The sequence below is a fragment of the Rhodanobacter sp. FW510-R10 genome, from assembly GCF_058781105.1.
In genome coordinates this window covers 3,270,719-3,327,711 of record NZ_JBYSWL010000001.1, presented here as the reverse complement: position 1 = coordinate 3,327,711, position 56,993 = coordinate 3,270,719, and the positions used below count along the sequence as shown (strand labels likewise).

Sequence of the window (56,993 nt, the reverse complement as noted above, 5' to 3'; positions counted from 1 at the left end):
AGCACCTTGTCCTCGAATGTCTTGAGCTCCTCGGTGATGTAGCGCTCGGCGTTCTTGGTGGTCTGCCGCCGGGTGTAGTGCACCGGCGCCTGCGCGGCCTGGGCCTTGCTGATTTCGATGTAATAGCCGTGCACGCGGTTGAAGCCGAGTTTCAACGTGGTGATGCCGGTCGCGGCCTTCTCACGTGCCTCCAGCTCGACCAGGAACTGGTCCGCGTGCGTGGCGAGATTGCGCAGTTCGTCGAGTTCGCCATCGTACCCATCGGCAATGACGCCGCCGGCGCGCAGCAAAACCGGTGGCTGGGGAACCAGGGCGGAGGCGAGCAACGCAATGGTCTCCCGGTGGTCACCGAGGTGCGCCACGAGCGAGTCCAGCAGCGGCGCCGCTTCCCGCAGCGTGCGGTCCAGGATGGCCGCTTCCCGATGCTCGCAATCGAGGACGAGCGCGCGGGCAATCACGAGGCCGTCGCGCAGCGTGGACAAATCCCGCGGCCGCGCGGAGCGCAGCGCGACGCGGGCCAGGATGCGCTCCAGGTCGCCGATGCCGCGCAGGATCTCGCGCAGGCCGGTATGGGCGTGCGCGTCGAGCAGCATGCCGATGGCCTGGTGGCGTTGACGCAGGACGCTGCGCGAGCGCAGTGGGCGCCCCAGCCAGCGCCGCAGCAGCCGCGCGCCCATGGGCGTGACGCTGGTGTCGAGCACGCCGAGCAGCGTGTGCTCGCTGCGCCCCGCCGGATTGCTGTCGATCTCCAGATGGCGACGGGTCGTCGCGTCCATGGCAATGGTCTCGCCCGCGCTCTCCACGCCCATGCTGGTGAGGTGCGGCAACGCGCTCTTCTGCGTCTCCTGCAGATAGCCAAGCAGGCAGCCGGCCGCGGCGATCGCGGTTGGCATGTGCTCGACGCCGAAGCCGCCGAGGTCCCGCGTGCCGAAGAAGCGGTTCAACTCGCGGCTTGCAGCGTCGCTGTCGAAATGCCAGGGCGGGCGCTTGCGCAGGCCGGGCAGGCCGGTCACCAGGCGCGGCCAGGCGACATCCTCGCCGACCAGGGTTTCCACTGGCTGCAGGCGCGCGAGCTCGGCGGCCAGGGCTTCGGCGTCGGCGACGGTACTGAGCAGGAAGCGTCCCGCGGACAGGTCGGCCCAGGCCAGGCCGTAGCTGCCGGCGGGACCGGCGGCGATGGCCAGCAGCAGGTTGTCGCGCCGCGCATCCAGCAGGGCCGCGTCGGTGACCGTGCCCGGCGTGATGATGCGCACCACTTTGCGCTCGACGATACCCTTGGCCAGTGCCGGGTCGCCCATCTGCTCGCAGATCGCGACCGATTCGCCCAGACGCACCAGCCGCGCCAGGTAAGTCTCCACCGCGTGGTACGGCACGCCGGCCATCGGGATCGGTGCGCCGGCCGATTGCCCGCGCTGGGTCAGGGTGATGTCGAGCAACTGCGCGGCCTTGCGCGCATCGTCATAGAACAACTCGTAGAAGTCGCCCATGCGGAAGAACAGCAGGATATCCGGATGTTCCGCCTTGGCCGCCAGGTATTGGCGCATGAACGGGGTGTGTTCGGCGGCCGTGTTTCCCTTTGCTGGCGGTTGCTGCACAGAACGCTACTCGCTGGTTCCGGATGGTGGATGCAGGCCCGGGCGATCCACCCTTGACCTGGTCGAGCATCCCAGTCTAACCGTCGGCCGTCGGGCCGGCAGGCCTGGTTGCAGTCGCCTGGCGAACGGCCGCGGGCGCCGATCCCGTGGTCAAGCGGCCCCCCGGGCCGCGGCGCTGCCCTTGTTCAGGAAGACGAACTGGCCGTTGCGCCGCTCGATCAATTGCACCGCCGGGCTGCCCGCGAATTCATCCACCGCCTTCTTGACCCCGTCTGCCCACCAGCCGCCCTCGGTGTAGCCATCCCCGGTGATGTAGCCGCCCAGCTTCACCTTGCGCAGGGACAGCTCCAGATCCTTCTTCACGTATTCGTAGAGATGGTTGCCGTCGATGTACACCCAGTCGAAAAAATGGTCGGGGAACTCATCGAGGACATCGGCTGAATAGCCGCGATGGACCTGGACCTGGCCGCTGCGGATCTTCCGCTTGAAGCGCGTCAGCACGTCGCCGTAGCGTTCGTCCATCTCCGCCTGACCGCGCGTGGCGGCGCCGCCGTACCACGCATCCTTGTATTCGCTGGAGGTTTGGTGTTCCCAAGGGTCGATCAAGTGCAATTGTTTGGGCGAGATCGAGTCCAGGATTTGTTTCGAGAAATCGCCGGAGAGCACCCCGACCTCCGCGCCCACCGAGTGTGGCGGCAGCAGGTCGAACAGGAATTGCCGGAAATGCCTGGTGGTCTCCTCCGGCGCCAGCCCAAACAGTCCAGCCAGTTGCCGGCCGCCGGGGATTTTGCTGATCAGGTTCATGCGCATGGCCATTGCGTGACGGGACGGGCAGGAATGCGGAATTGAGCGCGGACCGCTGTGCGAGGTTCTGTCGGGGTGATCCTCTGCCATGGTACCTGCTTCGGTCGCCGCGTCAGCCATTCACTGCCATGGATTCAAGGCCGACGAGGGGCCGTGAGCAAGCCGTGGCCGGTGGGTGGCGATGGTGGGAGCGCTGCCGGTGGCATGATGCGGCGCCGCAGCCGCCGATCCTTGAAGTACCAGTTCTTGCGACAGCGGATCGGGCGGCAGCCTTCGAGGAAAATGATCTCTTCATCCTCAGGCAGTTCCTTCAGCTCCTGCGGCAGCAACAGGGCCCGGCGTTCTTCGGCGTGGGTCCAGTTGGTGCCGCCCTTGCCGGTGCTGCGGTTGCGCCGCTTGACCGTGGTGTCGCCGAGCGCCGTCGAGTAGGCCTCGGCGTCGTGTTGCTCGCGCGGGGTGAAGACCACGCTTGCAGCGTGGTTGGTGATGAAGCTGCGCGCCTCGTCGGCCCCATAGGTGGCATCGAGCTGCGACAGGCTTTGGATGATCGACAGGTCGCGTATGCCATAACCGGCAGTGAGCGCGATGCGCGCGGACAGTACCTCGACCCGGCCCATGGCGGTGAACTCATCCAGCAACAGCAGCAGCTGGTAGCGGCTCGACGGGTCCGCCTGCGGCGTCTGCCGGAGGTTCTGGCCGAGCACCATCGAGAAGAACAGGTTGAGCAGCTTGCGCGCCTCGCCAAGGCGATGCGGCGGGATCACCACGTAGACGGTGCTGGGGCGGCGCCGCAACTGTTGCAGGTCGAAGTCGGTGGCATTCGTGGCAGCGGCCAGGGTCGGGCTCAGGAATTGTTGCAGCGGCGCCTGGGTGCTGGCGAGGACCGAGGACAAGGTCTGCTCCGCCATGTTGGCCAGGCTGGCAAGCGCGGCGCGCGTGGCGGCGCTGGCGAAGGGCGCCCCGCGCCGCTGCTGCAGGAAGGCCTTCAACTCGCCGCCGTCGCCAGTGGAAAAGCGGTGGATGCGCTCCAGGCTGGGAAACGCCGGGCGGCCGCTCAAGCTGTCCAGGTTGGTGCCGGCAGCCGCCGGGGCCCCGGCCTCCCAGGCCTCGAACAGCCAGGCGGCGAACGCGACGAATGCGGCGCGCGACTGCAAGCTCCAGAAAGGGTCCTTGCCGGCCTCGTCGGGATACAGGATGGTCGCCAGCGTCTGCAGTTCGGATATACGCAACTGCGGGTCGGCGGAAATGGCCGTGAGCGGATTGAAGCGGTGGGTGCACCCGTCCTCGGCGTAGGGCGCAAAGCGGTAGACCGCCTGCCCGGTCGCGGCGCGATAGCCGCTGGTCGTCTGGTAGAGCTCGCCCTTGAGGTCGAGGCAGACCACCGAATGCTGGTAGGTCAGCAACACCGGGATGGCAACCGAGCTGGTCTTGCCACTGCGCGTCGGGGCAGTCAGGATGACGTGCCGGGTGCCGCCGAGGTAGAGATAATCGCCATGGTAGCGGCCGACGAGGATGCCTTCGGGGCAAGCTTCCAGCAGGCCGGCGCGTGCCATGTCGCCGCGCCTGGCAAAGCGGGCATTGCCGTGGAATGCGCGCTTCCGCGGCCAGAGCGTGGCGGTGACAGCGATCAGCCACACCGCAAGCGGCAGGCCGAAACCGGCCCAGCCGGCAAGGTGGATCCTCGTGGCGTACGGGCGGACGGCATCCAGGTCCAGCGCCAGCGCATAAGCGAGGTAAGTGTCGAGCTGGAGTGGCCTGCGCAGCCCTAGCAGCCACAAGACAAGCCAGCCACTGAGCCACAGCCCGGCGGCCAAGACCAGCGGCAGCAGTCCGCCCAGGACAATCGCCTTGCCGCGTAGCGTGCGCATGTGCAGCCTCGTCGTTGCCTGCGGGATGTGCCGGATCGACGCGCCGGATGCAAGGCATGGTGGCGGTTCGCCCAGGAGCCGCAAGGGGTCGAGGCCCTGGCCAGGCGTAGGGGATCGGCACGCCAGGCGCGGTCCCCGAGTGGCGGTCTACACTACGTCAGCCCGATGGCGCCGGCGCCGATCAGAGCACGAGGACTCCGTATGGCATTGCACTCCGATCCGTGTCAGGCGGACCTGCTGGACCTGGTCCGTGGGCTGGCCGAGGTCATGGGGCGCCGTGGGCTGCGGCTGGTGACGGCGGAATCCTGCACGGGCGGCTGGATCGCAAAACTCGCGACCGACCTCCCGGGCAGCTCGGCCTGGTTTGATGCCGGCCTGGTGACCTACAGCAACGAGGCCAAACGCCATCTGCTTGACGTCTCGTCGGCGACGCTGGAGCGGCTTGGCGCGGTCAGCGCCCAGACCGCGCGGGAAATGCTGGCCGGCGCGCTGGCCCGCTCCACGGCAGACGTGGCCGTGGCGGTGACCGGCATTGCCGGCCCGGATGGCGGGACGCCGGACAAGCCGGTTGGCACAGTGTGGATTGGCTGGCAGCGACGTGGCGCCGAGGCCGCTGCACAGTGCTTCCACTTCACCGGCGATCGCGACGCGGTCCGGCGCCAGACCGTGGCTGCGGCGCTCAGCGGCTTGCGTCATTGCCTGACGGCGTAGTTCGCCGCGTCTCGCCTGGGCCGGTGGCGCAATGTGGGATACTGCATCGAGCACCGGCGGCCAATCGCAGCCCCTGAGACCGTGCCGGCGGATCATGCCGCTGCCGGCACCTCGACCGGGATGCCCCAACTGGAACCAAGACGATGGATGACAACAAGCGCAAGGCGCTCACTTCGGCGCTCAGCCAGATCGAAAAGCAATTCGGCAAGGGCGCGATCATGCGCATGGGCGACCATGCCCATGAGCCGGTGGACGTGATTTCCACCGGTTCGCTCGGCCTGGATATCGCACTTGGCATTGGTGGCCTGCCGCGTGGCCGCGTGGTGGAGATTTACGGCCCCGAATCATCCGGCAAGACCACCATGACGCTCCAGGTCATCGCCGCCTGCCAGCGGGCCGGCGGCACGGCCGCCTTCATCGATGCCGAGCACGCGCTCGACCCGAGCTACGCCGAGAAGCTGGGGGTGCAGGTCGACGACCTGCTGGTCTCCCAGCCCGATACCGGCGAGCAGGCGCTGGAGATCGTGGACATGCTGGTGCGCTCCGGTGCCGTCGACATGGTGGTGGTCGATTCGGTCGCTGCGCTGACGCCCAAGGCGGAAATCGAGGGCGAGATGGGCGATTCCCACGTCGGCCTGCACGCGCGGCTGATGAGCCAGGCCTTGCGCAAGCTCACCGCCAACATCAAGAAAGCCGGGACGCTGGTGATCTTCATCAACCAGATCCGCATGAAGATTGGCGTCATGTTTGGCAACCCGGAAACCACCACCGGCGGCAATGCATTGAAGTTTTATGCCTCTGTGCGCCTGGACATCCGCCGCATCGGTGCGGTGAAACGTGGTGAGGAGGTCATTGGCTCGGAAACCCGGGTCAAGGTGGTCAAGAACAAAGTGGCGCCGCCGTTCCGCAAGTGCGAGTTCGAGATCCTGTATGGCGAGGGCACCTCGCGCGAGGGCGAGATCATCGATCTCGGCGTGGCGGAAAACCTGATCGACAAGTCCGGCGCCTGGTACAGCTACAACGGCGAGCGCATCGGCCAGGGCAAGGACAACGTCCGCCAATTCCTGCGCGAACATCCCGAGATTGCCAACGAAATCGACCTGGAACTGCGCAAGCGTCTCTTGGTGTCGGTAGGTGAGCCCGCCGCCGCCGCGACGGAAAAGGCCGCCGAAGAGGCTTGAACGCGGATGCCGTACGCGTGAGGCGGGTGAAAAAATGAAATCCGGCCGGCGCGGTATGTCGTGCGACGCATCGCCCGCGCCCACCGGTGCTTACGACCGTGCCGTGCGCATGCTGGGGCGACGGGAATATTCCAGCCGGGAGTTGCGTGGCCGCCTCACCCAACTGGGCTATGCGGAGGCCGATGTGACGGCGGTGCTGACGCGGCTTGAGACCGAGCACTACCAGGACGACCAGCGCTTTGCCGAGATGCTGCTGCGTAGCCGGATTGCCCAGGGTTACGGCCCGCTGCGCCTGCACGCCGAGTTGAAGAGCCATGGTTTTGCGGACGCGCGCATCCGCGAGCTGCTGGATGCCGCCGAGGTCGATTGGGATGCCTGTGCAGCCCTGCAGTTGCGCCGCCGTTACGGTGCCGGTGGTGCCGGCGACCGCGCCGCACGTGTGCGCCGTGCGCAGTTCCTCTTGCGTCGAGGCTTTGCCGCCGCCACAGTACGTGCTGCCACCCAAGCCGACATGGGCCCAAGCGCCGATCCAGAGAACTGATCGCGCCGGGCTTCTTGCGGCCTTGGCCACCTGTCATCGCCATAGACCTGCATGAAGACTTCCGAGATTCGCGCCGCCTTCCTCGATTTTTTCCGCGCCAAGGGCCACACCATCGTGCCCTCGAGTTCGCTGGTGCCGGCAAACGACCCGACGTTGCTGTTCACCAATTCCGGCATGGTGCAGTTCAAGAACGTGTTCCTGGGCAGCGAGAAGCCTGGTTATGCGCGCGCCGCGGACGTCCAACGCTGCCTGCGCGCCGGCGGCAAGCACAACGATCTCGACGCGGTCGGCTACACGGCGCGGCATCACACATTTTTCGAGATGCTTGGCAATTGGTCGTTTGGCGATTACTTCAAACGCGAAGCGATTGCCTATGCCTGGGAACTGCTGACGACGCGATTCGGTCTGCCGGCCGACAAGCTGTGGGTCACCGTCTACCACGACGACGATGAGGCCTACGCCATCTGGCACGAGCAGATTGGCGTGCCGGCCGAACGCATCGTACGCATTGGCGACAACAAGGGCGCGCCCTACGCTTCGGACAACTTCTGGCAAATGGCCGATACCGGGCCGTGTGGGCCGTGCAGCGAGATCTTCTTCGACCACGGCCCGGAAGTGGCAGGCGGGCCGCCCGGCTCGGCCGAAGCCGAGGGCGACCGCTACATCGAGATCTGGAACCTCGTGTTCATGCAGTTCGACCGCGCGCCGGACGGCACGTTGAGCCCGCTGCCGGCGCCCTGCGTGGATACCGGCATGGGCCTGGAGCGTATTGCCGCAGTGCTGCAGCACGTGCACTCCAATTACGAGATCGACCTCTTCGTGCGCTTGATCCGCGCTGCTGCCGAGCTCACCGGCACAGCCGACCTGGGCAACAAGTCGCTGCGCGTGATCGCCGACCATATCCGCGCCTGCGCCTTCCTCATCGTCGATGGCGTGCTGCCGTCGAACGAAGGCCGCGGCTACGTGCTGCGGCGGATCATCCGCCGCGCTCTGCGCCATGGCTGGATGCTTGGCGTGCGCGGTGATTTCTTCTGGAAGATGGTGGCACCGTTGATTGCGGAGATGGGTGCGGCGTACCCGGAACTCGCGGCCAAGCAGGTGTTGGTCGAGGAGGCCTTGCGCGCCGAGGAAGTGCGCTTTGGCGAGACCCTGGAGCATGGGATGCGGGTCTTCGACGAGATTGCCCGACAAGCCAGCAAGACGATTGCTGGTGCCGACGCGTTCCGTTTGTACGACACCTACGGTTTTCCGGTGGATCTCACCGCCGACATAGCGCGTGAGCGGGGATTGGCGGTGGACATGCCCGGCTTCGAGCGCGCCATGGGTGAGCAGCGTGCCCGCGCGCGCGCTGCCGGCCGCTTCACGGCCAAGAGCCAGATGCCGGCCGAGCTGGCCAGCCAGTTGCCGCCGACCGTCTTCCTTGGCTACGAGGCTTTGCAAAGTGCCGCCTCCAAGGTGCTCGGCATCGTGCGCGACGGCCGCCAACTGGCCGAGCTGGCCGATGGCGAGGCGGCGCTGCTGATCCTCGACCGAACCCCGTTCTATGCCGAATCCGGCGGCCAAGTCGGCGACACTGGCGAGCTGCGCAATCCCTCTGGTCGCTTCGAGGTCGATGACACCCTGAAGCTGGGCGGCGTGTTTGCCAGCCATGCCGGGACCTGGCATGGCGAGCAGGCGCTGCGCGTGGGCGACGTCCTGGATGCGCAAGTGGACGTCGAGCGCCGCCAGGCCATCGTGCTCAACCACTCGGCAACCCATTTGCTGCACGCCGCGCTGCGCGCGCTCCTGGGTACCCACGTCACCCAGAAGGGCTCGCTGGTGGCGCCCGATCGATTGCGTTTCGATTTCTCGCACTTCAAGCCGGTGAGCGCGGCGGAGCTGGCGGCAGTCGAGGCGCTGGTGAACGGCGAGATTCGTCGCAATGAAGCGGCAGTGATCAGGCAGATGCCGTATGACGAGGCAATCGGCTCCGGGGCGATGGCCTTGTTTGGCGAAAAATATGGCGATGTCGTGCGCGTGCTGAGCATGGGCGCCTTCTCCACCGAGTTGTGCGGCGGCACCCACGTGCAGCACACCGGAGACATTGGCTTGTTCAAGATCGTCAGCGAGGCGGGCGTGGCCGCCGGGGTGCGTCGGATCGAGGCCGTGACCGGAGACGGTGCACTGGCCCGCGTCGCCGCCGAGGAGCACCGCCTGGCCGAGGTCTCGCGGCTGTTGTCAAGCAGCGCCGAAGATGTCGTGGAGCGGCTGAATCACCTGCTCGAGCGGCAAAAGAAGCTCGAGCGCGAGCTCGAATCGCTGCGCGGCAAAGCCGCTGATACGCTTGGCGCCGAACTGGCGCGGCAGGCCGATGATGTTGGCGGCCTCAAGGTAGTCGCGGCACGTCGCGAAGGCCTGGACGCGAAGGCCTTGCGCGACATCGTGGATCAACTCAAGCAGGAACTGGGGGATTGCGTGGTGATCCTGGCCGGCGCCAGCGAAGGCCGCGTGGCCTTGGTGGCTGGCGTGCACGGTGCCGCGCTCGAGCGGGTGAAGGCTGGCGACGTGGTGGCACATGTGGCCGCCCAAATCGGCGGCAAGGGCGGCGGTCGCCGTGACTTGGCCCAGGGCGGCGGGGTGGACGGGCCGGCGCTGGGCAAGGCCTTGGCGTCCATTCCGGCCTGGGTTGCGGACCAGGGACGCTAGGAGCGGGGACGGTAGAAGCCGTCCGGGTGACTGCAAAGCCCTCTGCGCGGTCCTCGCGCACAGGGCTTTTCGCCTCGAACGTTTCTATCGCCCACGCTTCTGGGCGCCAGGCTGAGTGGCGTCCCAGCTTTTGTGTACCAATACCGACTGACGGTCGGCGCGGGCATCGCCGCGCTCCCGGCGAGTCGGTATTATCCGGGCAATGTCGCAGCCAGGTGGTGCGTCCGGCGCCAGTCTGGTATTGGCCCAGCAGCCTTGACGCTGCGGATGTCTTGCGTATCGCGGCGTTGGCGCGGGGAACGAGCAGCAGGTGCTGGTGTCCCAGTCGATGAGTGGACCCGCAATCAAGCTAGGGAGTGACGGACATGTTGATACTGACACGCAGGGTGAGCGAGACTTTGATGATCGGCGACGAAGTCACGGTCACGGTTCTGGGCGTGAAGGGCAACCAGGTCCGCCTTGGTATCAACGCGCCCAAGAACGTGGCGGTCCATCGCGAGGAAATCTACCAGCGCATCCGCGCCGAGCAGGAAGGCACGCCGGCACCGACGGCCGACTCGACTCCTCCTCGGGCCCCCGCGACGCCGCCAGAGGGGTGAGGGCCCGACCTTTACCTGGGCCAGCCCGATCAGTATGCTTGCCGGCTCTGCCTGTGTGCAGACGCCGTCCGGAGAGATGCCCGAGTGGCTGAAGGGGCTCCCCTGCTAAGGGAGTATAGGGTTTATAGCCTTATCGAGGGTTCGAATCCCTCTCTCTCCGCCAGATACGCAAAACGCCCCTCGTGGGGCGTTTTGCGTATCTGGCGGAGAGAGATATGGACGGACCCTTCGGTTCGACAACTTCGTCAGGAACGAAATTGGACAGCCGCAGGCTGGCCCCGTAGCGCGCAGCGCGGAGGGGCGAGCCCCATGGATGGGGCGAGCACAACTTCGTCAGGAACGAAATTGGACAGCCGCAGGCTGGCCCCGTAGCGCGCAGCGCGGAGGGGCGAGCCCCATGGATGGGGCAAGCACAACTTCGTCAGGAACGAAATTGGACAGCCGCAGGCTGGCCCCGTAGCGCGCAGCGCGGAGGGGCGAGCCCCATGGATGGGGCGAGCACAACTTCGTCAGGAACGAAATTGGACAGCCGCAGGCTGGCCCCGTAGCGCGCAGCGCGGAGGGGCGAGCCCCATGGATGGGGCGAGCAATTCCCGTGCGATATGCAACCGCATCGCTGATCGAAGCGCACCCCTGACCGGTCGTTCCATATACCTGGCGGCGGAACATGCATGCATGGACACGCCCTGCATGCGGCCTTCACGCGCCGCGCGACACGCTTGTCGACACCCCACAAGAGCACGCGTCATGCCCAATCATGATCGCAAAGAGCTGCCGCATTCGCGCGGTGGCCGTCCGGCCGCCGGCAAGGAGGCCGCCGAGGACAAGGCCCGGCGCAAGCGCAAGGAAAGCGCCAACCAGGACGAGGCGCTGGAGGAAACTTTCCCAGCCAGCGATCCGGTATCGCCGTTTATCCCGGCCAAGGCGCCGGACGACTGACGCCCAGAAACGCGCCATGGCCTTGCATCCGACCGGCGAACGCCGGCACTAGACTCATGTCCGACGAGATGAGGGCGATCCCTGCCGGGACATCCCTCCATCAGCCTCATCGCACCGCGCCCACCTTGTGCGGCTGGCGCGGCATTTGCCTGGCGGCCGGCGGTTGCGACGCAGCAGCCTATACTCGGGGATTGGAGGTGCCGACATGTCCAATCCTGATGCTTCACGCAGTGGAGAATTTTTGCTGGGTGGCGAGCTGCCCATCCACCGACTCGGGTATGGCGCCATGCGCGTCACGGGAGCGGGGGTCTGGGGCGAGCCGGAGGACCGCGCCGAGGCGCTGCGCACGCTGCGGCGGGTGCCGGAGTTGGGGATCAACTTCATCGATACTGCCGATTCCTATGGGCCGGACGTGTCCGAGTTGCTGCTCGCCGAAGCGCTGCGCCCGTATACCGGGCTCACCCTTGCCACCAAGGGCGGGCAGGTACGCCCGGGGCCGTCGGAATGGGTGCCGGTCGGTCGCCCGGACTACCTGCTGCAGCAGGTAAAAATGAGCCTGCGCCACCTCGGTGTGGAGCAGATCACTTTGTGGCAACTGCACCGCATTGATCCTGGCGTCCCACGTGACGAGCAGTTCGGCGCGATCAAGTCGTTCATCGACCAGGGCCTGATCCGCTTTGCCGGCCTGAGCGAGGTCACGGTGGAAGAAATCCAGGCGGCGTCGAAGGTGTTTCCGGTGGCGACGGTGCAGAACCATTACAGCGTGAGCAGTCGCATGCGCGAGGACGTACTGGACTATTGCACCGCCCACAACATTGGCTTCATCCCGTGGTATCCGCTCTCCGGCGGTAACTTGGCGCGCACCGATTCGCCGCTGCAGGCCATCGCCCGGCAGCATGGCGCCTCGCCGAGCCAGATTGCCCTGGCCTGGTTGCTGAAGCGCAGCCCGGTGGTGCTTCCGATTCCCGGGACGTCCAAGGTGGCACATCTGGAGGAGAACGCCGGTGCCGCCGGCATCACGCTGAGCGACGATGATTTCGCGGCGCTGGGCCGGGCGGCGCAGATCGAGCGTGCGGGATGAATACGCCGGGTGTGACGTTGTCGCGGTCGTGCTGGTAGTGGGTCAGCCATGGATTGATCGGCGCCGAAGCGAGCATGGACGAGACCACGTCGGAACCTTTGGCGACGGCTAACGACAGGCAGGAAGTCGCGTTATCCCATTGCTGGGGCAGGCAACGCGAGGGTTCGAATCGCTGCCGGTCCGGCGGGTGATTGCGCATGGTCCGCTGTGGGGTGATGATCGGGCTGGCGAGACAGAGCTCGCTTGTCACACGCTTGCATGCGGCGCGAAATTCGATCCGTTCCGAACATAACCTATGGTCATCCTGGATCGGCTTCCACCGTAGTAGGTAAGCAAGAGATAAGGGGTTGAGGCCTTCGCCACATCCACCTGTGGGAGATTTTCCCCCTCACCGGAGCCAAGCATGTAAGCCTGCTTGCAGGCGGTGCCCTTGCCTCGGTCGATACTGATAGCTGACTTGCCGGTGTCGACTTGGCACAATCGACATTCGCCCCAAGGTGTATGGCATGTCATATCAAGTACTCGCGCGTAAGTGGCGGCCGCGCAAATTCGCCGAGCTGGTGGGCCAGGAACACGTGGTGCAGGCGCTCAGCAATGCGCTGGATACCGGCCGCATGCATCACGCCTACCTGTTCACCGGCACGCGCGGCGTGGGCAAGACCACGATTGCGCGCATCTTCGCCAAGTCGCTCAACTGCGAGCGAGGCCAGTCGGCCGAGCCCTGTGGCGAGTGCGCGATCTGCCGGGCCGTGGACGAGGGCCGGTTTGTCGACCTGCTGGAGATCGACGCGGCCAGCAACACTGGCGTGGACGATGTGCGTGAGCTCATCGAGAACGCGCAATACGCGCCGGCGCAGGGGCGTTTCAAGGTGTACCTGATCGACGAGGTGCACATGCTCTCCAAGAGCGCGTTCAATGCGCTGCTCAAGACCCTGGAAGAGCCGCCGGCACACGTGAAATTCCTGCTCGCCACCACCGATCCGCAGAAGCTGCCGGTCACCGTGCTCTCGCGCTGCCTCAAGTTCAACCTGAAGCGCCTGCTGCCTGTACAGATTTCGGGCCAGCTGCGCCACATCCTGGAAGCCGAGCAGGTGGCGTGCGACGACGACGCGATAGCCGAACTGGCCAAGGCGGCCGACGGTTCGCTGCGCGATGGCTTGTCCTTGCTGGACCAGGCGATTGCCTACGGCGCCGGCGCAGTACGCGGCGACGACGTGCGCGCCATGCTGGGCGGCGTCGCGCGCGCGCAGGTGCTGGCCGTGCTCGAAGCCGTGGCCGCCGGTGATGGATCGGCGCTGCTGGAGGCATGCGCGCGGGTTGCCGCCTACGCGCCGGATTATGCCGGGGTGCTGGATGATCTCGCCGGCATGCTGCACCAGGTGCAACTGCTGCAACTGGTACCGGGCTACCAGCCGGCCGACGGCGTTGACGACGACCACGCGCTGGCTGGGCTTGCGCCCGGCCTCGCAGCCGAGGATGTGCAGCTCTATTACCAGATGGCGACGGCAGGGCGACGCGACCTCGCGCTGGCCCCGGATGCGCGCACCGGTTTCGAGATGACCGCATTGCGCATGCTGGCGTTCCGACCGGCGCCGCCGCCTGCCGATCAGCCGCAGGCCGCAGATCGCGCGCCCCCCGCCGTCCGCCCTGCGCATCCGCACGGAGCGGCGCAGGCCACCGCACCCGCTCGCGGCGCGCGCAGCGCGGCGCCGGAGACGGGCCGCGCGGTAACGTCGCCCGTCATCGCCGCGCCGGTATCGATGGCGCCGGTGGCGGTTGGCGCCGACGGGCTGCCTGACTGGGAGCGCTTGATCGAGCGCGCTGAGTTGCGTGGCCCGCTGGGCATGCTGGCGCAAAATGCCGTGTTGCGGGCGCGCGAGGGCCAGACCCTGGTGCTGGCGTTGAAGCCGCTGCATCTGCACATGGCGGTGGAGCCCATGGTGAGCCAGATGGAGGAACGCCTCAGCCAGGCACTGGGGGAAGCCATCCATCTGCATTTCGTGCCCTTGGCGAACGCGGCCACGGCCGCGCAAACGCCGGCGGCGCGGGCTGCGCAGGCACACGATGCGGCGCAGGCGGCGGCGGAGCATGCCATCGCGACGGATCCGCTGGTGCAGACCCTGCAGCGTGAATTTGGCGCCCGCGTGGTGCCACAGTCGATCCAACCCATTGCCAACGGAGCGGAAAACGCATGATGAAAGGGCAGATTGGCCAGTTGATGCAGCAAGCCCAGCGCATGCAGGAAGACATGAAGCGGGCGCAGGAAGAGATCGCCAAGCTCGAGGTCACCGGCAGTGCCGGTGGTGGCCTGGTCAGCGTCGTGATGACCGGCGAGCATGCCGTGCGCCGCGTGCAGATCGATCGGCAGACTTTTGCCGACGATCCGGAAATGGCCGAGGACCTGGTGGCGGCGGCGGTGAACGATGCGGTGAACAAAGTTGCCGCGGCAAGCAAGGAACGGCTCGGCGGCGTAACCGCCGGCATGTCCTTGCCGCCCGGTTTCAAGATGCCGTTTTGACGGTGGGCCTGGTCATTTCCCTGGTGCGGGTTTCTTCCACGACTGGGCTACGGCGGGTTGGTACGCGACGGGCGGGTCGTCGATGAGCGCCTCGCGCCTGTTGGATGAGCTGATCGAAGCGCTGCGCTGCCTGCCTGGCGTGGGCGCCAAGAGTGCGCAACGCATGGCATTTGCCTTGCTGGAGCGCAATCGTGATGGTGGCCTGAAGCTGGCCAACGTCCTGCAGCAGGCGATGCAGCGCATCGGCCGCTGTGAGCGCTGCCGCAATTTCAGTGAGACGCCGTTGTGCAGCCTGTGCGCGAGCAATGACCGCGATCGGCGTACTTTGTGCGTGGTCGAATCACCCGCTGACCTGGCCACGATCGAGCAGGCCACCGGGTATCGGGGTCAGTATTTCGTGCTCATGGGGCATTTGTCGCCACTCGATGGCCTGGGCCCCGAAGAGCTTGGCCTGCCGCAGTTGACCGCGCGCCTGGCGGAGGGCGAGATCGAGGAGATGATCGTGGCCACCAATCCCACGGTTGAAGGTGAGGCGACGGCGCATTACCTGGCCCAGCTGGCGCGTGCCGGCGGTATCCGCCCGACGCGGCTGGCGCATGGCGTGCCACTGGGCGGCGAACTCGAATACGTCGATCGTGGAACGCTGGCCCACGCCTTTGGTGGCCGGCAACTGTTGGAGTAAGCGATGAGCGAGACGATTTTCAGCAAGATCATCCGCCGCGAGATACCGGCCGACATCGTCTATGAGGACGATACCGTGCTGGGTTTCAGCGACGTCAACCCACAGGCGCCGGTGCACGTGCTGTTCATTCCCAAACAGCCGGTGCCGACCTTGAACGAGGCGACGCCGGCCGATGCGGAATTGCTCGGCAAGCTGATGCTGGCGGCGGCAGCCTACGCGAAGCAGCTCGGCCTGGCCGAGCGGGGTTATCGGGTGGTGGTCAATTGCAACGAGGAAGGTGGGCAGACCGTGTTCCACCTGCACCTGCACCTGCTCGCCGGGCGCCGCATGCATTGGCCGCCCGGCTGAGCGTGCAATCTCCCCCTCTCACCTGATTGTCGGGGGGGGGAGGGAGCGAGGGGTTGTTGGCTCAGGGGCGCGGGCGTGGCGCCGGCCGTACGATGATCACTGGCGGGCGGCCCCAGTACGGGTTGCCCCACGGGCCATAGCCGCCGTAATACGGCCCGAAGCCCGGGCCCCAGAACGGGTCATAGAACGCCGAGGGGTAGTAATTCACCGGCACGCGCTTGGGCCACAGGTAGATGACATTCGCCTCCACCCGTGGGTAGGCGTAGTCGAAGTCGCCGACCTTCTTCGTGACGATGCCGTGCAGCGTGCCGGTGACCGTCATCTCGCGGCCGCGCACAAACACCTCCGGATCATAGAAGCCCGCGTGGCAGGCGACGAAGCGACCCTGGCTTTCGCCGGCCTCGCCGGCGCGCGGTCGCGCCTGCGCATCCAGCGGCTTGGACAAGAGGTAGAAGCAGGTCTGGTCGGGTCCAGGTTCGGTCTGGATGATTTCCCCGCCCCAACGTACCTGCTGGCCACCCTGCCCCCCTTGTTGCGCGCTGGCCAGCGGCACAATCGCGTAGGTGCCCTGCAATGGTTGGGGGATGGTCACGCACCCGCCCAGCAGACCCAATGCGGCGACCAGTGCAAGCGGACGGTACATGGACACGGGGATTCTCCAACGCACGTGCGGCCAGGCCGCGGGATGCTTCATTGGACCACGCGCGCCGCGTGAAATTCACGTGCCGCGCGGCGAAACGCACGCAATGGTTCAGGCGGCGCTTCATTGGCACCATAACGCAGGTGCAGGTAGTCCGTTGACAATTGCGCCAGTATGCCGCGCTGGGAAGGGAGCGCACGCGCGGCGCGGGCCAGGTAATCGCGCGGGCCTTCACCGCGTCGGCGCACGATGCCGCGCTGCGCCAGCTTGCGCTCCAGCACGCCGAACGCCTCGCGCAAGGCATCCCGGCGTCGCCATTGCCACAGCGACCACGCCAGGCCCAGCGCCATGAACAGGACGCAAGTCAGTGTGATCAGCAACGCCATGGTGCGCGTGCTCGTGTCGCGTATGCCGAACTGCGTGAGCATGCCACGCTGGCGCAGCGCGTCGAAGCCGACCACGCCCTGGTCCCACCAGCGGTTGACGATGTCCCAGTGGTTGCGCAGGCCTTCCAGCCAGGGGCTGTCGTACCAGTCGCGCGCCGTACCCAGCGCCGCGGCAGCACCCTGGGTCACCCGCTCGGGCCGCGCCGCTGCGGTCGGGTCGACACGGACCCAGCCGCGTCCACGCAGCCACACCTCGCTCCAGGCGTGGGCGTCCGAATAGCGCAGCAGGAGGTAATTTCCCAGTTCGCTCCAGTAGCCGCCCTGGTAGCCGGTGACGACGCGGGCCGGGATTCCGGCGCTGCGCATGAGCACGGTGAAGGCTGAAGCATAGTGTTCGCAAAAGCCTTCGCGGGTGTCGAAAAGGAAATCGTCCACGCTGTTGCGACCGAGCGGGGGGGGCGTCAGCGAATAGAGGAAGTGGCCGGTGCGCAACAAGGTGAGCCCGGCGCTGACGATTGCCGCGTCGTCGTTGCCGTAGCGCGTTCGCCAGCTGTCGGCCAGGGCCTGGGTGCGTGGGTTGAATCCTGCTGGCAGCTCCAGGCCGCGTCGGCGGCGCTGCGCGTCGAGCGCGGGCTGCAACTGGTAATGCAAGGCCGAGCGCAGCTCGTAGCTGAAGCCGTGGCTCACCGGCTCGTTGGCCAGCACCTCGTGGTCGGCCAGCAGTTGGGCATGGGCGGGCGCCGCCACGGCGATGTCCAGCGCGGGCAGGATGCGCCGCCGGGTGGGGGTCACCATGGTTACCTGGTAGGCGATGGTTTGCGTCGCCTGGAGCGGCGCGGCCGGCTCGGGCGAACCGCGGCCGCGGCGCCATTGCCGGCCGTCGAAGTCCCACATGACGTAGGCGCGGAAGTAGCGCAGGTCGCGCATCGGCACCGCGCCGTCAAAGCTCACCCGCAGCGCCGGGCTGTCGTCGATGAGCAGCGAGGTGAGGTTGCCCGGCGACATCGTGTCGCTCAGGCCGGTGCGCGCCTCGTCCGGCGTGGGCGCGCCCCACAGCGGCGAACCCAGGCGCGGCACCAGGGCAAACGCCAGCAGCGCCAGCGGCAAGGTGGCGCCAAGCAAGGCCAGGCCCGGCAGCAGCGTTCGCGGCAGGGTCGCCAGCGGCTGGGCCGGCTCCATCGCGCGCATGGTGGCCAGTGCCGGGAGCACGGCCAGCACGACCACCGCGGTGGTCACCAGGTTTTGCCGGAACAGCAGGGCCGAGACCAGGGCGAAGCAGGCAAAGCTGACCGCCACGCGGACGTCCCGCGTGCTTTCGCACTCCATCGCCTTCAACACCAGCAGGCCGATGGCCAGGGCCGCACCCGGTTCGCGCCCGAAGATGCTGCCGTAGCTGCCGATGACGGCAAGGGTCAGCAGCCCCAGCAAGGGCAGCTTGATCCAGCGCGGCACCCGCCCCGCGCGCCGGCGGCGCCGCCACCAGCGCCATGCCAGCAGCGCCGCCGAACTGCCGGTGAGCCACCAAGGCAGGTGATTGGCGTGCACCGCGAGCACCAGCGCGATGCTGATGCTGAGCAGGCCGAACACGCGGTTGTCGACGGCGACTTCCCGCCGGCTGCCGGCGGCGCGGCTCATGGCAGTTCGGCCAGCGCGTTCATGCAGCGTGCGTAATGCAGCGGACCGCTGTCCAGTGGCAGCTCGTTGCCGGGCAGCCACAGGCTGTAGCGCTGCCGCTGGACCTGGGCCTCGCCCAGCCAGCGGGCCAGCCGGGAGATACGTGCCTCGTGGTCCAGGCCCGGCAACTCGCGCCAGTCCAGGCGCCATTCGGTTTGTCCCCGGGGCTGCGCGAAATCCCTGACCAGCAGGCTTTCGTGGCGCGCGCTGGCCTTCCAGGCGATATGGCGCTGGGGATCACCGGTGCGGTAATCGCGCAAGGCCGCCCATTCGTCGCCGAGACCCGGCCGGGCCCGCCGCGCAATGAGTGCCGAGGCTTGCGGTGGCGGGCCGGAGCGTTCGGCCCGTGGCCAGATCAGCATGCGCTGGTCCGGGTGCACCCAGCTCCACGCGCGAAACATGCCCAGCGGCCAGGTGGTCCAGATCTTCAGCCGCGGCACCGGGTACCAGCCGCGCCGCATGGTGGCCATGTTGACCGTGACCGCGACGCTGCCCTGGGCGGGCACGGCGAAGACCTGCCTGGCCTCGTCGGCGTCAAGGCGCAGCGCAGCACGGGCGGACGTCGAGGCAAAGCGCAGGGTCAGTTCCACCGGTTGGCCGGCAATCGCGTGGCTGGCCTGCAGGCTGCTGAGTTGCAAGCCATTGAGGTTGCGGAAGGCCACCAGCATGCTGGCCGCGCTGGCCGCACCGAGCAGGCAGGTCAGCAGCAGGGCCGCATTGTTTGCATAGTTCAAGGCCCCGGCGAGCATGGTCAACAGCAGCAGGGCAAAGCCGACGCCAAAGCCGCTGGGCACGATGTAGATGCGCTGGCGGTGCAGGCTGACCGGCAGGTTTTCCGGGCGCCGGTAGCGCGTCAGGGCCGGCAGGCGCCGCTCGCCCCACAACATCACGGGCTGCAGCCAGGCGCGCATCAGTCCACCGCAACCTCGGCCAGCAATTGCCGGGCGGCCGTCTCGCCGGTGGCGCCGTGCGCCGGCAGCAGGCGATGCGCGGCCAGCGGGACGAACAAGGCCTGGATGTCTTCCGGCAGCACGTGGTGGCGGCCGCTGAGCAAGGCCCAGACCCTGGCGGCGCCGAGCAGGGCCAGGCCGGCACGCGGCGACAGGCCGACGCGGATTTCCGCGTGTTCCCGGCTGGCCTTCAGCAGGGCTTGCAGGTAGTCGAGCAGGGCGCTGCTGGCGGTGATGGTCTGCGCCTGGCGCTGCAGCTCGAGCAGCGCTGCGGCATCCAGTTGCGGCACCAACTGTTGCAGCAGGTCGGCGCGGTCGCTGCCCGTGAGCAATGCGCGTTCGGCGGCGAGGTCCGGGTAATCGAGCGACAGGCACAACATGAAGCGGTCGAGCTGTGAATCGGGCAGGGGAAACGTGCCGTTGAGGTCGAGCGGGTTTTGCGTGGCGACGACGAAGAACGGCCTGGGCAATGCATGCGTTTGGCCGTCTACGGTGACCTGCGATTCGGCCATCGCCTCAAGTAGCGCGCTCTGCGTCTTCGGGCTGGCGCGGTTGATCTCGTCGGCCAGCAGCAGGCCGGTGAAAATCGGTCCCGGATGGAAGCGGAATTCGGATGTCTCCCGCTCGTAGACACTGACCCCGATGATGTCGGAGGGCAGCAGATCGCTGGTGAACTGCACGCGCTGGAAATCCAGGGCAAAGGTCGCCGCCAGTGCGCGGGCGAGCGTGGTCTTGCCCACGCCTGGCACGTCCTCCAGCAGCAGGTGGCCGCCGGCAATCAGGCAGGTGAATGCCAGCTTCACCTGGGCCGGCTTGCCGAGCAGCACCCGGTTGACCTGGGCCATGGCCGCTTGCAGGCGCCGCTGCACGACGAGGTCGCATTGCTGGATTTGGATGTTGGCAGCCATGGTTCCTTCGATACGGTGGGTTGGTGGCCCAAGCAGGCTCAGTGTAGTGGCGGGCTGGGGTCGCATGGCCGCAGCCGGTACACTGGTTATCGGCCACATCGCCGCAGGTTGAAGCGACCGGGGACAAGGCGACGCGGTAACCTTCAGCCTTGCGGCTGCGCAATCAGCTTGCGGTACTGGCGTGGCGTGATGCCCGTGGTCGCCTTGAATTTGCGGTCGAATGCGCTCTGGTCCACGAAGCCGCAGGCCAGGCTGACCGACGCCACCGATTGCTCACCATGCAACAGCTGCATGGCGGCATCGACCCGCAATTTGGTCAGCATCTGCTGCGGCGTGAGCTGGAACACATGATTGAAGTGGCGCTCGAGCTGGGCGACCGACAAGCCTGCCAGCTTGGCCAGGCCGGGTATCGGCAGTTTCCTGGCGAAATGCGCCTGCATATGGTCGAGCACCTTGCGCAGCTTGTCGTATACGGGGTGGCGGGCGTCCAGCACGCCGAGGTCGCGGGAGATGCCGATCAGGCCGCAAATGTCGCCGTGGACCTTGAGCGGCCGCTTGAGCGTGATGCACCAGCCGGAACTCCGGTTGTTGAAGATGTGCACTTCCAGCTGGTTGCCGATTTCCTCTCCGGCGAGGACGCGCCGGTCCTGCGCCATATAGGCCTGGCCCATGGCGCTGGGGTACAGCTCGGCCGTGGTCTTGCCGAGCAGGTCTTCGCGCCGCTTCATTCCTAGCCGCTGCACCAGGGTCAGGTTGACGTGGGTGTAGCGGCAGGCCGTGTCCTTGGCGAAGAACACGACCCCCGGCAGGGCATCGAACAGGGGTACCAGATCGTCGATGGGTGCCTTGAGCTTCATGGCGTTCGGTTTCCTGGCGGTTCCGCGTCGGTCGCGTGGCCGGACACGGCCGTGGCGCGCTGCGAGGCAGCTCAATGGGGACGGAAGGCCGCGGTCGACCGCGACGGCGGCGCATTTGCCGCTATTATGCCGATTTCCGCATTTGGCATCGGCAAAGCATGCTAGACGGCGCGTATTCGGATGGTGACCATGGCGCGTATGCATATCGTTGAATTCGTGGACTCGCATACCGGGGGCGAGCCGACGCGAGTGGTCGTCTCGGGCTTCCCTGACCTCGGCGGTGGTGCGCTGGCCGAACGCCTGCAGCGTTTGCGTGGCGAGCATGACCGGTGGCGCCGTGCGACGGCACGCGAACCGCGTGGCTCCGACGCCATGGTTGGTGCCTTGCTGTTGCCGCCGCAGGATCCGCAGTGTTGCGCCGGCGTGATCTTTTTCAACAACGTCGGCTACCTGGGAATGTGCGGGCACGGCACGATTGGCGTCGTGCGCACCTTGCAGCACCTGGACCGCATTGCGGCAGGCAAGCACTGCCTGGAGACGCCAGTGGGCTGCGTTGGTGTCGAGTTGCACGAAGATGGCCGCGTCACCGTGGACAATGTCGAGAGCTACCGGCACGCCAAAGACGTGGTGCTCGACGTCCCGGCTTACGGCAAGGTGCGCGGTGACGTGGCCTGGGGCGGCAACTGGTTCTTCATCAGTGCCGACAGTCCGGTGCCGCTCCGCTTTGCCAACGAGCCGGCGCTGACCCGCTACACGGAGGCCGTGCGTGCCGCCCTGGTGGACGCGGGCATCACCGGCGCGCATGGAGCCGAGATCGACCATATCGAGATCAATGGCCCTGCGGAGGACGAGGGCGCGGATGCACGCAATTTCGTGTTGTGCCCGGGCCTGGCTTATGACCGCTCACCGTGCGGCACCGGCAGCAGTGCGAAGGTGGCTTGCCTGGCGGCCGACGGCAAGTTGGCGCCGGGCCAGGTCTGGCGCCAGGCCGGCATTTTGGGCAGCGTATTCGAGCTGCGCTATCAGCCGGGTGCCACCGGCGTGCTGCCGCGCATCACCGGCAGCGCCTTCATCACCGCCCAAGGGCAACTCCTGATCGAGGAAGCCGATGCACTGGCCTGGGGCATCGGCGGGGCATGAGCAGCTTCGACCTCATCGTCGTCGGTGCCGGCATCGTCGGCGCCGCTTGCGCCGATTACGCCAGCGCACAGGGACTCAAGGTGGCGATCGTCGAGTCGGCCACGATTGGCGGTGGCACCACGGCTGCTGCCATGGGCCACCTGGTGGCGGTCGACGGGGTGCCGGCGGAAGTGGCGCTGGCGCATTATTCCCTGGGTTTCTGGGAAGCCTTGGCGGATCTGCCTCAGGCCGAATTCAGTCGCTGCGGCACCTTGTGGGTGGCGGGCGACGAGACTGATTGCGCGCGCATTCCGGACAAGCTGGCACGGCTCGCCGCCGCCGGAGTGCATGCCGAGGCGCTCGATGCCCGGCAGTTGTATGCGCTCGAGCCGGCGCTGGTGCCGGGCCTCGGCGGCGGCGTGCTGGTGGCGGATGAGGCCGTGGTCTACCCGCCCGGCGTGGCGCGCCACCTGGTCGATCGCGCGCAACAACAGGGCGCCAAGCTGTACCGGCACCGGGCCACACTTGCCGCCGATGGCGTGACGCTTGGCGATTCGACCCGACTGCACGGTCCGGTACTGGTGGCCACCGGCAGCGTGCTCGCCGAACTGCTGCCTGGGCTGCCGCTGCGCTTGCGCAAGGGCCACCTGGTCATCACGGACCGCTATTCCGGCCTGATCCATCACCAGTTGCTGGAGCTGCACTATGCGGACAGCGCGCACGGCGAAGCCGATGCCAGCGTGGCGTTCAACGTGCAGCCGCGGCCAACCGGACAGTTGCTGATCGGCTCCTCTCGCGAATTCGGCAAGCTTGGCATGGAGGTGTCCATGCCTATCGTGCGCCGCATGCTGGACCGCGCGCTGCATTTCCTGCCCGCGCTGCGCGACTTGCAGGCGCTGCGCATATGGACTGGCCTGCGCCCGGACAGCATCGACGGGCTGCCCTACATCGGGCGGGTGCCGCGGCATGCCGACCTCTGGGTTGCCGCCGGCCACGAGGGTCTCGGCGTCACCACCTCGCTGGGTACTGCCCGCCTGCTGATCGACCAGTTTCTTGGCCGCGTGCCGGCGCTCGATCCGGCCCCTTACGATCCAGCGCGGGTGGCGGCATGACGGCCCGACGCGTGCATCTGGAGGTCAACGGCCAGCCGGTGGAGGTGGCCGAAGGCAGCAGCGTGGCTGCGGCGATTGCGCAGCTTGGGGTGCCGTTCCGGCGCTCGGTGCGCGGGCAGTGGCGGGCACCGCTGTGTGGCATGGGCGTGTGCTTCGAATGCCGGGTGCGTATCGACGGGCTTGCCCAGCAGCGCTCGTGCATGGTGCCGGCCCAGGAAGGTATGCAGGTGTGCACCGATGACTGAGCGCTACGACGTGCTGGTGGTGGGCGCGGGCCCGGCCGGCCTGGCGGCCGCGCAGGCGGCTGCCAGCCATGGCGCGCGCGTCGGCCTGCTCGATGCCCAGCCGCGCGCCGGTGGGCAGGTGTGGCGGCATGATGTGGTGGCCGGCGTGCCGCGCCTGGCCCGACGCAGCATGGCCGCGGCGCTGACGTCCATCGGCGTCGAGTGGCTGGCGCAGACCCGGGTGGTCCTGGCCGAGACTGGCAGCTTGCTGGTGGAGGAGCCGCATCGGGCGCGGCGGCTGGAGTACGCCACCCTGGTCCTGGCCACGGGTGCGCGCGAGCTGTTGTTGCCGTTTCCGGGCTGGACCCTGCCGGGCGTCACTGGCGCCGGCGGCTTGCAGGCCCTGGCCAAGCAGGGCTGGCCGCTGGCCGGCAAGCGCGTGGTCGTTGCCGGCAGCGGCCCGCTGCTGTTTGCCGCGGCGGCCACGGCACGCCGTCACGGTGCGAGGGTCTTGGGCATCTACGAACAAGTCGGCCGCGAGTCGGTGGCGCGATTTGCCGTCGAGCTCTGGCGTTGGCCGGGCAAGCTGGCGCAGGCCATGGTGCTGCGTACGCAACTGCTGGGCACGGGTTACCACTGCGGCAGCGTGGTGCGACGTGCACTGGGCACGGAGCGGGTCCAGGCGGTTGAAGTTGAGGGTCCGCAGGGTCTGCAGCGTATGGATTGCGACCTGGTGGCCGTGGGCTATGGCCTGGTTCCTGACCTGCGCCTGGCACACATGCTGGGTTGCGCCAGCGAGCCGGAAGGCGCGCACGCCCGGGTTTGCATAGATGGCGCGCAACGCACCAGCGTTGCCGGCGTCTACGCCGCTGGTGAGGTCTGCGGCATTGGCGGCCGCGATTGTGCCCGCATCGAGGGCGCCATGGCTGGTCATGCCGCCATGGGGGCGCAAGCCGAGACTGCGCGGTTGCAGGCTCGCAGGCAGCATGCGCGTGCCTTTGCCGCGCAGTTGCGCCGGTATTTCGCGCTTGGTCCACAGGTCCGCGAGCTGGCTGAGGCCGACACCGTGGTTTGCCGCTGCGAGGATGTCCCCTTGCGCGCCCTGGATGGCTATACGGATTCACGCAGCGCCAAGCTGGCTACGCGCTGCGGCATGGGCGCCTGCCAGGGACGGATATGCGGCAGCGCGTTGGCTGAGCTCGGGCGTTTTCCGCGCCGCGGCGACCGCCCGCCGTTGTTCCCGGCGCGGCTTTCCAGCTTGAGCAGTGAAACGGCGGGAGATCCCGGTGACCGCTGACGGAAGGAACGCCAGACGGCATGCGCGCCGCCCCATGTCGAAGGTCACTTGAACCGGCCTGCGCAAGGCAGCACCATGACCGCGGTTGGCTGGGGCAAGTGGACGGCTGCACGATCATCTGCACGCTGGTTCACACCTGGCCGGCGCAGGCCCCTGACCCGCAAGCCGACCACGACCGCTCATCAGCAAGGGATCCCCATGAAGATTGCCCACCGTCCGCGCGTCCTCGCCTGCATCGGCCTGCTGGCCTGCCTGCTGGCCGCCGCCGTCCCGGCGCAAACTGTGCCCGCCAGCACGTATGCACAGATGAGCTGGCGCCTGGTCGGGCCCTTCGACGGTGGCCGCGTGCTGGCTGTCGCCGGGGTGCCCACGCAGCCGCAGACCTATTATTTCGGCAGCGCTAACGGTGGGGTGTGGAAGACCACCAATTCCGGCCTGTCCTGGCAGCCCTTGTTCAACGACCAGCCGGTGTCCTCGATTGGCGCGATCGCGGTGGCGCCGTCCGACCCGAACATCATCTACGTGGGGACCGGCGAGGCCGACCCGCGCAGCGACCTCACCTTTGGCGACGGCGTGTACAAGTCCACCGACGCCGGCAAGAGCTGGACCAACATCGGCCTGCGCAAGACCCTGCACATTGGCAAGATCGTCGTCGATCCGCACGATCCAAACATCGTCGTCGTGGCCGCGCTCGGTCGCGTCTACGGACCCAGCGAGGACCGCGGCATCTACCGCTCCAGCGACGGCGGGCGGACCTGGACCAGGACGCTGTACGTGGACGACACCACCGGTGGCATCGACGTGGCCATGGATCCGTCGAATCCTTCCGTGTTGTATGCCGGCATGTGGACGGTGCAGCGCAAACCCTGGCATCTTTCCAGCGGCGGCGAAGGCGACGGCTTGTTCAAGTCGATCGACCAGGGCAAGACCTGGATCCGGCTGCAAGGCCACGGCCTGCCGACCGGCGTGCTGGGCAAGATCGGTGTCGCGGTGGCCGGCGGCGAATCCGCGGGTCGGGTCGTCTACGCGATCATCGAGGCCAAGGATGGTGGCTTGTTCCGTTCCGACAATGGCGGCGGCGACTGGAAGCTGGTCAGCAACGACCAACGCATCATGGGCCGCGCCTGGTATTTCATGAACGTGTTCGTGGACCCGGTGGATGCCGACACGGTGTATGCGACCAACACGGGGTTCTTCAAGTCCACCGACGGCGGGCATAGCTGGAACGCGTTATCGCTGCCTGGCGGCGACAACCATGCATTCTGGATCAATCCGCTGCATCCGCACCTGATGGTGCAGGGGCACGACCAGGGCGTGGTGACCAGCGTGGATGGCGGCAAGACCTGGGGCAAGTACTACAACCTTCCGATTGCCCAGCTCTACCATATCTCGGCCGATGACCGTTTCCCGTACAACATCTATGGTTCGGTGCAGGACTGCCCTTCGGGCTGCGCGTTCGGCACGGCCAGCCGCGGGGTGGGGGGCATCACCGCGAAGGAAGTGTTCAACGTCGGCGGCGATGATGGCGAGTCAGGCTACGTGTTTGCCGATCCGAACGATCCCAACTACATCGTCGAGGGTGGCTATGCCGGCGGCTTGACCCGCTACAGCCTGCGCACCAACACCCTGCAGGACATTGCCCCGTGGTCAAACGCCAACGGCGGGCACGCCGCGAAGGACGTCAAGTACCGCTTCACCTGGACCGATCCGTTCGCGTTTGCGCCGTGGAAGGACGGCGATACCTATCCGCTCTATTTGGGTTCCCAATACCTGATGGTGAGCCACGACAGTGGCAAGAGCTGGAAGGTCATCAGCCAGGACCTGACCCGCAATGACAAATCCAAGCAGCAATCCTCGGGCGGTCCGATTACCCAGGACAACGCCAGCGTCGAGTACTACAACGTCATCTACGCGATTGCGCCCTCGCCGGTGAGCAAGGGCCAGATCTGGATCGGCACGGACGATGGCCTGGTCTGGCTGACCCGGGATGCGGGCAAGACCTACAAGCGGATCACGCCGCCGAAGATGCCCGAGTGGGCGCGGGTGGACGCGATCGAGGCCTCGCATTTCGATGCCGGTACCGCGTTCGTCGTGGCCGATGCGCACAAGCTGGGCGACAACACGCCCTACGTGTTCGTCACCCACGACTACGGCGCCACCTGGACGAGCATCGTCGATGGCCTGAGCGCACCAAATTACGTATACGTGGTGCGGCAGGATCCGGTGAACGAGAACCTGCTGTTTGCGGGCACCGCGAACGGCATCATGGTGTCGTTCAACGGCGGCCAACAGTGGCAGTCGCTGCAGCTGAACCTGCCCACTTCGCAGGTGCGCGACATCGCGATCAAGGGCGCCGATCTGTTGGTGGCGACCCATGGGCGCTCGGCCTGGGCCATGGACGATATTTCCGCCTTGCGCCAGTTGAGCGCCGAGGTCATGGCGAGCCCGGCGCATCTGTTCGCGTCGGCACCGGCCTGGCTGCTGCGCATGCGTGGCGGTCGGAGCACGGGGGCGGGCAACCTCGCCGGCGAGAATCCGCCGAACGATGTGATCTCCTATTACCTCAAGGAAAAGCCGAGCGGGAAGATCACCCTGGCCATCTACGATGCGGCCGGGAACCTGGTCAACTCCTTCGACAACGTGCGCAACACAGGCGCCGCGGAGAGCGCGGGCGAGGGGCCGTTCGCGCGGCATCCGCTGGGCGACAAGTCACTGACGGATCACCCGGGGATCAACCGCTTCGTCTGGGACCTGCGCTTTCCGGCGGCGCCTCCCATCCATGCCAAGGCATCCTACGTCGAGGGTCGTGGTCCCAATGGCGCCTACGTCGTCCCCGGCATGTACAAGCTGGTGCTGACCGTGGACGGGCAAGCGTACACGCAGCCCTTGACGGTCAAGGCCGACCCGCGCTCCCTGGCAACCCAGGCCGACCTGGTCAAGCAGTTCAACCTGGCCAGCAAGGCGCAGAACCTGCTGTGGCAGAACCACGCCGTGATCAATCAGATCCTCGACCTGCGCGCGCAGCTGCAGAAGTTGCAGCAACAGGCTGGCAGCGGCAAGGCCGTCCAGAAACTGCTTGCCGATCTGGATGCCAAGGCGTTTGCACTGCAGGGTGAGCTCTACCAGTACCATGCCGCGACCGGCATCGGCCTGCTCAATTACCCAGTCAAGCTGGGCGAGCGCATTGCCTATCTGTCGAACGAGGTCAATGTCATGTCGGCCGCCGCGCCGACTCAGCAGTTCCACGCGCAGTACGCCGAGTATGAGCAGGCCATGGCGCCGCTCGTGCAACGTTGGCAATCGCTAAAGGACAAGGCGCTGCCGGTGCTGAATGTGAAGCTGCAGGCCGGTGGCTTGCCTGCCCTGGTCATTGCCGACGGCGCGGAAGAGCGAATGCCGGGCCCGCCGGTGCAGGTCCAATGAAGGACGGATCGCGATCCCGCCGGGCCGCGTGACCAAGGTCATGGGCCCGGCAGGCAGGGGCACTGCATATCAGCGACGAAGCTTGCGGAGCGTGCCGGATGTGCAGGCAGGGGCGCTCCGGGCCGAATGAAACAATGTCTTTGAATGAGGAAACGCGACATGCCCGAGCAAGGCAAATTTCTCAAGAAGCTCAGCCTGACTGACCTTACCTTCATCGGGCTGGGGTCCATTTTTGGCTCCGGCTGGCTGTTTGCCGCGAGCTACGTGGCGGCCTCGGCCGGCCCCGCCGGCATGATCTCCTGGCTGATCGGTGGCGCCGCCGTGCTGCTGCTCGGGTTGGTGTACTGCGAACTTGGTGCCGCGTTGCCGCGGGCGGGGGGCGTGGTGCGTTACCCGGTGTTCTCCCACGGCCCCTTGCTTGGCTATTTGATGGGGCTGATGACGGTGATCGCGTTTTCCAGCCTGATCGCCATCGAGACGACGGCCGCCCGCCAATACGCCTCGGCCTGGTTTCCGCAGCTGACCCAGGCAGGTTCCGATGCCCCGACCTTGCTTGGCTGGCTGGTGCAGCTGGCGATCCTGGTGTTGTTCTTCCTGCTGAATTATTTCAGCGTGAAGACCTTTGCCCGGGCGAACAACATCATCAGCATTTTCAAGTTCGTGGTGCCGGCGCTGGTCATCGTCGTGTTGCTGTCGGCGTTCAACCCGGACAACCTGCACGTGCATGGCTTCGCGCCATTCGGCGCCCAGGGCATCGAAGCGGCGGTCGCCGCGGGCGGCATCATCTTCGCCTATCTCGGCCTCACCCCGATCATCTCGGTGGCGAGTGAAGTGCACAACCCGCAGCGGACGATCCCGATCGCGCTCATCCTGTCGGTGATCCTCTCGACGATCATCTACCTGTTGCTGCAGGTCGCCTTCCTGGGCAGCATCCCGGCCGACATGCTGGGCAACGGCTGGGTCGGCATCGACAAGCTGTTCTCGCTGCCGTTCCATGACATTGCGCTGGCCCTGGGCATTGGCTGGCTTGGCATCCTGGTGGTTTCCGATGCGGTGATTTCGCCCACCGGCTGCGGCAACATCTACATGAATGCGACGCCGCGCGTCATCTACGGCTGGGCCCGGGGCGGCACGTTCTTCAAGCTGTTCACCGGCATCGACGCCAAATCCGGCATTCCACGCGCGGCGCTATGGCTGACCTTGGGGCTGTCAATCTTCTGGACCCTGCCATTTCCGTCCTGGGGCGCGATGATCCGCGTCGTGTCGGCAGCGCTGGTATTGAGCTACGCCACAGCGCCGCTCACCGTGGCGGCCTTGCGGCGTACCGCACCCGACATGCCCCGGCCGTTCGTGGCCCCGGCGCTCGGTGTGCTCGGGCCGCTGTCATTCGTCATTGCCGCATTGATTGTCTATTGGTCCGACTGGGCGACGCTGTCATGGTTGATGGCCTTGCAGATCGTGCTGGTCATCGTCTACGTCGGCTACAAGTGGGTGTCGCCGTCGCGCCGCGCCGAGCTGGGGCAGGAACTCTATTCGGCATCGTGGCTGATCGGGTTCTACATCCTGATCTTCGTCATTTCCTATCTGGGCACATTCGGTGGCCGCGGCATCATTGGCCATCCATGGGACTCGCTGGTCGTCGTGGCCATTGCCCTGGTGACCTACTACTGGGGCGCAAACACCGGCCTGCCAGCATCCAAGCTCAACCTGGGCACGGGCGACGACGACTAGCAACGGGCGCCAGCAAAAGAACGCGTTCGAGAGGGGACGTGGTCAATCAAGTCGCTGCTTGATTGGCCACGTCCCTTTTTTGTTTGCCCGTCTTCACGTCGTGTAGACGTCTAAATGAACTGTGCGTATTTCCGCATCGATGCCGCGGAGATTGCACAAGACCCACCTTCGGGATGGTGGGATCGTAAGCAAAGGGATGCCTTTTCGTAATGTCAGGGCGGCTGCACACGCGGGTCGACCTTGGCGTGAACAACCTGTTCAACAAGCGACCTCCGATCCTGTATGTGAACGATACCAACAATGCGAATGCGCTTGCTGGAGTATTTGATTATCTGGGGCGTTATTACTGGGCAAGGGTGACGGTAAGTTCCTAATATTTTGGTATATGCAATGCCGAGCAACTGCGCAGCAAGTGTTGCGCGGTTGCTTGTGCGTCCCTGTGAATTATCCAGATTGACTTGGATGTCACACGATCAATGACTTTCGGCACTGGTCGCGATATTCCCCTGTCAATAGTTTCCAGTGGCGGAAAGCGCAACACCCGTCCCGTATCGGAGTTATTTCTTGGGGGAGTCTTTCATGAAGCTCAATAGCCTCAGCATCGCCATTGGCGCCTTGGTCTGGTGCGGCGCCACCGCCTTGGCGGCCATGCCGGCCGGGCCTGCCCCCGGCACGAACGGCGACAATTCCAGCTCACCCGATGGCCGCCTGGTCCAGCGCCTGATGACGCCGATGTCGTCGGTCACGCACGGCACGGTGAGCGTCGAGGGCAAGTCCATCAGTTATGACGCCGTCGCCGGCACCCTGGTGGTCGATGGCACCGGCAACGACGAATCCAAGCCCGAAGTGGCGATCGGCTACTTCGCCTATTTCAAGCAGGGCGCCGATGCCTCCAAGCGGCCCATCACCTTCATCTACAACGGCGGCCCGGGTTCCTCGACGATGTGGCTGCACATGGGGGCCTGGGGACCCAAGCGCGTGGTCACCAATGACGACACGCATACGCCAGCAGCGCCCTACCAGGTGGTCAACAACGACTTCAGCCTGCTCGACGCCAGCGACCTGGTGTTCATCGACATGCCGGGCACCGGCTTTGGCCGCCTGCTGCCGCAGGGCGCCGACGACGCAGCCCGGGCAAAGAGCCACAAGGATCTGGCGAGGAAGATCTGGGGCGTGGACGGGGATGGCCAGGCGTTCTCCCGCTTCATCACGCAATTCCTGACCCAGCACAACCGCTGGAATTCTCCAAAGTACCTGTATGGTGAAAGCTACGGCACGACGCGTTCGGCCGTGCTCGCCTATATCCTCGAGCATCAGGACCTGGTTGACCTGAACGGGGTGATCCTGCAGTCGCAGATCCTGAACTTCGGCACCAGCGTCGACGGAGCCGATCGCGATCCCGGCAACGACCTGCCGTACGTACTGACCCTGCCGACCTATGCGGCGACGGCGTGGTATCACCACAAATTACCCAAGTACGACGGCGGCAGCCTGCGGGTGGTCATCGACGCGGCCATCAAGTTTGCCAAGGGTGACTATCAACAGGCGTTGTTTGCCGGCTCGATGCTCAGTGCGCAGCGCAAGCAGCAGATTGCGCAAGGCCTGCATGACCTGACCGGACTTTCTGTCGCCTACCTGCTGAAGGCAAATTTGCGCGTGACCGGCGGCATGTTCTATCAGGAACTGCAGAACGATGCTGGCCTCACCACTGGCCGCCTCGATTCGCGCTTTTCTGCCCCGAGCATGGATCTGCTCAGCAAGACCGCCCAGGTCGATCCGCAGTCGGCGGCCATCAGTTCGGCCTACGTTGCCGCGGCCAACCATTACATACGCACGGAACTCAAGTTTGGCCAGGACCTCAAGTATCGCCCCTGGGTACGCGGAGCCGATGACTTCCAATGGGATTCCAGCCACAAGCAGCCTGGTTCGAATTTCCCGTCCCGCAGTGCGCTCAATGTCATGCCGGATCTCGCTGCCGCCATGAAATACAACCCCGACCTGAAAGTCATGTTGAACGAGGGTTTCTACGATATTGCCACGCCGTTCTACAACGCGACCTACGAGGAGGAACACCTGCAGATACCTGATTCATTGCGATCGAATATCAGCTATGCCTATTACCCATCCGGCCACATGATTTATTCCCATCTTCCTTCATTGAAGGCGCTGCATGACAACGTGGCCAAGTTCATCGAGGAAAGCAGCAATATGAAGCGCTGATGGTGGCGTCCAGGGGACGTCATTGAGTTTCGGTCTTGGTTGCCGCCCCGCGGCGGCCAGTGTGAAAAATCAACGGGGAGTATCATGAATAACGGAATCAGCAAGTTGTCATTGGCAGTCGGCATGGCGCTGTCGCTCGGTGCGGCCGCGGCCATGGTGCCGACCCCGGCCAACGCGCAGGATGCGGCGCAGTCCGCGCCAGCGCAGGGCGCGGACGTCGCCGCTGCCCAGGCGACGACCCTGAAGTCGGTGGTGGTCACCGGCTCGCGCATCCGGCAGGTCGACCTGCAAAACCAGCAACCGATCATCAGCATCGACCGACAGCAAATCGCGAGCACCGGCAAGATCAGCGTCAACGATGTTCTCGACCAGCTCAACTTCATCCAAACGTCGCCTTCCGCCAACCGGCAAACGACGCAGGGAGGGACTTCCGCGTCCTACGCGGACATGCGCGGCCTGGGCCCCCAACGCGTGTTGGTCTTGGTCAATGGCCACCGCTGGATGACCAACAACAGTGGCATGACGGATCTCTCGACCATCCCCTCTGCCGTCATTGACCACATCGAAGTGCTGAAAGACGGCGCCTCGGCGGTGTATGGGTCCGACGCGGTGAGCGGCGTGATCAACATTATTACGCGGCAGAATTTCGAAGGATTTGAAGCCGATGGTTCCGTCGGCGCCAACGAGGCTGGCGACGGCGTCAATCAGAAATACAGCATCACGATGGGCTCCGGACCCTCGGACAAGGGCTCGATCATGATGAACCTCTCGTATGACAAGCAGGGCATCATGTGGGACAAGACCCGGGCGCTGACGCGCACCCCCGACGGCCCACGACATCCGACCACCTCATTCTACGGGGTTGGCCCCAAAGGGAGCTTCACCGACAGCACGGGCACCTATGTCCTCAATGCCCCGGGCCTGGATACGACCGATCTTGCCAATTATCACTTGGTGAACTCATCGAAGCGGCCATTGGCGGACCAATACAACCTGAATCTGGTCAAGCCCTTCCGGACGCCACGCGAGACAAAATCCGCCTACATCCAAGGGCAATACAATTTTACGGACAACATCTCGTTTACAAGCACCACCATGTATGTGGAGAAGCGTAATTTCAACCAGATGGCTGGATTCCCATCGCAGTCGCACTTCTTCAACCTGTCGGACGGCCTCTTGTCGAAGGACAGCATATATAACCCGGTGGATCAGGATGTCGCGGTAGGGGTCAACTTCATCAACCATCCACGAACGGTCACGGGCATCAGCAAGTCCGAGCAGGAGATTGCCGGGGTTCAGGGCTTTTTCACCCTGAACAGCCACGATTGGAATTGGGACGTAGGGTTGAATTACAGCAAGACCAGCAGCGTCTCCAACACGATGAACAATTTGAATTATGGATACATGGCGAATGCCATGGGGCCGTCCTATTACGATGCCGCCGGCAATCCGACCTGCGGCGTGCCCGGGAGCCCGGTAGCCAACTGCATTCCATTGAACTACCTGGCGGGTGACCAGGCGATCATCGCTACGCCCGCGCTGGAGGACAAGGTCTTCATCATCTCCCAGGACAACGTAACCAACAAGGAGATGGCATACAGCGCCAACATCACCGGGGGATTGTTCAATATCCCGACAGGGGGTGAGGTCGCTGTCGCAGCCGGAGTGGATCACCGCAGCCTGACTGGGTACGACGTACCAGATGCCTATACGCAGTCGGGGCTTTCGAGCAATAACGTGGCCGCCGGAACCCGCGGTGGATACGTCGTCAATTCGGCTTACGCGGAATTGTCACTTCCCGTGCTCAAGGATTTCGTGGGCGCGAAATTGCTGTCTTTCGACCTAGCAAGCCGGTACTCGCACTACAGCAATTTCGGCGGTACCACCAACAGCAAATTCAGTGTCGAATACAAGCCAATTGACGACTTGATGATACGCATGAATTATGCGCAGGCCTTCAGGGCGCCAACGATCAACGATATAGATCAGGGTGTCGGTCAAGGGTTTGGAAGTTTCACCGACCCGTGTGATGCCGTTTATGGTGCGAACGTATACGGCGCAAATGTGCATGGTGCATGCGTCGCGGCGTTGGGCGCCGCCGGTTACCCCAATCCAGCCGGTTTCCGCCAACAAAACAATACGGGCGGGGCCATTGCGGCACCGAATCAGCAGACGAAGAACCCCTTCTACAGCGGTGGTACACCCGGTTTGCAGCCGGAGACCGCCATTGACAAGACGCTGGGCCTGGTCTACAGCCCGAGTTACATTCCCGGGCTTGGGCTGACCCTCGATTGGTACCAGATAAAATTGAGCGACATCATCAGCCCGGTGACGGCGAATGACGTGCTGCAGGAGTGCTATCAAGGGGTGCAGTCTTTCTGCAATCGTTTCGAGCGGGATTCTCAAGGCCAGGTGTTGAATCTGCATACGGGTCAGGCGAATCGGGGTACGGCGAACGTCAAAGGCTACGATTTTGGCTTGGCCTACAACCTCCCGGATTTTGGGATGGGTCAATTCCAGTTCTCTTCCGACGTTGCCTACACTGACAAATGGCAGGCTCAGGCAGTTGCCGGCGCTCGCATTGACAACCGGGTTGGGCGGGCAACGAGCGCCGGGTACTTTTGGCGCATACGCAGCACGACGGCCTTGAACTGGAAGTTGGGCAGCTTCGGCGCCACATGGAGGACGCGCTATTTTTCGAGCCTCACCGAAGGCTGCTTCTGGGGGAAGACGACCGAATGCAACATGCCCAACCATATCGATCCGTTCAATGGGGTTTTTCCATCGAACCGTGTCGGAGCGGTTGCTTTCAACGACGTGAGCGTCAACTGGCAAGCGCCGTGGAATGCCCGCGTGACCGCCGGCGTCAACAACGTTTTTGGCCGCAAGCCGCCGATTGAATACCAGCGGCCGACCGGCAGCCCTCCGGTCAATCCGGCTTATGACATAGATCGGTACTACTTCGTGAGCTACGTCCAGAAGTTCTAGGCGCCATTCCCATTCCCAGTTATCCGGCCGGCCGTGGTTGCCTGTGGCGGCGTTGTGGCAACCACTGCTGGGCCAGCGAATTACGGAGGCAGCACGATGAGCAAGCGCGGACTCGCGTCCATGGTGGCGATGCTTTGCCTGGGTTTCGCGTCGAGCGGAACTTATGCTTACGCCACACCAGACAAGCCGGACAAGCCGGTGGTAAAAGCCGATGCGGCAACGACCCGCACGCCGGATTCGGTGACCAAGGGCAACGTCACCGTCGGTGGCCAGCGGATCGACTACACCGCCACAGCCGGCACGATCATCCTGAAGAACGAAGAGGGCAAACCCACCGGCAGCATGTTCTACGTCGCCTATGTAAAAGACGGCGTCAAGGACGCGAGCAAGCGGCCGGTGACGTTCTTCTACAACGGTGGCCCTGGGTCCTCGACCATCTGGCTGCACATGGGGGCGTTCGGCCCGCAACGCGTGGTTACCGACGACCATACCCATACCCCGGCAGGGCCGTATCAACTGGTGAACAACGAGTACAGCCTGCTCGACGCCACCGATGAGGTCTTCATCGACATGATGAGCACGGGCTACAGCCGCATCCTCGACAAGGACAAGGGTGGCGTCGGCAAGTGGCAGGATTTCTACGGCGTCGACCCCGATGCGCATGCGTTTGCCCAGTTCATCCAGCGCTATCTCAACCTCAACAGCCGCGCCATGTCGCCCAAGTACCTGTACGGCGAGAGCTACGGGACCTTGCGTTCGGAGGTGCTGGCGAACTATCTGCAGCAGGAGGACGACATCGACCTGAACGGCGTGGTGCTGCAGTCGGCCTACATGGGCGCGGCCATTCCGTTCGGGTCCGACATCCAGTACGCAACCAACCTGCCGTCGATGGCGGCGGATGCCTGGTATCACCACAAGATCCCGAATGCGCCGGCCACGCTGCAGCCGTTCCTGGCCCAGGTCGAGGACTTTGCCATGGGCGAGTACACCTTGGCCCTGGGCAAGGGCAACAAGCTGGGCGCAGACCAGCGCAATGCGATCCTGCAGAAGCTGCATGCGTACACCGGCCTGGATGTGGCTTATCTCGACAAGGCCAATCTACGCGTGACGCCGAGTGAGTTTTTCCACCAGCTGTTGAATGACCAGGGCCAAACTGTAGGCCGGCTGGACGGACGTTTTGCGCAGGCGTCGATGGATTTGATGAGCCAGAACATGCAATACGACACGCAGGCGGCGTCCGTCAGCTCCTCGTACATGGCCGGCTTCAATCACTATGCACACAACGTGCTCAAGTACGGTCGGGACGAGATTTACCGGCCGGAGGCGTACGGCATCGTGCACGCCCATCCCTGGTCACAGGACGACGAGAACCTGAACAGCAGAGGCAGGCCACGGCCGGTCAATGGAGCGATCAATCTCGCCCAGGCCATGAAGTTCAATCCCAACCTGCGGGTCGAAGTGGAAAGCGGCTATTACGACTTTGCCACGCCTTATTACGGCATGGAATACAGCGTTGCGCACATGGATTTGCCGGCGAACCTGCAGCCGAACATCCAATTCAAATACTATGAATCCGGGCACATGATCTACGTGCGTATTCCCGATTTGAAGGAGTTGCACGCCAACGTGGCCAACTTCATCCGCAGCACGGATAACCTGCAATAAGTAAGGTGGGGGTAAAGCGGAAGGAACCAATTAAGTTGCGACTTAATTGGTCCCGTCCGCTTTATGTCCTCCCTTTACGTCCTTTATCTTGACTTGTGCGGCGCACAAACGTAGTATTCGGCGGCTATGGTGACCAACCTGCCCGATTCGGTCGACGCATGGCGCATGGCTTCGAGCCGGCGTTCGTTCTCTGGGCGCCTGCCGGTCAGGGAGCTCGACCGCTTGGCCGAGGCCCTGGCGGATACCTCGGGCGAGGTTGGTTACGCGCTGGACTTCGGTTGCGACGAGCAGCGGGTGTGTTACGTGGACGTTCGTGCTGACGCGGCCCTGCAGGTGACTTGCCAGCGCTCGCTGCAGCCGTTTGCCCTGCCGCTGGCAGTGAACACGCGGCTTGGCATGATCAGACATGAACACGAAGAAGCAGGGTTGCCGCCGAACTATGAGCCGCTGCTGGTACCATCTGACGGCTTGATCCGGCCTGCCGATCTCATCGAGGATGAGTTGCTCCTGGCCATGCCGCTGGTGGCGATCAATCCCGACGGCAGCCTGGAGCCGATGGCGGACGCCAGTTTATCCGTCGCTCGCCCAGCAGAGGAAAGCCCATTTGCAGCACTGCGCGGGCTGAGAAAATCGAACCGTAGCTAGTACGAAGACGAACAAGCAGGGACGGCCCGCGGCAAACGGCGGGTTGCCTATAAACAGAATCAACCGGACTTTGCTGGAGAACCGCCATGGCAGTTGCCAAGAGCCGCCGAACCCCATCCACCCGCGGCATGCGCCGTGCACACGACGTGCTGCAACCCGTGCAGTTGTCCACCGACCCCACCAGTGGCGAGGTGCACGTACGTCACCACGTCACCAAGGATGGGTATTATCGGGGCAAGAAATTGATCCAGCCGAAGGCCGCGGTCACGGTCGACGACTGAGCCGGCCCTCGGGAACGCGGCGGTTTTATGTCGCGATCCCGGCTGGCGACGATTGACGCGCTTCGGGCGGACGAAGCAGGCAGGCGGCGCGACCACGCGCCGCTTTGCGTTCGCGCGAGCACGGGTCAACAGCCGCATGGTACAAAGGCGGTCGCCGGTTCATAACCGGGTCCTCACGGGTGGGTAGCTGAATGTCGCAGATTTACGCTCGTATCGTGGCTACCGGCAGTGCCTTGCCGGATCGGGTGGTGAGCAACCACGATCTGGAAAAGCTCGTGGACACCAGCGACGAGTGGATTCGTACACGCACCGGTATCCGCGAGCGGCACATTGTCGCCGATGGGCAGACCACGGGTGATCTCGCCTTCCTGGCAGCGCAACGCGCGCTTGAGGCTGCCGGGGTCGAGGCCTCCGAGCTCGACCTGATCGTGCTTGGCACGACCACCCCGGACATCGTGTTCCCATCGACGGCCTGCCTGGTGCAACAGCGCCTTGGCGCCAACGGCTGCGCAGCGTTCGACGTCAATGCCGCGTGCTCTGGTTTCATGTATGGGTTGGGTATTGCCGATAAGTTCATCCGCAGCGGGCAGTCGAAAAAGGTGCTCGTGATCGGCGCCGAGACGCTGACCCGGATGGTCGATTGGACCGAACGCGAGACTTGCGTGTTGTTTGGCGATGGTGCCGGCGCCGTGGTGCTGGAGGCAGCGAATGATCCAGGTATCTACGCCACTTGCCTGCATGCCGATGGCGGCTACAAACACTTGTTGTACGCCCCCGTCGGCGTGTCGGTCGGTTTCAACGACGAGCCGAACCATGGTGTACGCATCCACATGTCCGGTCGGGAAGTGTTCAAGGTGGCAGTGAAGACGCTCGATGCCCTGGTTGGCGAGACTCTGGCTGCTGCCGGCATGCAGGAATCGCAGATCGATTGGCTGATCCCGCACCAGGCCAACTTGCGCATCATCGAGGCGACGGCCAAGCGCCTGAACATGCCCATGGAGAGGGTGGTGGTGACCGTGGACCAGCATGCCAACACCTCATCCGGCTCGGTGCCGCTGGCGCTGGATTACGCCGTGCGCTCGGGCAAGGTGCAGCGTGGCCAGAACCTGCTGCTGGAGGCCTTTGGCGGCGGGTTTACCTGGGCTTCGGCGTTGTTGCGCTACTGATTGGCGCAAGGCCGGAGGGTTTTGCGGGCGATCGGCGCACCCTGCGCTCCCGCCCGGTCCGCAAGACTCCAAAGGGATTGTTTGGCCTGCCGGCCGGCGTCGCATCCGCGGGTGATGGCGATGTCCCCGGCACCATGATGGGTATGCCATGAACAAGACACGATCGACGCTGGCGTTCGTTTTTCCGGGCCAGGGTTCGCAATCCCTGGGTATGCTGGCCGAGCTGGCAGCGGCCCATGGCGAGGTGGCGCAAACCTTCGCCGAAGCCTCCGCTGGAGCCGGTACCGACCTGTGGGCACTGGCCCAACAGGGGCCGCTGGAGGAACTCAATCGAACCGAACACACCCAGCCGGCCCTGCTTGCCGCCGGCGTCGCGGTGTGGCGGGTGTGGGAAAAGCTCGGCGGCGCGCAACCGGCGCAGCTCTCCGGGCACAGCCTGGGTGAATACAGTGCCTTGGTTTGTGCCGGCGCCCTGTCGCTGCACGATGGTGCGGCCCTGGTTGCCGAGCGCGGCCGCCTCATGCAAGCGGCAGTGCCCGAAGGTGTAGGCGCCATGGCGGCCATCATTGGCGGCGACGACGCGCAGGTCGCCGCCGTGTGCGCGGAGCTGGCACAGGGCCAGGTCGTGGCCCCGGCCAATTTCAATTCGCCTGGGCAACTGGTCATCTCCGGCCATGCCGAGGCGGTCGATCGTGTCTTGGCCGCGCTGGCCGGAATGGGTGTAAAGCGGGCAATCAAGCTGCCGGTTTCGGTACCCTCGCATTGCGCGCTGATGCGCGAGGCGGCCGATCGCCTTGGGGAGCGCATGGCCGCCTGCCAGTGGCAGGTGCCGGCGATCCCGGTCATCCAGAATGCCGACGCACGCAGCTATGCGACCGTCGCGGAAGTTTGTCGCGCGCTGCAGCGCCAGTTGTACCAGCCGGTGCGCTGGACCGAGTGCGTGCATGCGCTTGCCGCCGGAGGTGCGACCGAAGCGGCCGAGTGCGGCCCAGGCAAGGTATTGAGCGGCCTGATCAAGCGCATCGACGGGCGCCTCGTCACGCACGCCCTTGCCGCGCCGGCCGGGATGGACGCCGCGCTGGCGGAATGGGTATGAGCCCTGCGGTATCCTTTGGGTTCGATCGCGCCGACCCGTGCCTCGGGGCGGGCGCGCCGACCGCGTGGCGCCAAGAGAGGAGACGTTCGTGAGCAGGAGTCTGCAGGGAGAAATTGCCCTGGTGACCGGTGCCAGCCGCGGCATTGGCGCGGCCATTGCCGATCACCTGGCGGCATCGGGTGCGATCGTGGTCGGCACCGCGACCACCGAGGCGGGCGCAACATCGGTCGACGTGCGCCTGTCGCCGTACGAAGGCTGCGGTCGGGTCTTGGACGTGACCGACGGCCCCGGGGTCGAGGCGCTGGTCGATGCCGTCGGCAAGGAGTTCGGCCCTGTCTCGATCTTGGTGAACAATGCGGGCATCACCCGCGACCAGCTCCTTCTGCGCATGCGCGAGGAGGACTGGAACCTCATCCTGGACACCAACTTGTCCTCGGTGTACCGCCTGTCCAAGGCCGTGCTGCGGGGCATGATGAAGGCTCGCAAGGGACGCATCATCTCGATCGCCTCCGTGGTCGGTTTGATCGGCAACCCTGGCCAGGCCAACTATGCCGCGGCCAAGGCCGGCATCATCGCCTTTTCCAAGTCCCTCGCCCGCGAGATTGGCGCGCGCGGGATCACCGTGAACGTAGTGGCCCCGGGCTTCATCGACACACAGATGACCGAGGCGCTGCCCGAGGAGTCGCGCCGTGCGCTGCTGGCGCAGATTGCACTTGGCCGGCTCGGCACGCCGGCCGATGTCGCCGAAGCGGTGGGCTTTCTCGCTTCGCCCGCGGCGGCCTATATCACCGGCGAGACGCTGCACGTGAACGGCGGCATGTACATGCCCTGACGGGCGGTGGTGCCGAAGGAGTCGCGCGCGCGGCGGTTTTGCAGGATAATTGATTCTTCGTGCTGGTCGAGATGACCAGAGTCCGGGTTCCCTCGGCAGACATGGCGGCCTTGCGGCTTAGTCATTACAATGCGCCGGCGTTTTGCTACGCACATGCGGGCAGGGCAAACCACTACTCCGTGAGAGGTATTGGCAACATGAGCACCATCGAAGAGCGGGTCAAGAAAATCGTCGTCGAGCAATTGGGCGTGAAGGAAGATGAGGTCACGGCGAACGCTTCGTTTGTGGACGACCTGGGTGCGGATTCGCTGGATACGGTGGAGCTGGTGATGGCGCTCGAGGAAGAGTTCGAGACCGAGATCCCGGACGAGGACGCCGAGAAGATCACCACCGTGCAGCAGGCGGTCGACTACATCAAGGCGCACGCCAAGAGCTGATCAGGCTTGGCTGGGCGGCGTACGCCGAAACCTCGACCTGCGTCCAGCCCCCGGCCGCCATCCGGTACTGTCGAATGCTGCGCCGACCTGGCGCAGTTTTCGTTTGTGAATTTCACGACGTTCGAACCCGTACGGCTGGTACGCTCAGGAGAGCATCCTGCAGCCGGCCGTGCGCCAGCATGATGTCCGCAGAGGCTGGCGTTGCCGGGACGGATTTCAAGAAGGACATGTGCAGTATGAGCAAACGACGCGTGGTGGTCACCGGGATGGGTGTGATCTCGCCAGTCGGCAACGATGTTGCCACCGCCTGGAAGCAGGTCCTGGAGGGCGTCAGCGGGATCGGGCCGGTCACCCACTTCGATGCTTCCGCGTACGCCACGCGGATTGCCGGCCAGGTGCGGGATTTCGACCCGGCCGAGTGGATGGCGCCGAAAGACATCAAGAAGATGGATCCGTTCATCCACTACGGCGTCGCGGCAGGCACCCAGGCGATACGCGATTCGGGCCTGACGGTGACCGACGCCAACGCAGAGCGCATCGGCGTGGCGGTGGGGGCGGGTATTGGCGGCCTGCACACGATCGAGGCCACGGCGCTTGAACTTGCCGCCAAGGGGCCGCGCCGGGTGTCGCCGTTCTTCGTGCCAAGCTCGATCATCAACATGGTGTCTGGCCAGTTGTCGATCATGTTCGGCCTGAAGGGGCCAAATATCGCTTGCGTCACGGCCTGTGCCACGGCCACGCACAACATCGGCCTGGCCATGCGCATGATCCAGTACGGCGATGCCGACGTGATGCTGGCCGGTGGCGCCGAATTCGCCACCACCGGCACGGCCATGGCGGGGTTTTGCTCGGCCAAGGCCATGTCCACCCGCAACGACGACCCAACCCATGCCAGCCGTCCGTGGGACCGTGATCGCGATGGCTTCGTCCTTTCCGATGGCGCCGGCGTGCTCGTGCTCGAGGAGTACGAGATGGCCAAGGCGCGTGGCGCACACATCCACGCGGAGCTGGTCGGGTTTGGCATGAGTGGCGACGCCTACCACGTCACCGCGCCCAGCACCGGCGGCGACGGTGCCGCGCTGTGCATGCGCAACACCTTGCACGATGCCGGACTCAACCCGGCCGACGTGCAGTACGTGAATGCGCATGGTACGTCCACGCAACTGGGCGACCTCGGCGAAGTGTTGGCAGTGAAAAAAGTCTTCGGCGAGCATGCCTACAAGCTGGCAATGAGCTCGACCAAGTCGACCACCGGCCACCTGCTTGGTGCGGCCGGAGGCATCGAGGCCATCTTCAGCATCCTGGCCTTGCGCGACCAGTTGATGCCGCCGACCACGAACCTTGAGGTGCCAGGCGAAGGCTGCGATCTGGATTTCGTCGCCAATACGGCCCGGGAAGCCAAGCTCGATGTCGTACTCTCCAATTCGTTCGGGTTTGGCGGCACGAACGGCAGCCTGGCCTTTCGCCGCCTTTGAGGTGACTGCCGCCCACGCTCCCCGGGCGGGTGTTCCGACGGAGGAGTGGCGATGAGGCTTGTCCGCTGGCGTGGGATGACGTGGGGTAGGGTGTCGCCCTGGCGCCTACTGCTGGTGCTCGTCGTCCTGGCGCTGGCGGGCGCGATGGCGTGGACCTGGCATGACTTCAATCGCTTCGGCGATGCACCGCTGCAAGTCAGCGCGCAGGAGCACAGCCTGGACGTCGCGCGCGGCAGCAGCCTGCGCAGCATCGTCGGGCAATTGCGCCAGCGCGGGGTGACCCCCGCCAGTCCCTGGTACTGGCGTATCCTGGCGGCGCGGATGCAGGTGGCTGGCAAGCTCCGCGCCGGCGAGTACGCGCTGAGTCCTGGGCTCACGCCGCGCCAACTGCTGGCGAATATGGCCACGGGCAAAGTCATCCAGCACGATTTCACCATCGTCGATGGCTGGACCTTCGGCGAACTGCGCCAGGCTCTTGCGGCGGCGCCGCTGCTGCACCATGACAGCGCCGGGCTCGATGCGGCCGAAATCATGCGTCGCATCGGTGCGCCTGATGACGCGCCGGAAGGCCGCTTCCTGCCGGAAACCTACGCCTACGTGAAGGGCGACAGCGATCTGGACTTGCTCGAGCGGGCGCACCTGGCGATGGCCAGGACCTTGGCGGCGATGTGGTCGACGCGCGATCCGGGACTGCCGCTCGCCACGCCCTACGAGGCGCTGATCCTGGCCTCCATCGTCGAGCGCGAGACCGGTCGCGCCGACGAGCGGGCGCGCATTGCCGGCGTGTTCGTGCGTCGCCTGGACAAGCACATGATGCTGCAGACCGATCCCACGGTGATCTATGGCATGGGCAGCAGCTATGCCGGTAACCTGAGCAAGATCGACCTCACCACCGATACGCCGTTCAATACCTATACGCGACCCGGGCTCCCGCCGACGCCGATTGCCTTGCCGGGCAAGCCGGCCCTGCAGGCCGCCTTGCATCCCGCATCGGGCAGCGCGTTGTATTTTGTCGCGCGTGGGGATGGCAGCCATGTATTTTCGGACACGCTGGAAGAACACAATCGAAACGTGCAGTGCTATCAACTCAAGCGGTGTCGGTAGGCCGGTGCACGGCTGCCGTGGTCTTGCGCAGGTGTGTCGTCAATGAGTCCTGAGCGCGGCAAGTTCATCAGTGTCGAAGGCGGCGAGGGCGCCGGCAAAAGCACTTTGCTTGGTGGCCTGCGTGCAGCCATCGAGCGGCATGGCGTGGTCGTGGTGCAAACCCGCGAACCCGGCGGCACGGCGTTGGGGGAGTGCGTGCGCGGACTGGTCCTGGATCCAGCGCTGCGCGGTATCGACGCGCAGGCCGAGTTGCTGCTCATGTTTGCATCCCGCGCGCAGTTGCTCCGGGAGGTGATCCGCCCGGCGCTGGAAGCGGGGCACTGGGTACTGAGCGATCGCTTCACCGATGCGAGCTATGCCTACCAGGGCGGTGGCCGCGACCAGCCCGTGGCGTTTATCGCCGACCTGGAGCGCTGGATCTGTGCCGGCTTGCAGCCAGATTTGACCCTCTTGCTGGATGTGCCGGTGGCCGTCGGGCGCGGGCGCGTCGCCGTACGCGGCGGTTCCGATCGCATCGAGGTGGAGGCCGACGCCTTTTTTGAGCGCGTGCGCACCACATATCGGGATCGCGCGGCGGCAGAACCGCAGCGGTTTCGCGTGTTCGATGCCAGCCAACCGCCCGCGGCGGTCTTGCAGGCGGCGTCTGCCGCGGTGCTGGCCCTGCTTGGCGCGGGGGTGACATGAACCTGCCACCCTGGCAGGCGTTGCAGTGGTCAAACCTGCAGGCCCGCCGCGATCGGGGCGCCTTGCCACATGCGCTGCTCCTGACTGGTCCCGAAGGGCTGGGCAAACGAGAATTCGCACGGGCCTTTGCCTGCGGCTTGCTGTGCGCGCAGCCGGTGGGAGGACACGCGTGCGGGCACTGCCGCAGTTGCCTGTTGCTCGCTGCAGGTACCCATCCCGATTGGCTGGTGCTCGGTCGTGGCGTACGCCGCGATGGCACGGCGCGCAGCGAGATCGTGATCGACCAGATTCGCGAGCTGGCTGCCAAGCTGGCCATGAGCAGCCAGTTTGGCGGGTGGCAGGTGGCCTGCATCGATCCCGCCGACGCCATGAACACGGCGGCCGCCAACGCGCTCTTGAAGACGCTCGAGGAGCCGTCGACGCAGACCCTGCTGATGCTGGTTGCCGATGCGCCGTGGCGGTTGCCGGCCACCATACGCAGCCGCTGCCAACGTATCGAATTCCACGTGCCGCAAACAGCGCAGGCGCTGGCTTGGTTGCGCGATGAACAGGCGGGCGAGGATGGTGTCCAAGCCTTGGCGGCAGCCGGAGGCAATCCAGGTCTGGCACGCGATTGGCTGCGCTCCGGGATGCTCGAGCAGCGCGCCACCGTGCGTGACGACCTGGCTGGACTCGCGGCCGGCCACAGCGATCCGGGTGCCGTCGCCAAGCGCTGGGTGGAACACGAACCGGCGCCATCGCTGTGGTTTGCGGCCCAGGCGGCGAGCGACGAGTTGCAGGCCCGCGCAGTCGGCAACCGGCCTCCGCTGGGCAGTGCCCTCGATGATGAGGGTTTGTGGCGCTGGCATATCGCCGCCAACCAGGCGCGCGAGGAATTGCGCGGACCGATACGCGCGGATTTGCTGATGCTCGACCTGCTTGCGCGCTGGCGGTGATGGAGCCGAACCCGTCGAACCCGGTGACATACACGGCACATACCCGGCTGCTGGTCATCGCCCCGCACCCGGACGATGAAACCCTCGGTGCCGGCATCCTGATCCAGCGCGTACGTGCGGCTGGCGGCCGAGTCGATATCGCATCGCTGACTGACGGCGACAACAATCCGTGGCCACAGCGCCTGCTGGAGCGGCGCCTGCGTGTTGGTGGTACGGGCCGCGCGCGCTGGGCGGCGCGGCGGCGGCAAGAAATGTCGCGCGCGCTGCGGGAGCTCGGGGTGCCGCCTGACGGCCTGCACGCATTGGGGTGGCCGGACCAGGGGCTGGCCCCGTTGCTGCTGCAACCAGGCAATGACCTGGTACCGGAAATCGCCGCTCTGATCGTTGCGCTGCGGCCCACCCTGGTGGTTCTACCGGCACTTGCCGATCGTCACCCTGACCATGGCACGGCGCACGTGCTGGTCCGGCTGGCGCTCGCCGCCATACCTCTGCAGCCGCTGTTGTGGGCCTACCTGGTGCATGGCCGCGAATTGCCTGGGCCGTCATTTACCGTCGACGGCAGCGCGGCGCAGCGCGCGGCCAAGCAGGCGGCGCTCGCCGCGCACGCCAGCCAGCTGGCGCTGGGTCGCAGGCGGCTGCAGCGCATGGCGGCGCGGCCCGAGCGCTTCGCGCCCGTCGCGACCGAGGTCGGCAGCGGCAGCGCCTTGCCCTGGTTGCCGCCATGCTGGCTGCGGCCCTGGCTGCGGCTGGACCTGGTGAGTCTGCATGGTGTACAGCGTTGGGCTTGGACGCGTGCACCGCTGCGCCGGGATGCCGCGCGCGGAATACTTGCCCTCGACCTGGCCCACCACGCCGACAGGGGGGGGCCACGCTTTGCCCGGCTCTCGCTGCCGCTGCGCTCGCCATGGATTTTCGACCATTGGGGTTGGGCCGGACTCGAGTGAGTCGGACTGCAGTCCGGCGTCGTACCATGGTTTGGCACGGCGTCCGGACCCTGCCGGTGACCGTGCTGCCGTCACGTGCTAGCTTGCATCTGCCGGCTCCGGCCCTCGTATCATGAAGCGCCTGCCGCAGGAGTAGCGATGAAACCGGTCCCCGCTCGACAAGGCATCATTTCACTCAAGCTCAAGGATGCCGCGGCGCTGTACAGCGCCTACATGCCGTTCCTCAAGAACGGGGGCTTGTTTGCGCCCACCGCGCAGCGCCATGCGTTGGGTGACGAGGTCGTCCTGCTGGTGACGCTGGCCGAGGAAGCCGAGCGGCTGTCGGTCGTCGGCACCGTGGTCTGGATCAGCCCGCCTGGTGCCCAAGGCAATCGGGCGGCTGGCGTCGGCATCCACTTCAATGCCTCTGACGACGCCGAGGCCGCCCGCAATCGCATCGAGCATATCCTTGCCGGCAGCCTGACCTCCGAGCGTCCGACACATACCATGTAGTGGCTGCGCGCGACGTAGTGCAAGTCATCCGCATCGCGCTCGTGTGGAGCTTCGTCTCATCCGTGCCCCTGTCGTCGTCGGCGCGCGCACTGGTACAATGACGCGATTGACAGGGTTGTTACCGGTCGCGCGATACGCTTCCGTTTGCCGGTCGCCGCGGCTAGAGATTTGCCGCTCACTAAAGAAATGACTGTCGTACGTGGTTTGCGGCGATTGATGCGCCTGTAGGGCGCGAGGTGGGGTGGTAGCGTGCTTGCCGAATACTGGCCTGTATTGTTGTTCATAGTGATTGCCGTCGGCGTCGGCGTGGCCTTGCTGGTATTTGGCTTGCTGGCCGGTCCGACCCGCCAGGACCCGGAAAAGCTGACCCCATACGAATGCGGCTTCGAGCCGTTCGAGGATGCGCGGGCCCGCTTCGACGTGCGTTACTACCTGCTGGCGATCCTGTTCATCATCTTCGACCTGGAAGTCGCGTTCCTGTTTCCGTGGGCCGTGGTGTTCAAGCAGATCGGCATGATTGCCATGATCGAGATGGGCTTGTTCCTGCTGTTGCTGATCCTGGGCTTTGCCTACGTGTGGAAGAAGGGGGCACTCGAATGGGAGTAAAGGAATCCATCAGCCGGGTGATGCACAACCCGGATCCCCTGAACCTGGTTGACGACATCCTGCTGCCGCCCGAGCAACCGGCCCCGCAGCGCGGTTTCGCCACGGCCCGCATGGACGAGCTGGTCAACTGGGCACGCACCGGTTCCATGTGGCCGATGACGTTCGGCCTGGCGTGCTGCGCGGTCGAGATGATGCATGCGGGTGCGGCGCGCCTGGATCTGGACCGCTACGGCGTAGTGTTCCGTCCGAGCCCGCGCCAGAGCGACGTGATGATCGTGGCCGGAACGCTGGTCAACAAGATGGCGCCGGCATTGCGCAAGGTCTACGACCAGATGCCGGAGCCGAAGTGGGTCATCTCGATGGGCAGCTGCGCAAACGGTGGCGGCTACTACCACTATTCCTACTCGGTGGTCCGCGGTTGCGACCGCATCGTGCCGGTGGACATCTACGTGCCTGGCTGCCCACCGACAGCCGAGGCGCTGATCCACGGCATTCTGCAATTGCAGAAGAAGATCCGCCGCACCCATACCATCGCGCGTTCCTAGGGAGCTGGCCATGTCCGACTCTGCTCCATCCTCGCTGGCCGAGCGTCTTGTTGCGCGGTTTGGGGAGACCGTCGCCGTGACCACGGTGCGCCGCGAGACGTTTGCCGAGCTGGCGCCGGCGGACCTGTTGCCAGTGGCGACGGCGTTGCGCGACGAAGCCGACTTCCGTTTCGGCGTGCTGATCGATGTCTGCGGCGTCGACTACCTGAGCTACGGCCAGGCCGAGTGGGCCGCAGAATCCTCGACCAGTACCGGCTTTTCCCGCGGCGTGCAAGGTCAGGCCTTGGGCCGCTTCGACTGGGCACGACGACCAGAGCGCGAGGGCGGGCCGCGGCGCTTCTTGGTGTCGATCCAGCTCCTGTCACTTGAGCTCAACCAGCGCCTGTGCCTGCATGTCTACTGCCCCGACAACACGCTGCCGATCGTCCCCTCGGTGACATCGGTCTGGGCCGGTGCCAACTGGTATGAGCGTGAGGTATTCGACCTGTACGGCATCATCTTCGATGGGCACCCGGACCTGCGCCGCATCCTCACCGACTACGGTTTCGTCGGCCATCCATTCCGCAAGGATTTTCCCCTGATCGGCAACGTCGAGGTGCGCTATGACCCACAGCAGAAGCGCGTGGTGTACGAGCCGGTGTCGATCGAACCGCGGGTCGGCGTGGCGCGGGTGATCCGCAACAACGCCGGGCTGCTGCAGGCGCGCGCCGAGGCGCAAGACGATTGGCGCAACAACTGAGGCCCCGCAAGTCATGCAGGAAATCCGCAACTACACGATGAACTTCGGCCCGCAGCATCCGGCCGCGCACGGTGTGCTGCGCCTGGTGCTGGAGATGGATGGCGAGACCGTGGTGCGCGCCGATCCGCATATCGGCCTGCTGCATCGGGGTACGGAAAAGCTGGCCGAGTCCAAGCCGTTCAACCAGTCCATCGGCTACATGGACCGGCTCGATTACGTCTCCATGATGTGCAACGAGCACGCCTATGTGCGGGCGATCGAGACCTTGCTTGGGATCGAGGCGCCAGAGCGTGCGCAGTACATCCGCACCATGTTTGACGAGATCACCCGCATCCTGAATCACCTGATGTGGCTGGGCTCCAACGGCCTGGACCTCGGCGCCATGGGCGTGTTCCTGTACACGTTTCGCGAGCGCGAGGAGCTGATGGACGTCTATGAGGCCGTGTCGGGCGCGCGCCTGCATGCGACCTACTACCGTCCTGGTGGCGTGTACCGCGACCTGCCGGACCACATGTCCAAGTACCACGAGTCGCCGTGGCACAAGGGCAAGGACCTCGCGCGCTTCAACAGCTGGCGCGAGGGCACGATGCTGGATTACCTCGACGCGTTCACCGCGGACTTCCCGCACAAGGTCGATGAATACGAGGAACTGCTCACCGAGAACCGCATCTGGAAGCAGCGCACGGTGGGCATTGGCGTCATCAGCCCGGAAGTCGCCCAGCAATGGAGCATGAGCGGGGTCATGCTGCGCGGCTCGGGGATCGAGTGGGACCTGCGCAAGAAGCAGCCGTACGCAAAATACGCGGAGATGGACTTTGACATTCCGGTCGGCACCCACGGCGATTGCTACGACCGCTACCTGGTGCGGGTGGCCGAGATGCGCCAGTCCAATCGCATCATCCGCCAGTGCGTGAAGTGGCTGCGGGAAAACCCCGGCCCGGTGATCGTGCGCAATTTCAAGGTCGCGCCGCCACCACGACAGGAAATGAAGGAAGACATGGAAGCCATGATCTATCACTTCAAGCTGTTCAGCGAAGGCTATTGCGTCCCCGCAGGTGAAACCTACGCCGCGGTCGAGGCGCCCAAGGGCGAGTTCGGCTGCTACCTGGTTTCCGACGGTGCGAACAAGCCGTTCCGGCTGCATTGCCGTGCGCCGGGGTTCGCCCACCTTTCATCCATGGACACGGTGGTCCGCGGGCACATGCTCGCCGACGTGGTGGCGATGATTGGCACCTACGACCTCGTGTTCGGCGAAGTCGACCGCTGACGGACACGACGGGAGAATGTCATGAAATCAACTGGACATTACCAGCAAGTCAAGAATGTCGACCCGCTCGTCGCGCTGGATGCGCATACGCGTGAGCACATCGATCACTGGGTTGCCAAGTTTCCGCCCGAGCGCAAGCAGTCGGCGCTGATCCAGGGTTTGTTTGCGGCCCAGGAGCAGAACCATGGCTACCTCACCGACGAGCTGATCACCGCGGTGGCCAAGTACCTGGGCGTGCACGCGATCTGGGCCTACGAAGTGGCCAGCTTCTACTCGATGCTGGAGACGCGCCCGGTCGGCCACAACAACGTGTCGATCTGCACGAATGTGTCGTGCTGGCTGAATGGGGCGAATGACCTGGTGCGGCATTGCGAGAAGAAGCTGGGGATCAAGCTTGGCGAGAGCACGCCCGATGGCCGCGTGTACCTGAAATGCGAGGAGGAATGCGTGGCAGCCTGTGCCGGCGCGCCGGTGATGCTGGTCAATGGCCATTATCACGAGCGCCTGACGGTGGCGGCGGTCGACGAAATCCTCGACGGGTTGGAGTGAGAAGCGCGATGTCAGCAGGACCAGCACCCAAGGAACACCAGGTCGTCTACACCACCTTGCATTTCGACAAGCCGTGGGCGCTCGACAGCTATCTGCAGATCGGCGGCTATTCGGCGTGGAAGAAGATCCTGGCCGAGAAGCCCGAGCCGAAGACGCTGATCGACGAGATCAAGAAGAGCAACCTGCGCGGGCGTGGCGGTGCGGGTTTTCCGACGGGGCTCAAATGGTCGTTCATGCCCCAAGGCACGATGCAGAAATACATCCTGTGCAACTCTGACGAGTCCGAGCCTGGCACGTGCAAGGATCGCGACATCCTGCGCTTCAATCCACACGCGGTAATCGAGGGCATGGCGATTGCCTGCTATTGCACTGGCTCAACCGTGGCCTACAACTACCTGCGTGGCGAGTTCCACCGCGAGCCCTTCGAGCATTGCGAGGAAGCGTTGGCCGAAGCCTATGCCGCCGGCCTGCTTGGCAAGAACATCCAGGGCACCGGCATCAACATCGACATCCACAACGCACTCGGTGCCGGCGCCTACATCTGCGGCGAGGAAACCGCGTTGATGGAGTCGCTGGAAGGCAAGAAGGGCCTGCCGCGCTTCAAGCCACCGTTCCCCGCCGGCTTTGGCTTGTATGGCAAGCCCACGACGATCAACAACACCGAGACCTACGCCTCGGTGCCCTCGATCCTGCGCAAGGGCGCGGACTGGTTTCTCGCCCAGAGCAAGACCAAGAACGGCGGCCCCAAGGTGTTCTCGGTCTCCGGCTGCGTCCAGCGCGGCGGCAATTTCGAGGTGCCCCTGGGCACCACGTTCGATGAGCTGCTGGAGATGGCCGGCGGCCTGCGCCCAGGACGCACGCTCAAGGGGGCAATCCCGGGCGGTACCTCCATGCCGGTGCTGAGGGCGGAGGAACTCAAGGGCCTGCCGATGGACTACGACACCTTGAAGGCGCTGCACAGCGGCCTGGGCTCGGGCGCCATCATCGTGCTCGACGACAGCGTGTGCACGGTCAAGTTCACCTGCCGCATCTCACGTTTTTACCACAAGGAATCCTGCGGCCAATGCACGCCGTGCCGCGAAGGCACCGGCTGGATGCACAACGTGCTCGAGCGCATCGTCGCTGGTGGTGGCGTCATGGATGACCTGCATCGCCTGCGCGCGGTTGCCGGGCAGATCGAAGGCCATACCATCTGCGCTTTCGGCGAAGCTGCGGCCTGGCCGGTGCAGGCGTTCCTGCGCCAGTTCTGGGATGAATTCGAGTACTACATCAAGAACGGGCGTTCGCTGGCCGAGGATCACATGGCCGGGATCAACCGCGGAGTGACGGCATGAGCGCGCAACCCACGCCAGCGCCTTCGGACTTGGTGCACCTCGAGGTTGACGGCAAGCCAACCGCGATCCACAAGGGCGCGATGATCATCGAGGCTGCCGATGCCATTGGCATCTACATCCCGCGCTTCTGCTACCACCGCAAGCTGACCGTCGCCGCGAACTGCCGCATGTGCATGGTCGAGGTGGAGATGGGCGGCCGCCCGGTGCTCAAGGGTTTGCCGGCCTGCGCCACGCCGGTCAGCGAAGGTATGAAGGTGCAGACCCGCTCCAAGCTCGCCCTGCAGTTCCAGCGTGACGTGATGGAGTTCCTGCTGATCAACCACCCGCTGGATTGCCCGGTGTGCGACCAGGGTGGGGAATGCGAGCTGCAGGACATTGCGCTGGGCTTTGGGCGCAGCGTGTCGCGCTTCACCGAAGGCAAGCGCGCGGTTGCCGACGAGAACATCGGGCCACTGATCGCCACCAAGATGACACGCTGCATCCATTGCACGCGCTGCATCCGCTTCGAGCGCGAGATTGCCGGCGGCCACGACTTTGGCGCGATGAGCCGCAACGACGACATGCAGGTCGGCACCTACATCGGCAAGGCGATGGAAACCGAGCTGTCGGGCAACATCATCGACGTGTGCCCGGTCGGCGCGCTGACCGACAAGGTGTTCCAGTTCAAGGCGCGGCCATGGGAGTTGATCGCCAAGCCCTCCATTGGCTACCACGACGCACTCGGTCCGAATGTCTGGCTGCACACCAAGCGTGGCAAGGTGCTGCGCGTGGTGCCGCGCGAGAACGAGGCAATCAACGAATGCTGGCTGGCCGATCGTGATCGCTACAGCCACCAGGGCCTGGAGGCAGCCGACCGCCTCGGTGTCCCGGAGGTCAAGCGTGACGGCAACTGGCAAGCAGTCAGTTGGGATGAGGCCTTGGTTGCGGCGGCCGAAGCACTGCGGGCGCGGCCCGGCGACGAGCTGGGCGTCCTCGTGCATCCAGCCACCTCGAATGAGGAAGGCGACCTGCTGCGGCGACTGGCGCAGGGCCTGGGCACCGGCCATCTCGATCATCGCCTGCGGCAGCTGGATTTTTCCGATCACGCCGCGGCGCGGCCGTTCGAGATTTCGGTGCCGGCGACGCAGCATGTCGGCGCGGTGCTGCTGATCGGCTCCAACGTGCGCCTCGAGATGCCGCTGTTCAACCACCGCATCCACCAGGCGAGCAAGCACGGCGCACGCATCTACGCGGTCAATCCGGTGCATTTCGATTTCAATTACGAACTGGCGGGGGAGGCCGTCGTGGCGCCCTCGGCCATGCAGGGCGCCCTGCTGTCCCTGGCGCGCGCGGCTGTGGCGGCAGGGGCGAGCGCACCGGCTGCGTGGGCGGCAGCCATCGATGCGGCCGAGATGGATGAAGGCGACGGCGAGGCGATTGCAGCGCTGAAGCAGGCTGGCGCCAGCGATGGCGGCGCCGTGGTGGTGTTTGGCGAGGCGGCGGTGACCCATCCGCATGCGGCTGCCTTGCGTGCCCTGGCCCGGTTCATCTGCAGCGCGACTGGCGCGGCGTACAACGAGCTGCCGGTGGGCGCCAATGCCATCGGCTTGACGCGCATGGGCGTGCTTCCCGACGCCGGCGGGCTGGATGCGCGCGCCATGCTCGCCCAGCCGCGCAGCGCCTATCTGCTGTATGGCGTGGAGCCGCCGGACGATTGTGCCGACGGTGCCGCGACCCTGGCTGCCTTGCACGGTGCGCAGCGGGTCGTGGCGTGCAGCGCGTTTGCCGGCAAAGCGTTGCGCGAGGTGGCCAGCGTGCTGTTGCCAATCGCGCTGCTGCCGGAAATGGACGGCACCTTGGTCAACGTGGACGGCCTGGAGCAGGCAGTGGCTGCCGGCGCCAAGCCACCGGCTGAGGCGCGGGCAGGCTGGAAGGTCTTGCGGGCCCTCGCCGACGCGCTCGCGCTCGATGGCTTCGACTTCGACGACCTGGCTGGCTTGCGGGCTGGAATCCGCGAGCAGGCGGCGCCAGCCGAGGTGGCTGGTGGCCCCGTCGCCGCGGTCGCGGACCACGCCGAGGGGACGCTCGAACGCTTTGCCGACTGGCCGATCTACCGTGGCGATGCCGTGCTGCGGCGTTCCACGGCGCTCAACGCACATCCCCTCAACCGCGCATCAGCCGTCAGAGTCAATGCGGCGGAAGCCAGTCGACTCGGGCTGGCGGAGGGCTGTCGGGTGCGGGTTGCCGATGTGACGCTGCCCTGCGTGATCGACGGCAGCGTCGCCGACGGCACGGTCTGGATCGAGGCGGCAAACCCGCTGACTGCCACGTTGCCGCCGTATGGGGCAGCACTCACCCTGCAGAAGGTCTAAAGCGCCATGGCGGATTTGTTTGTCCACCAACTCGTGCTGCCGGTAGCCTATATCCTGGCCATCGTCGTGCCGTTGATTGTTGCGGTGGCGATGTTCGTGTACTGGGAGCGCAAGGTCATCGGCTGGATGCATGTGCGCCTGGGGCCGACGAAGATCGGTCCCTGGGGTGTGCTGCAGGCGTTTGCCGACGTCTTCAAGCTGCTGTTCAAGGAAGTGATCCTGCCGGCCAAGGCGAATCGCTTCCTGTATTACCTTGGACCCTTGATTGCCGTGGTGCCGGCGCTTGCCGTCTGGGCGGTGGTTCCGTTCGACACCAGGATGGTGGTGTCGGACGCCAACGCGGGCGTGCTGTACCTGCTTGCCGTGAACTCGATCGGCGTATACGGCATCATCATTGCCGGCTGGGCGTCCAATTCGCGCTACGCCTTGCTGGGTGCCATGCGCTCGGCCGCGCAGGTCATTTCCTATGAGCTCGCCACCGGCTTTTGCCTGATTTGCGTGCTGATCCTGGCGGGCAGCCTGAACATCACCGAGATCGTCAATGCCCAGGCCGGCGGCAAGGGATTGTTCGAATGGTTCTGGCTGCCGCTGCTGCCGGTCTTCGTGATCTTCTTCATAGCTGGGGTCGCCGAGACCAACCGCCTGCCGTTCGACATGGCCGAGGGCGAGTCGGAAATCGTGGCCGGCTTCCACGTGGAGTATTCGGGTTCGCCGTTCGCGTTGTTCTTCCTGGCCGAATACGCGAACATGATCTTGATCAGCTTCCTGTCCGCGATCTTTTTCCTCGGCGGCTGGCTCAGCCCGGTGCAGGGCTGGGTGCACCTGGAGGCACCAGGATGGATCAACTGGCTGTGGACTGGCGGCTTCGGCTGGATCCTGATCAAGGCCTTCCTGATGTCGTTCCTGTTCTTGTGGTTCCGCGCCACTTTTCCGCGCTACCGCTATGACCAGATCATGCGTCTGGGCTGGAAGATCTTCATACCAATTGCGATTGCCTGGCTGTTCGTAGCCGGTTGCATGCGTTATTTCGACTGGGTCAGCGTGGGTATGGGAGCCTAGGTGGCGGCCATGAATCGTATAAGCGGGTACTTCAAGAGTCTCTTGCTGGTGGAACTGCTGCGCGGCATGGCCGTGACCGTGCGCTATATGTTCAAGCCCAAGTACACCATGCGCTTCCCGATGGAGCACATTCCGAAGTCAAACCGCTTCCGCGGCTTGCTGGCGCTGCGCCGTTACGAGAATGGCGAAGAGCGTTGCATCGCCTGCAAGCTCTGCGAGTCGGTGTGCCCGGCGCTGGCCATCACGATCGATTCTGCGCCGCGCGAGAGTGACGGGCAGCGCCGTACCACGCGCTACGACATCGACCTGTTCAAGTGCATCTACTGCGGTTTCTGCGAGGAATCCTGCCCCGTGGATTCCATCGTGCTCACCTCGATCCATGAATACCACTTCGATCAGCGCGGTCAGAACGTGGTGAACAAGCAACAGCTGCTGGCCATCGGTGACCGCTTCGAGAAGCAGATCGCCGCTGACCGCACGCTTGATGCTCCTTACCGGTGAATCCGATGACGGTCGTGCAGAATTTCCCGTTGATTTGCTTTTACGCGTTTGCCGCGGTGATGCTGCTCTCGGCGCTGGCCGTGATCACGCTGAAGAACACCGTGCACGCCGTGCTCGCACTGGTGCTGACGTTTTTCAGCGCGGCGTGTATGTGGCTGCTGGGCGATGCCGAGTTCCTGGCCCTGGCGCTCATCGTCGTTTACGTCGGCGCCGTCATGGTGTTGTTCCTGTTCGTCGTCATGATGCTGGACATTGACGTCGAGAAGCTGCGCGAAGGCTTCGTCAAGTTCCTGCCGGTCGGCTTGATCGTGGCGGTGGTCATGCTGGCGGAGATGCTGGGTGTGATTGGCGTGCACGCGCTTCAACTGCGCGCGGGCTCCGTCGACCCGGCCCTTGCCGCCGGCATGTCCAACACCGAGTGGCTGGGCTTTGCCCTGTACACGCGTTACCTGCTGCCGTTCGAGATCGCCGCGCTGATCCTCACTGTTGGCGTGATCGCGGCCGTGGCGCTGACCTTGCGCGAGCGTCGCGACGCCCGCTATGAAAACGCGAGTCGGCAGGTCAAGGTCGATCCGCGCAAGCGCCTGCGCATGGTCAAGATGGCCCCCGCGCATGGCGATGAATCCACCGCTCAAGAGGAGCCGCACGCATGATTTCCCTGGCGGATTTCATTGTGGTCGCCGCGATACTTTTTTGTATCGCCGTGGCCGGCCTGTTCATCAACCGCAAGAACGTCATCGTGCTGCTGATGTCGATCGAGCTGATGCTGCTGGCGGTGAACACCAACTTCGTCGGTTTTTCGCGTTTCCTCGGCGACGTGTCCGGGCAGGTTTTCGTCTTTTTCATCCTGACCGTGGCGGCGGCGGAAGCCGCCATTGGCCTGGCGATCCTGGTCCTGCTGTTCCGCACACGCAGCACGATCAACATCGCCGACATCGACAGCATGAAGGGTTGAGCCGATGCAGCTTTCGACGACCATCCTGCTGATCATTGCCCTGGCGCCGCTGGTCGGCTGCCTGCTTGCCGGCTTTGCCTGCCATGTCTTTGGCGGGCGGACGGGGGCGCACAGCATCACCATCCTGGGGATGGTGATCTCCACCGTGCTGTCGTTCTACGTGCTCTACCAGCTGACGGTGGGCGGTGCGCAGACCTACAACGAGAACCTCTACACCTGGTTCCAGGTGGGTTCGTTCAATGCCAGTGTC

52 protein-coding genes and 1 tRNA gene (2 of these 53 running past the window's edge) are annotated in these 56,993 nt (G+C 65.2%); 45 read left to right on the top strand and 8 right to left on the bottom strand.

Going from position 1 to position 56,993, the window contains the following annotated elements:
- From mutS to AC3WJB_RS14500, 3 genes are all read right to left on the bottom strand, one after another.
- On the bottom strand, window positions 1-1,544 hold the 5' portion of the coding sequence (gene mutS / locus AC3WJB_RS14510) for a DNA mismatch repair protein MutS (protein ID WP_492683225.1). It extends 1,030 nt beyond the left edge of the window; only the first 1,544 of its 2,574 coding nucleotides appear in the window; its start codon is at window positions 1,542-1,544; the stop codon falls past the left edge of the window.
- Window positions 1,545-1,745: 201 nt separating this feature from the next.
- On the bottom strand, window positions 1,746-2,399 hold the full coding sequence (locus AC3WJB_RS14505) for a class I SAM-dependent methyltransferase (protein WP_492682748.1): 654 nt from the start codon (window positions 2,397-2,399) through the stop codon (window positions 1,746-1,748).
- A 134-nt stretch (window positions 2,400-2,533) separates the two neighbouring features.
- A complete protein-coding gene (locus tag AC3WJB_RS14500) occupies window positions 2,534-4,267 on the bottom strand; it encodes a type IV secretory system conjugative DNA transfer family protein (RefSeq protein WP_492682746.1) in 1,734 nt (577 codons plus the stop codon).
- Between the two features lie 201 nt (window positions 4,268-4,468).
- Here AC3WJB_RS14500 and AC3WJB_RS14495 point away from each other — a divergent pair, with 201 nt between their 5' ends.
- From AC3WJB_RS14495 to AC3WJB_RS14440, 12 genes are all read left to right on the top strand, one after another.
- On the top strand, window positions 4,469-4,978 hold the full coding sequence (locus AC3WJB_RS14495) for a CinA family protein (protein ID WP_492682744.1): 510 nt from the start codon (window positions 4,469-4,471) through the stop codon (window positions 4,976-4,978).
- 143 nt (window positions 4,979-5,121) lie between these two features.
- The gene (recA, locus tag AC3WJB_RS14490; RefSeq protein ID WP_492682742.1) at window positions 5,122-6,159 is read left to right on the top strand and encodes a recombinase RecA; all 1,038 of its coding nucleotides are present in this window, start codon (window positions 5,122-5,124) and stop codon (window positions 6,157-6,159) included.
- A 34-nt stretch (window positions 6,160-6,193) separates the two neighbouring features.
- Window positions 6,194-6,700 (top strand): regulatory protein RecX, encoded by a 507-nt coding sequence (locus AC3WJB_RS14485; RefSeq protein ID WP_492682740.1) that lies wholly within the window; start codon window positions 6,194-6,196, stop codon window positions 6,698-6,700.
- 51 nt (window positions 6,701-6,751) lie between these two features.
- Window positions 6,752-9,385: an alanine--tRNA ligase gene (gene alaS, locus AC3WJB_RS14480; protein ID WP_492682738.1), complete on the top strand. Its 2,634-nt coding sequence runs from the start codon at window positions 6,752-6,754 to the stop codon at window positions 9,383-9,385.
- Between the two features lie 365 nt (window positions 9,386-9,750).
- Window positions 9,751-9,984 (top strand): carbon storage regulator CsrA, encoded by a 234-nt coding sequence (gene csrA / locus AC3WJB_RS14475; RefSeq protein ID WP_492682736.1) that lies wholly within the window; start codon window positions 9,751-9,753, stop codon window positions 9,982-9,984.
- 70 nt (window positions 9,985-10,054) lie between these two features.
- Window positions 10,055-10,147: transfer RNA gene (locus AC3WJB_RS14470), tRNA-Ser, on the top strand.
- Window positions 10,148-10,731: 584 nt separating this feature from the next.
- Entirely contained in the window at window positions 10,732-10,923 is a 192-nt protein-coding gene (locus tag AC3WJB_RS14465; protein WP_492682734.1) for a hypothetical protein, read from the top strand.
- A gap of 205 nt (window positions 10,924-11,128) precedes the next feature.
- The gene (locus AC3WJB_RS14460; protein WP_492682732.1) at window positions 11,129-12,004 is read left to right on the top strand and encodes an aldo/keto reductase; all 876 of its coding nucleotides are present in this window, start codon (window positions 11,129-11,131) and stop codon (window positions 12,002-12,004) included.
- A 506-nt stretch (window positions 12,005-12,510) separates the two neighbouring features.
- Window positions 12,511-14,199: a DNA polymerase III subunit gamma/tau gene (dnaX, locus tag AC3WJB_RS14455; RefSeq protein ID WP_492682730.1), complete on the top strand. Its 1,689-nt coding sequence runs from the start codon at window positions 12,511-12,513 to the stop codon at window positions 14,197-14,199.
- Window positions 14,199-14,522, top strand: coding sequence for a YbaB/EbfC family nucleoid-associated protein (locus AC3WJB_RS14450; protein WP_492682728.1), 324 nt, complete (start codon window positions 14,199-14,201; stop codon window positions 14,520-14,522). The genes dnaX and AC3WJB_RS14450 overlap by 1 nt, the downstream gene beginning before the upstream one ends.
- Window positions 14,523-14,604: 82 nt before the next feature.
- Window positions 14,605-15,204: a recombination mediator RecR gene (gene recR / locus AC3WJB_RS14445; RefSeq protein WP_492682726.1), complete on the top strand. Its 600-nt coding sequence runs from the start codon at window positions 14,605-14,607 to the stop codon at window positions 15,202-15,204.
- A gap of 3 nt (window positions 15,205-15,207) precedes the next feature.
- A complete protein-coding gene (locus tag AC3WJB_RS14440; protein WP_492682724.1) occupies window positions 15,208-15,552 on the top strand; it encodes a histidine triad nucleotide-binding protein in 345 nt (114 codons plus the stop codon).
- Between the two features lie 61 nt (window positions 15,553-15,613).
- On the opposite strand, the gene AC3WJB_RS14435 is transcribed toward AC3WJB_RS14440, so the two are convergent.
- The 5 genes from AC3WJB_RS14435 to AC3WJB_RS14415 all read right to left on the bottom strand — a co-directional run bounded on the left by AC3WJB_RS14435 (window position 15,614) and on the right by AC3WJB_RS14415 (window position 20,967).
- Window positions 15,614-16,201 carry a Slp family lipoprotein gene (locus AC3WJB_RS14435; RefSeq protein WP_492682722.1) on the bottom strand — a complete coding sequence of 196 codons (588 nt, stop codon included), beginning with the start codon at window positions 16,199-16,201 and terminating at the stop codon, window positions 15,614-15,616.
- Between the two features lie 41 nt (window positions 16,202-16,242).
- The gene (locus tag AC3WJB_RS14430; RefSeq protein ID WP_492682720.1) at window positions 16,243-18,213 is read right to left on the bottom strand and encodes a transglutaminase TgpA family protein; all 1,971 of its coding nucleotides are present in this window, start codon (window positions 18,211-18,213) and stop codon (window positions 16,243-16,245) included.
- A complete protein-coding gene (locus AC3WJB_RS14425) occupies window positions 18,210-19,163 on the bottom strand; it encodes a DUF58 domain-containing protein (protein ID WP_492682718.1) in 954 nt (317 codons plus the stop codon). Before AC3WJB_RS14425 ends, AC3WJB_RS14430 begins: the two co-directional genes overlap by 4 nt.
- Window positions 19,163-20,110 carry an AAA family ATPase gene (locus AC3WJB_RS14420; RefSeq protein ID WP_492682716.1) on the bottom strand — a complete coding sequence of 316 codons (948 nt, stop codon included), beginning with the start codon at window positions 20,108-20,110 and terminating at the stop codon, window positions 19,163-19,165. The genes AC3WJB_RS14425 and AC3WJB_RS14420 overlap by 1 nt, the downstream gene beginning before the upstream one ends.
- A gap of 143 nt (window positions 20,111-20,253) precedes the next feature.
- Window positions 20,254-20,967, bottom strand: a complete 714-nt coding sequence (locus AC3WJB_RS14415; RefSeq protein WP_492682714.1) for a PAS domain-containing protein — start codon at window positions 20,965-20,967, stop codon at window positions 20,254-20,256.
- Window positions 20,968-21,165: 198 nt separating this feature from the next.
- On the opposite strand from AC3WJB_RS14415, the gene AC3WJB_RS14410 reads away from it, so the two are divergent.
- From AC3WJB_RS14410 to nuoL, 33 genes are all read left to right on the top strand, one after another.
- Window positions 21,166-22,107, top strand: a complete 942-nt coding sequence (locus AC3WJB_RS14410; protein ID WP_492683223.1) for a 4-hydroxyproline epimerase — start codon at window positions 21,166-21,168, stop codon at window positions 22,105-22,107.
- Complete coding sequence (locus tag AC3WJB_RS14405) at window positions 22,104-23,198, top strand: NAD(P)/FAD-dependent oxidoreductase (protein ID WP_492682712.1); 1,095 nt, start codon at window positions 22,104-22,106, stop codon at window positions 23,196-23,198. Before AC3WJB_RS14410 ends, AC3WJB_RS14405 begins: the two co-directional genes overlap by 4 nt.
- Window positions 23,195-23,443 carry a (2Fe-2S)-binding protein gene (locus AC3WJB_RS14400; RefSeq protein ID WP_492682710.1) on the top strand — a complete coding sequence of 83 codons (249 nt, stop codon included), beginning with the start codon at window positions 23,195-23,197 and terminating at the stop codon, window positions 23,441-23,443. Before AC3WJB_RS14405 ends, AC3WJB_RS14400 begins: the two co-directional genes overlap by 4 nt.
- Entirely contained in the window at window positions 23,436-24,719 is a 1,284-nt protein-coding gene (locus AC3WJB_RS14395) for an FAD-dependent oxidoreductase (protein ID WP_492682708.1), read from the top strand. The genes AC3WJB_RS14400 and AC3WJB_RS14395 overlap by 8 nt, the downstream gene beginning before the upstream one ends.
- Window positions 24,720-24,917: 198 nt before the next feature.
- Window positions 24,918-28,142, top strand: coding sequence for a WD40/YVTN/BNR-like repeat-containing protein (locus tag AC3WJB_RS14390; RefSeq protein ID WP_492682706.1), 3,225 nt, complete (start codon window positions 24,918-24,920; stop codon window positions 28,140-28,142).
- Between the two features lie 159 nt (window positions 28,143-28,301).
- Complete coding sequence (locus AC3WJB_RS14385) at window positions 28,302-29,873, top strand: APC family permease (RefSeq protein WP_492682704.1); 1,572 nt, start codon at window positions 28,302-28,304, stop codon at window positions 29,871-29,873.
- Window positions 29,874-30,452: 579 nt separating this feature from the next.
- Complete coding sequence (locus tag AC3WJB_RS14380) at window positions 30,453-32,093, top strand: S10 family peptidase (protein ID WP_492682702.1); 1,641 nt, start codon at window positions 30,453-30,455, stop codon at window positions 32,091-32,093.
- Window positions 32,094-32,177: 84 nt separating this feature from the next.
- Window positions 32,178-35,081 (top strand): TonB-dependent receptor plug domain-containing protein, encoded by a 2,904-nt coding sequence (locus tag AC3WJB_RS14375; RefSeq protein WP_492682700.1) that lies wholly within the window; start codon window positions 32,178-32,180, stop codon window positions 35,079-35,081.
- Window positions 35,082-35,177: 96 nt separating this feature from the next.
- Window positions 35,178-36,746 (top strand): S10 family peptidase, encoded by a 1,569-nt coding sequence (locus tag AC3WJB_RS14370; RefSeq protein WP_492682698.1) that lies wholly within the window; start codon window positions 35,178-35,180, stop codon window positions 36,744-36,746.
- A 222-nt stretch (window positions 36,747-36,968) separates the two neighbouring features.
- Window positions 36,969-37,391, top strand: a complete 423-nt coding sequence (locus tag AC3WJB_RS14365) for a YceD family protein (protein ID WP_492682696.1) — start codon at window positions 36,969-36,971, stop codon at window positions 37,389-37,391.
- A gap of 86 nt (window positions 37,392-37,477) precedes the next feature.
- Window positions 37,478-37,672 (top strand): 50S ribosomal protein L32, encoded by a 195-nt coding sequence (rpmF, locus tag AC3WJB_RS14360; protein WP_492682694.1) that lies wholly within the window; start codon window positions 37,478-37,480, stop codon window positions 37,670-37,672.
- A 191-nt stretch (window positions 37,673-37,863) separates the two neighbouring features.
- Window positions 37,864-38,838: a beta-ketoacyl-ACP synthase III gene (locus AC3WJB_RS14355; RefSeq protein ID WP_492682692.1), complete on the top strand. Its 975-nt coding sequence runs from the start codon at window positions 37,864-37,866 to the stop codon at window positions 38,836-38,838.
- Window positions 38,839-38,986: 148 nt separating this feature from the next.
- Entirely contained in the window at window positions 38,987-39,934 is a 948-nt protein-coding gene (gene fabD / locus AC3WJB_RS14350) for an ACP S-malonyltransferase (RefSeq protein ID WP_492682690.1), read from the top strand.
- Window positions 39,935-40,022: 88 nt separating this feature from the next.
- Window positions 40,023-40,766, top strand: a complete 744-nt coding sequence (gene fabG / locus AC3WJB_RS14345; protein WP_492682688.1) for a 3-oxoacyl-ACP reductase FabG — start codon at window positions 40,023-40,025, stop codon at window positions 40,764-40,766.
- 197 nt (window positions 40,767-40,963) lie between these two features.
- Window positions 40,964-41,203 carry an acyl carrier protein gene (acpP, locus tag AC3WJB_RS14340; RefSeq protein ID WP_492682686.1) on the top strand — a complete coding sequence of 80 codons (240 nt, stop codon included), beginning with the start codon at window positions 40,964-40,966 and terminating at the stop codon, window positions 41,201-41,203.
- Between the two features lie 236 nt (window positions 41,204-41,439).
- Complete coding sequence (gene fabF / locus AC3WJB_RS14335; protein ID WP_492682684.1) at window positions 41,440-42,678, top strand: beta-ketoacyl-ACP synthase II; 1,239 nt, start codon at window positions 41,440-41,442, stop codon at window positions 42,676-42,678.
- A gap of 51 nt (window positions 42,679-42,729) precedes the next feature.
- Window positions 42,730-43,782 carry an endolytic transglycosylase MltG gene (mltG, locus tag AC3WJB_RS14330; RefSeq protein ID WP_492682682.1) on the top strand — a complete coding sequence of 351 codons (1,053 nt, stop codon included), beginning with the start codon at window positions 42,730-42,732 and terminating at the stop codon, window positions 43,780-43,782.
- Window positions 43,783-43,824: 42 nt separating this feature from the next.
- Window positions 43,825-44,466, top strand: a complete 642-nt coding sequence (gene tmk, locus AC3WJB_RS14325; RefSeq protein ID WP_492682680.1) for a dTMP kinase — start codon at window positions 43,825-43,827, stop codon at window positions 44,464-44,466.
- A complete protein-coding gene (gene holB / locus AC3WJB_RS14320; RefSeq protein WP_492682678.1) occupies window positions 44,463-45,401 on the top strand; it encodes a DNA polymerase III subunit delta' in 939 nt (312 codons plus the stop codon). Before tmk ends, holB begins: the two co-directional genes overlap by 4 nt.
- Window positions 45,402-45,424: 23 nt before the next feature.
- Window positions 45,425-46,345 carry a PIG-L deacetylase family protein gene (locus AC3WJB_RS14315; protein ID WP_492682676.1) on the top strand — a complete coding sequence of 307 codons (921 nt, stop codon included), beginning with the start codon at window positions 45,425-45,427 and terminating at the stop codon, window positions 46,343-46,345.
- Window positions 46,346-46,483: 138 nt separating this feature from the next.
- Window positions 46,484-46,837, top strand: coding sequence for a PilZ domain-containing protein (locus AC3WJB_RS14310; protein WP_492682674.1), 354 nt, complete (start codon window positions 46,484-46,486; stop codon window positions 46,835-46,837).
- A gap of 249 nt (window positions 46,838-47,086) precedes the next feature.
- Window positions 47,087-47,443: an NADH-quinone oxidoreductase subunit A gene (locus AC3WJB_RS14305; protein ID WP_492682672.1), complete on the top strand. Its 357-nt coding sequence runs from the start codon at window positions 47,087-47,089 to the stop codon at window positions 47,441-47,443.
- The gene (locus AC3WJB_RS14300; RefSeq protein WP_492682670.1) at window positions 47,434-47,988 is read left to right on the top strand and encodes a NuoB/complex I 20 kDa subunit family protein; all 555 of its coding nucleotides are present in this window, start codon (window positions 47,434-47,436) and stop codon (window positions 47,986-47,988) included. Before AC3WJB_RS14305 ends, AC3WJB_RS14300 begins: the two co-directional genes overlap by 10 nt.
- Window positions 47,989-47,998: 10 nt before the next feature.
- Entirely contained in the window at window positions 47,999-48,727 is a 729-nt protein-coding gene (locus AC3WJB_RS14295) for an NADH-quinone oxidoreductase subunit C (RefSeq protein ID WP_492682668.1), read from the top strand.
- A 13-nt stretch (window positions 48,728-48,740) separates the two neighbouring features.
- Window positions 48,741-49,994 carry an NADH-quinone oxidoreductase subunit D gene (locus AC3WJB_RS14290; protein ID WP_492682666.1) on the top strand — a complete coding sequence of 418 codons (1,254 nt, stop codon included), beginning with the start codon at window positions 48,741-48,743 and terminating at the stop codon, window positions 49,992-49,994.
- 21 nt (window positions 49,995-50,015) lie between these two features.
- Entirely contained in the window at window positions 50,016-50,543 is a 528-nt protein-coding gene (gene nuoE / locus AC3WJB_RS14285; protein WP_492682664.1) for an NADH-quinone oxidoreductase subunit NuoE, read from the top strand.
- 8 nt (window positions 50,544-50,551) lie between these two features.
- Window positions 50,552-51,877 (top strand): NADH-quinone oxidoreductase subunit NuoF, encoded by a 1,326-nt coding sequence (nuoF, locus tag AC3WJB_RS14280; RefSeq protein ID WP_492682662.1) that lies wholly within the window; start codon window positions 50,552-50,554, stop codon window positions 51,875-51,877.
- Window positions 51,874-54,228 carry an NADH-quinone oxidoreductase subunit NuoG gene (gene nuoG / locus AC3WJB_RS14275; protein WP_492682660.1) on the top strand — a complete coding sequence of 785 codons (2,355 nt, stop codon included), beginning with the start codon at window positions 51,874-51,876 and terminating at the stop codon, window positions 54,226-54,228. Before nuoF ends, nuoG begins: the two co-directional genes overlap by 4 nt.
- Window positions 54,229-54,234: 6 nt before the next feature.
- Window positions 54,235-55,287, top strand: coding sequence for an NADH-quinone oxidoreductase subunit NuoH (gene nuoH, locus AC3WJB_RS14270; protein WP_492682658.1), 1,053 nt, complete (start codon window positions 54,235-54,237; stop codon window positions 55,285-55,287).
- A 9-nt stretch (window positions 55,288-55,296) separates the two neighbouring features.
- Window positions 55,297-55,788, top strand: a complete 492-nt coding sequence (nuoI, locus tag AC3WJB_RS14265) for an NADH-quinone oxidoreductase subunit NuoI (protein ID WP_492682656.1) — start codon at window positions 55,297-55,299, stop codon at window positions 55,786-55,788.
- Between the two features lie 14 nt (window positions 55,789-55,802).
- Window positions 55,803-56,441 carry an NADH-quinone oxidoreductase subunit J gene (locus AC3WJB_RS14260; protein WP_492683221.1) on the top strand — a complete coding sequence of 213 codons (639 nt, stop codon included), beginning with the start codon at window positions 55,803-55,805 and terminating at the stop codon, window positions 56,439-56,441.
- Complete coding sequence (gene nuoK, locus AC3WJB_RS14255) at window positions 56,438-56,743, top strand: NADH-quinone oxidoreductase subunit NuoK (protein ID WP_492682654.1); 306 nt, start codon at window positions 56,438-56,440, stop codon at window positions 56,741-56,743. Before AC3WJB_RS14260 ends, nuoK begins: the two co-directional genes overlap by 4 nt.
- 4 nt (window positions 56,744-56,747) lie before the next feature.
- Window positions 56,748-56,993: the 5' portion of an NADH-quinone oxidoreductase subunit L gene (gene nuoL / locus AC3WJB_RS14250; RefSeq protein ID WP_492682653.1), read on the top strand. The gene runs 1,779 nt beyond the window's last position; 246 of the gene's 2,025 nt are visible here — the first part of the coding sequence; the start codon lies at window positions 56,748-56,750; the stop codon falls past the right edge of the window.

What these genes read in the sequence shown, in the direction of transcription:
- AC3WJB_RS14505 (WP_492682748.1), bottom strand. Translation starts at nt 2,399, where the DNA reads ATGAACCTGATCAGCAAAATCCCCGGCGGCCGGCAACTGGCTGGACTG.
- AC3WJB_RS14500 (WP_492682746.1), bottom strand. Translation starts at nt 4,267, where the DNA reads ATGCGCACGCTACGCGGCAAGGCGATTGTCCTGGGCGGACTGCTGCCG.
- AC3WJB_RS14495 (WP_492682744.1), top strand. Translation starts at nt 4,469, where the DNA reads ATGGCATTGCACTCCGATCCGTGTCAGGCGGACCTGCTGGACCTGGTC.
- recA (WP_492682742.1), top strand. Translation starts at nt 5,122, where the DNA reads ATGGATGACAACAAGCGCAAGGCGCTCACTTCGGCGCTCAGCCAGATC.
- AC3WJB_RS14485 (WP_492682740.1), top strand. Translation starts at nt 6,194, where the DNA reads ATGAAATCCGGCCGGCGCGGTATGTCGTGCGACGCATCGCCCGCGCCC.
- alaS (WP_492682738.1), top strand. Translation starts at nt 6,752, where the DNA reads ATGAAGACTTCCGAGATTCGCGCCGCCTTCCTCGATTTTTTCCGCGCC.
- csrA (WP_492682736.1), top strand. Translation starts at nt 9,751, where the DNA reads ATGTTGATACTGACACGCAGGGTGAGCGAGACTTTGATGATCGGCGAC.
- AC3WJB_RS14465 (WP_492682734.1), top strand. Translation starts at nt 10,732, where the DNA reads ATGCCCAATCATGATCGCAAAGAGCTGCCGCATTCGCGCGGTGGCCGT.
- AC3WJB_RS14460 (WP_492682732.1), top strand. Translation starts at nt 11,129, where the DNA reads ATGTCCAATCCTGATGCTTCACGCAGTGGAGAATTTTTGCTGGGTGGC.
- dnaX (WP_492682730.1), top strand. Translation starts at nt 12,511, where the DNA reads ATGTCATATCAAGTACTCGCGCGTAAGTGGCGGCCGCGCAAATTCGCC.
- AC3WJB_RS14450 (WP_492682728.1), top strand. Translation starts at nt 14,199, where the DNA reads ATGAAAGGGCAGATTGGCCAGTTGATGCAGCAAGCCCAGCGCATGCAG.
- recR (WP_492682726.1), top strand. Translation starts at nt 14,605, where the DNA reads ATGAGCGCCTCGCGCCTGTTGGATGAGCTGATCGAAGCGCTGCGCTGC.
- AC3WJB_RS14440 (WP_492682724.1), top strand. Translation starts at nt 15,208, where the DNA reads ATGAGCGAGACGATTTTCAGCAAGATCATCCGCCGCGAGATACCGGCC.
- AC3WJB_RS14430 (WP_492682720.1), bottom strand. Translation starts at nt 18,213, where the DNA reads ATGAGCCGCGCCGCCGGCAGCCGGCGGGAAGTCGCCGTCGACAACCGC.
- AC3WJB_RS14425 (WP_492682718.1), bottom strand. Translation starts at nt 19,163, where the DNA reads ATGCGCGCCTGGCTGCAGCCCGTGATGTTGTGGGGCGAGCGGCGCCTG.
- AC3WJB_RS14420 (WP_492682716.1), bottom strand. Translation starts at nt 20,110, where the DNA reads ATGGCTGCCAACATCCAAATCCAGCAATGCGACCTCGTCGTGCAGCGG.
- AC3WJB_RS14415 (WP_492682714.1), bottom strand. Translation starts at nt 20,967, where the DNA reads ATGAAGCTCAAGGCACCCATCGACGATCTGGTACCCCTGTTCGATGCC.
- AC3WJB_RS14410 (WP_492683223.1), top strand. Translation starts at nt 21,166, where the DNA reads ATGCATATCGTTGAATTCGTGGACTCGCATACCGGGGGCGAGCCGACG.
- AC3WJB_RS14405 (WP_492682712.1), top strand. Translation starts at nt 22,104, where the DNA reads ATGAGCAGCTTCGACCTCATCGTCGTCGGTGCCGGCATCGTCGGCGCC.
- AC3WJB_RS14400 (WP_492682710.1), top strand. Translation starts at nt 23,195, where the DNA reads ATGACGGCCCGACGCGTGCATCTGGAGGTCAACGGCCAGCCGGTGGAG.
- AC3WJB_RS14395 (WP_492682708.1), top strand. Translation starts at nt 23,436, where the DNA reads ATGACTGAGCGCTACGACGTGCTGGTGGTGGGCGCGGGCCCGGCCGGC.
- AC3WJB_RS14390 (WP_492682706.1), top strand. Translation starts at nt 24,918, where the DNA reads ATGAAGATTGCCCACCGTCCGCGCGTCCTCGCCTGCATCGGCCTGCTG.
- AC3WJB_RS14385 (WP_492682704.1), top strand. Translation starts at nt 28,302, where the DNA reads ATGCCCGAGCAAGGCAAATTTCTCAAGAAGCTCAGCCTGACTGACCTT.
- AC3WJB_RS14380 (WP_492682702.1), top strand. Translation starts at nt 30,453, where the DNA reads ATGAAGCTCAATAGCCTCAGCATCGCCATTGGCGCCTTGGTCTGGTGC.
- AC3WJB_RS14375 (WP_492682700.1), top strand. Translation starts at nt 32,178, where the DNA reads ATGAATAACGGAATCAGCAAGTTGTCATTGGCAGTCGGCATGGCGCTG.
- AC3WJB_RS14370 (WP_492682698.1), top strand. Translation starts at nt 35,178, where the DNA reads ATGAGCAAGCGCGGACTCGCGTCCATGGTGGCGATGCTTTGCCTGGGT.
- rpmF (WP_492682694.1), top strand. Translation starts at nt 37,478, where the DNA reads ATGGCAGTTGCCAAGAGCCGCCGAACCCCATCCACCCGCGGCATGCGC.
- AC3WJB_RS14355 (WP_492682692.1), top strand. Translation starts at nt 37,864, where the DNA reads ATGTCGCAGATTTACGCTCGTATCGTGGCTACCGGCAGTGCCTTGCCG.
- fabD (WP_492682690.1), top strand. Translation starts at nt 38,987, where the DNA reads ATGAACAAGACACGATCGACGCTGGCGTTCGTTTTTCCGGGCCAGGGT.
- acpP (WP_492682686.1), top strand. Translation starts at nt 40,964, where the DNA reads ATGAGCACCATCGAAGAGCGGGTCAAGAAAATCGTCGTCGAGCAATTG.
- fabF (WP_492682684.1), top strand. Translation starts at nt 41,440, where the DNA reads ATGAGCAAACGACGCGTGGTGGTCACCGGGATGGGTGTGATCTCGCCA.
- mltG (WP_492682682.1), top strand. Translation starts at nt 42,730, where the DNA reads ATGAGGCTTGTCCGCTGGCGTGGGATGACGTGGGGTAGGGTGTCGCCC.
- tmk (WP_492682680.1), top strand. Translation starts at nt 43,825, where the DNA reads ATGAGTCCTGAGCGCGGCAAGTTCATCAGTGTCGAAGGCGGCGAGGGC.
- holB (WP_492682678.1), top strand. Translation starts at nt 44,463, where the DNA reads ATGAACCTGCCACCCTGGCAGGCGTTGCAGTGGTCAAACCTGCAGGCC.
- AC3WJB_RS14310 (WP_492682674.1), top strand. Translation starts at nt 46,484, where the DNA reads ATGAAACCGGTCCCCGCTCGACAAGGCATCATTTCACTCAAGCTCAAG.
- AC3WJB_RS14300 (WP_492682670.1), top strand. Translation starts at nt 47,434, where the DNA reads ATGGGAGTAAAGGAATCCATCAGCCGGGTGATGCACAACCCGGATCCC.
- AC3WJB_RS14295 (WP_492682668.1), top strand. Translation starts at nt 47,999, where the DNA reads ATGTCCGACTCTGCTCCATCCTCGCTGGCCGAGCGTCTTGTTGCGCGG.
- AC3WJB_RS14290 (WP_492682666.1), top strand. Translation starts at nt 48,741, where the DNA reads ATGCAGGAAATCCGCAACTACACGATGAACTTCGGCCCGCAGCATCCG.
- nuoE (WP_492682664.1), top strand. Translation starts at nt 50,016, where the DNA reads ATGAAATCAACTGGACATTACCAGCAAGTCAAGAATGTCGACCCGCTC.
- nuoF (WP_492682662.1), top strand. Translation starts at nt 50,552, where the DNA reads ATGTCAGCAGGACCAGCACCCAAGGAACACCAGGTCGTCTACACCACC.
- nuoG (WP_492682660.1), top strand. Translation starts at nt 51,874, where the DNA reads ATGAGCGCGCAACCCACGCCAGCGCCTTCGGACTTGGTGCACCTCGAG.
- nuoH (WP_492682658.1), top strand. Translation starts at nt 54,235, where the DNA reads ATGGCGGATTTGTTTGTCCACCAACTCGTGCTGCCGGTAGCCTATATC.
- nuoI (WP_492682656.1), top strand. Translation starts at nt 55,297, where the DNA reads ATGAATCGTATAAGCGGGTACTTCAAGAGTCTCTTGCTGGTGGAACTG.
- nuoK (WP_492682654.1), top strand. Translation starts at nt 56,438, where the DNA reads ATGATTTCCCTGGCGGATTTCATTGTGGTCGCCGCGATACTTTTTTGT.